Genomic DNA, 54,770 nt, shown 5'->3' with positions numbered 1-54,770 from the left:
CATCGGCGGCCGGGTGCGGGTCGACGGGACCGACCTGGTCGGCGCCGACGCCGCGGCCCTGCGCGACGTACGGACCAACAAGGCGGCGATGATCTACCAGGACCCGCGGGCCGCCATCAACCCGGTACGCCGCGTCGGGGACTTCCTCACCGAACCGCTGCGCCTGGTCCACGGCTGGTCCAAGGCCCAGGCCGACGCCCGGGCCGCCGAACTGCTCGAGGCGGTGGGCCTTCCCGACCCGGCCCGGCACCTGAACCAGTACCCGCACGAGCTCTCCGGCGGAATGCTCCAGCGCGTCGTGATCGCCGCCGCCCTCACCGCGGAACCGCGGCTGCTGCTCTGCGACGAGCCGACCACCGCACTCGACGTCAGCACCCAGGCCGAGATCCTCGCGGTCCTGGGACGCCTCCAGCGCGAACGCGGTCTCGGCCTCCTCCTGATCACGCACGACATCGAGCTCGCGGCCGCGGTCAGCGACCGGATCTACGTCATGTACGCGGGCCGGATCGTCGAGACCGCGCCCGTGGGGGAGCTCTTCACCGCGCCCCGCCACCCCTACACCGCCGGCCTGCTCGGTTCCTCACCGCCGCTCGACGGCCCGCTCGCCCGCCTCACCCCCATCCCGGGCGCCCCCATGGGCCTGCTGGAGTCCGCTCCCGGCTGCGCCTTCGCACCCAGGTGCCGCTTCGCCGAGCCCGGCCGCTGCGACCAGTCCCCGCCCCCGCTGCAACGGCACGGCCCGGGCGAGGTCGCGTGCCACCGCACGGCCGAACTGGCCGCGGCCCCGCCGGCGCCTTCCCTCGCATCCCGCACGGAGGACCGTTGACCACCGAGCGCACCACCGACCCCACCGACCCCACCGCCCCCCTGCTCCAAGTGAGCGGCCTGCGCAAGACCTACCGGACCGGAGGCACCGAGGTCGTCGCGGTCGACGACCTGTCGTTCACCCTCCGGGCGGGCGGGGCCCTCGGCATCGTCGGAGAGTCCGGTTCCGGGAAGACCACCACGGCCCGGATGCTGATCGGCCTCGAACGCCCCGACGCGGGCCGGATCCTCGTCCAGGGCGAGCCGCTGGCCGCGTCCGTACGGGGCAGACCGGCGCGGCTGGCCCGGGCCAAGGCCGTACAGATCGTCTTCCAGGACCCCTACCTCTCCCTGGACGCCCGGCTCAGCATCGGCGCGACGATCGACGACGTGCTCCGACTGCACGGGACCCGCGACCGCGCGGCGCGGGCGGCCCGGGTCCGTGAACTGCTGGCCCAGGTCGGCCTCGGCGACCGCGAGGCGGCCGCCCTGCCCCGCCGCCTCTCGGGCGGGCAGCGCCAACGCGCGGCGATCGCCCGGGCGCTGGCGGTGGAACCCGCCGTGCTGGTCCTCGACGAGGCGGTGTCGGCCCTGGACGTCTCCGTGCAGGCGCAGGTGCTCAACCTGCTGTCGGACATCCGGCGCGACACCGGCATCGGGCTGGTCTTCGTCAGCCACGACCTGGCCGTGGTCCGCTACGTCTGCGACGAGGCCCTCGTCATGTACCGGGGCCGGACCCTGGAACACCGCCCGGTCTCCGAGCTCCTCACCTCGCCCCGGGACCCCTACACCAAGCTCTTGCTGGCCTCCGTGCCCCGGCCGGGCTGGGACCCCGACTCGATCAGCCGGCGCCGGCGCCGCCTCGATCCCTTCACGAACGGAGGACACCGGCCGGCGGCGGCGACCTGACGGAACCGTTCGGGAGGGGCGGCCGGGGAATCCGTACGGGGGATTTCCGGTGCCGGTCGCCGCCGGACGCCGGGTTGTGCCCCACCATCGGCGGATCGACCCCGGCCCGGGAGGACCCCATGAGCACCCCGTACGCGTCCGCAGCTCCGTACTACGCCCGCTACCGGCCCCCGTACCCGGCGGAGTTCTACGAGCTGCTCGCGGACCGGTTCGCGCTCGACGGGTCGCAGACCGTACTGGACCTCGGCGCCGGGCCCGGCCCGATCACCCTGGCCCTGGCCCCGCTGGCCGATCAGGTCTACGCCGTCGACCCGGAGCCCGCCATGCTCGCCGAGGGGTCCCGGCTCGCCGAGGAGCGCGGCCTCGCGAACACCTCCTGGCTGGTGGGTGACGCCGCCGGCATCGGCCGGCTCTGCCTGCCCCGGATCGACCTGTGCGTCATCGGCAGGGCCTTCCACCTGATGGACCGCGACCGGGTGCCGGCCGATCTGGACGCCGTGCTCGCACCCCGGGGCGCGATCGTCCTCGTCGACTCCGTGCCCCGGCCCGGCGTCCCGCGCCCGCCCTGGGCGGATGTCGTGGACGAGGTGTGCGCGCGGTTCCTCGGACCCGGCCCCGACGGGGCGGACGAGTGGGACGACGTGGTCCGGTCGGGCGGCCCGGAGGACGCCGAGGACCATCTCGCCAAGTCCCCGTTCTCCCGCGTCGAGACCGTCACGTGGGACCAGACCCTGCGCCACACCGTGGACGAGGTGGTCGGCCTCCGGTTCTCCTGCCCCTCCTGCGGCCCGGCCCTGTTCGGCGACCGCAGGGCCGCCTTCGAGTCCGAGCTGCGGCAGGCCCTGCTGGACCACGCCCCCGCCGGTGGCTACGGCCGGACCGTCCGGATCCGGGCCGCCATCGCGACGAGGCGCCGGCGGTGACCGCGGGGGCCGGCTCAGGGGGAGGGCCGGCTCACGGGGCGGGTTCGGCGGCGGACGAGCGGTGGGCGAACCGGTCGGCCGCGCGCCGGCCGCGGCGTTCGAGGGGCAGCGCCCCGGTGGCCGCGGCCAGCCCGAAGGGCGGCATGTCGAAGTAGATCGCCTCGTACGACCCCTCGGGCACGATGTAGGACTCGTGCCACAGGCCCACGTGCCCGTGCAGCTTGGACTCGCGTTCCTTGCGGTTGATGATCGACCACGCCTTGTGGTGGAGCATGTCCGGGGCCGCGGCGTACGCGTAGAGCTTCTCCTTGGACTCCCAGTACTGGACCACGTAGTACGTGCGCGGCGAGGCGGTCAGCAGGACGTGCCCGAGCAGGCCCCGGCTCTTGTCCCGGGCCAGTTCGCGGAGCATGCGGGGCATCGCCAGCACCACGGGCAGCCATTGGTGAACGGCCCGGAAGCGGTTGATGCGCATCCCGATGAGCAGGACGACGACGTCCCCCTCAGCGGCTGCGGTGGTACGGCCCGGTAAGGGTTTCGCGAACACGCCGGCCTCCCGATCGCCTTATTGGATAGCGTTGCTGTCCAACCGTCAGATGGTTGGATAGTGGCACTGCCCAAGGGAAGGTTCAAGAGTGCGGCTCGCGGAGTTGAGTGAGCGGAGCGGTGTGGCCATCGCGACGATCAAGTACTACCTGCGCGAAGGGCTGTTGCCGCCGGGCCGTCGCGTCAGCGCGACGACCGCCGACTACGACGAGGACCACCTGCGGCGGCTGCGGCTGGTCCGCGCGATGATCCAGGTCGGCAAGGTCCCGGTGGCGACGGTCAGGGAGGTGCTCGGGCACGTCGACGACGATTCGCTGGGCCGGACGATCCGGCTGGGCGCGGCGCTCTGGGCCCTGCCCCAGGAGGACGGACCGGACGAGGGCGCGGAGGGTGTGGAGGGCGCGGAGGGCGGCGCGGACGAGGCCGTGGTCGCCGCCCGCGCCGAGGTGGACCTGCTGCTCGACATGCTGGGCTGGACGACCGCCCGGGAACTGGGGCCGCTTTCGCCCGTCCACCGCTCGCTGGTGGTGGCGGTGGCCACGCTCAACCGGCTCGGCTACCCGTGGGACGCCGAGCTGATGGCCCCGTACGGCCGGCTGATGCACCAAGCGGCCGTACGGGACCTGGACTTCGTGGAGAGCCACCCCTCCGAGACGGAGAAGGTGGAGACCGCCGTCGCGGCCACCATCCTCTTCCAGCCCGTACTCAGGGCACTGCACCGCCTCGCCCAGGAGGAGGAGTCCGCCCGCCGCTACGGCCTGTCGTGACCCGCAAGCGTGTCCCCGCCTCCGGCACGGCCAGTGGTCGGGCGCGTGGGGCCTCCTCCACGCCGAGCTCGCCGAGCCGGCGCTGCTCCCGGCCGCTGGTCGCCGTTTTTGTTCGTCGTCCTGTCCACCAGCACCTTGCCGGGCGGTTCGGTCTCATCCCTGGTGAGCGAATCGGTCGAGAGCCTTGAGTACATGGGCGCGGGTCGTGTCGCTGCCCAGATGGCCTGCGTTGTCGACGACGGTCAGCTCGGCATCGGGCCAGGCGCGGGCGAGTTCCCATGCGGTATCGAGTGGGCCGGCCAGGTCGAGCCTGCCGTGGACCAGCACGCCCGGGATACCGGCCAGGCGGTGCGCATCGCGCAGGAGTGCGCCTTCCTCCAGCCAAGCGCCGTGGGAGAAGTAGTGAGAGCAGATGCGGACCAGGGCCAGTTGCGCGACCGGTGGGCGGTCGCCGTACGGCTTGGAGGCGCCGTTCGTTTCCCCGGACAGGACCGCGTCCTCCCAGGCGCACCAGTCGGCAGTGGCCTTCTCCCGTACCGCGGGGTCCGGATGCTCCATCAGGTGTGCGTAGGCCGCGACGATGTCACCGTCCGGTGGTGTGCCGCCGGCTCCTGCGAGGAAGCGTTCCCACTGCTCGGGGAAGAACCGGCCCGCACCTCGGTAGAGCCAGTCGATCTCGGAGCGCCGGGTGGTGGTGACGGCGGCGATGACGATCTCGGATATCCGCTCCGGGTAGGTCTCGGCGTAGGCCAGGATCAGCGTGGAGCCCCACGAGCCTCCGTAGAGCAGCCAGCGGTCGATACCCAGGTGATTCCGAAGCCGCTCCATGTCGGCGAGCAGGTGCCGGGTGGTGTTGTGGCGCATGTCGGTCGTGGGTTTGCTTGCGTGGGGGGTGCTGCGGCCACAGCCGCGCTGGTCGAACAGGACGATCCGGTAGCGGTCCGGATCGAAGTACTGGCGTGCCCCGGTCCCGCATCCGGATCCCGGTCCGCCGTGGACGACGAGTGCGGGTTTGCCGTCCGGGTTGCCGCAGACCTCCCAGTACACGAGGTTGCCGTCGCCGACGTCGAGCATCCCCTTCTCGTACGGCTCGATCGATGGGTACAGCTCGTCCATCTTCCAGACCTCCGGGCAACCAAATGCAACATGAACAAGGCCTTGTAGTAGACAACATGGCTGAGGTGACACCGTCGGCGACTCCGGTACCTGCCCGACCGGCGGGTTGGGTTCTCGGCTGGTCACCGAGGGTTGTCGGGCTGCACAACGCGGGGAGCCGTGATCCGTGGCGCGTCTGTGGCGGCCGCGGCTTCGTCGTACGAGACGAGGGTGCGATGGAGGGTGGAGCGGCCGACGCCGAGGCGCTCGGCGATGGCGGTGACGGACTCTTCGGCGTCGCGGCGGCGGAGGGCGACAAGGCTGTGGGTCTCCCCGATGGCGGGCCCGCCACCGCTCCACCACCACTGATGGTCTGCGGGGGAGTGTCAGTGGAGACTCGTCAGCTGGTTGTCAGCGGTGTAGCCCCAGCGACCTGGTAGTTGACACTGACAGGCCGTGGCGCACCGGTGCCGACACAAGTGCCGAATAGCCACGTCATTCGCACGCCGACCATCACCGGCGGCCGGGGTCGAGGCACTGAAGCTGTAGCGGCCGAGCAGCTGACCACCGCGGCTGCGGAAGTGCCGTTGGTGGCGCTGCGCGCCGCCGGGGTGCTGGAGCGGATCGCTGCCCGGGTCGGGCGGGAGGCCGCCGGGGCGCTGTGCGACGACGGCATGCCGGCCGAAGCGGTAACGGCACGCACCGCAGTCCGCCTTGCTGGCTTTCGGTTTTGCCGGAGGGCAGTCTTGCGCCCCCTACGTCGGTGTGAGGAGTGTGAAGTCGGCGAAGTCGAACCCGGGTGTCACCAGGCAGCTCACCAGTACCTCTTCGTCGCAGGCGGGGCAGGCGCTTTGCCAGTGGCCGGCGGGCACGCACACCTCGAGCTCGGTGCCGGGGGAACGGTGGGGTCCCAGGTGGTACTCGGTGACGGTGGTCGGTGTCGGCCCGGGCGGGCTGATGTACAGGGTGAGGGGGCCGCCGTCGCGCCAGAGCCAGATCTCGTCGCTGGCCACCGTGTGCCACTGGGACCGTTCCTCCGGTGCCAGCAGGAAGTGGATGAGGGTGGCCGAAGGCCGCTGACCGCGGTTGGTTGGATGCGGGACGGTGACGGGCGAGGTGTAGATCCTGCGGTACCAGCCGCCTTCGGGGTGGGGTTCCAGGTCGAGGGTGCGGGCGGTCTCGGGACGGGCAGTCATCGGTGGCAGCCTCCGGCCGGGACGGCGGTTTCCGGGGTAGTAGACGGAGCGTAGCGCTCGTAGCAGTCCTGGAGTCCGGACTCCTCCAACAGGACCAGGACGGTGTCGGCCCAGGCAGCTCCAGCCCCATGGCAGCGGTCTCCGGCTTTCCGGACAAAGATTCGTCCGCAGCGAACGGTGTCTCTACCCTGAGTCGCAGCGGGAGTGCGCGCACATCCGCAGGTTGCAGCGCCGTGGCAGAGCGGCCCATTGCGATCGACGTGGGCGAGGTCCCTCCCACGGCGACTGACCGAGACGGAGCGGACCTGCTCCCATCCGTCCGCGGGTTCACATCCCGTCGGCACTGCAGCCGACCTGGACTTGGTCCAGCGCACGGACCTGCCGCATCGCGTCACTTCCACAGAAGTTGAGCCGGCCCGGGTTGTGAAGCCCCTTCGTCATGGCTTCGGAGGCACCAGCCGAGGCGGGAGGCAGGTGTTCACGAGAACCGCAGGCAGTGCGCCTCAGCGGGCCGCGAGACGGCGCCGGAGCCGCGCCACCGTCACCTGGCTCCGTAGCCAGCGCTTTCGTCCCCGGCGATCCGGCTGGCGGCCGTGCTGTGGAAGGGCGAAGACGGCCAGGGCGGCATCAGCCACTTACTCGGCCAGGCCATCTCTTCCGGATCTTGCCCTGACCCGCGTCGTCCGGCGCCGCACCTCGCCGCACGGGCGGGGCACCGAGTACGTCCAGTACCTGGACGCACCGCCAACGCGCCGATGCACGGCACCGGACGACGCGGGCTTGACCGGCAAGAACCGAAAGAGACGACCTACCGGCCGGCGGTCGGGTCGGGCAGCGGCTTGCCCTCGCACGAGGCATCCTCGGCCGGCATCCGGCCGTCGACGAGGAAGCCCTCGACGTACGCGTCCACGCAGGGGTTGTGCGACTGGTAGACGCCGTGGTCGCCGCCGCCGACGGTGATCAGCCGGGATCCGGCCGTCCCCCGGTGGGCCCGCAGCGCGCCCTCGTAGTAAGTGGCCGGGTCATGGAGCGAGTTGAGCATCATGATCGGCGGCAGCCCCCGCCCGGTGACCTGCACCCGGGGCGCCCGGGAGCGCGGCCAGGCGGCGCAGACCGAGGCGAAGGTCAGCTCACGGGCCCCGGCCATCGGGTACGCGGCGCCGTCGGCCGCGCTCCGGCGGACCCAATAGGCGCTGTCGTGGTTCCACGGGGTGTCCTGGCAGATGACGGAGAAGAAGTCCGCCGCGAACTGCGCCCCCAGCGGGTGCTTCAGCTTCTCGGCCAGGGCCTTGCGGGCGGCCGGCGGAGCCGCCTCCGGGTGCTCCAGGACACCGAGCAGCATCGCCAGGTCGGGGAAGCGGTCGCCGCTGTAGATGATGGAGGTGGCGGCGGCGTCGAGGTGGTTGGGGGTGACCGTCGTCCCCTCCAAGTCCAGCGGGTGCTCGCCCAGCGCGCGCCGCAGCCGCTCGTACGAGGCCTTGGCCTCCTCGGCGGTCCGGCCCCGGTGGTACGTCGCGTCGTTCGCGGCGAGCCAGGGCAGGAAGTCCTGTTCGAACCGGCGCTGGAAGCTCATCGGCTGGCCCGTCAGGAACTCCTGCCAACCGCCCGTGAAGCCGACGTTGCTGTCGAGCACCACCCGGTCGACCCGGCGCGGGAACTCGGTTGCGTAGTAGGCGCCGAGGAAGGTGGCGTACGAGGGGCCGTAGTAGGACACCTTCGACTCGCCGAGCAGCGCCCGGAACAGGTCCATGTCGTGCACGGCCTGGTCGGTGGTGATGTACGGGAGCAGGTCGCCCGACCGCCGCTCACAGTCCCGTACGAAGTTCCGCGCCCGGTCCACAGTGGCATCCACGGCCCGGCGAGAGCGGTCGCGCAGGTCGCCGCTGGTGAACAGGGCGTCCACCGCGTCCTGGTCGGAGCAGACCACCTGCGTGCTGGCCCCGACCCCGCGCTGGTCGAAGCCGACGACGTCGTACGCGGCCGCCAGCTTGGGCGAGTACGCCGCCAACCCCGCCGGCCGGCCCAGCCCCGAGGCGCCCGGCCCGCCGGCCGCCATCATCAGCACGCCCCGCCGCGCGGCGGGGTCCGCGGCCCTGTGCCGGGACACCGCGACGGTCAGGTCCGCCCCCGTGCCCGGGCGGTACCAGTCGCGCGGCACCGTCATGGAGGCACACTCCAGCGCACCGGACTGGCACGGCTGCCAGTCGAGGCGCTGCTGCGCGTACCGCGCGGGCACGGCCGGCGCGCCGGCCTTCGCCCCGGCGGCGCTCGCCGGCGACGCGGGCAGGGCGGCGAGGGCGAGCAGCCCGCACGCGGCGGCCGTGGCCCACCGCGCGGGCTTCTTGAAGAGGTGCATGTGGATGGTTCCCCCGGTCGGAGCGATTCGGTTACACCCCGATCCTCAGAGAACCCGGCCCACCGGACGATCCCCCCAATGCCCGTATCCGGGGTGGTGCCAGCACCACCCCGGCCTGGCTGGGCGGCCTCGACCCCGTCGAGGCCGGGCACCGTGGTGCAGGCCGGCGCGTGGCCCGCGCTGCGCGCCGCCGGTGTGCTGGAGCGGATCGCAGCTTGGGCGCGCCGTGAGGCCATCAGGCGACGGCAGGCCGCTGGGCGGCGAGCCGGGTGAGGTGCGCCTCCCGCAGCTCCTCCCAGGGTGTGCACTCCTCCACCGACGGGAGGCCGTTGGTGGCGATGTCCTCGAGGACTCCGGCCAGCCGGTCGGCACTCTCGCGGGTCTTGGCGGCGTAGGGATGCGGGGTGCAGTCGAAGCTTCCGCGCGCAGGACAGCGCCGCTGCTCCCCGACTCCGTGCCCGACCGCGGCTGGAACCCAGGAGCCGGAAGATCCGCGACGGCCTCGGTGCAGCCGAGCACGTCCTGCACCCCGTACCCGTCGAGCCGCTCCACCACACCGGCCGCACCCGCACCACCGCACAAGCCGCGGAGCCGGAGGCAGGCCGGGACAAGGGCGTATCGCAAGCCGGTGCGCAGCCACGGCTGTTCCTCTCCCGGATGGGCCACCTCACCCGCTACCCGTCCATCCAGCTCACCGACCGAACCTGCTCGGCCCTCACACTCCTCCATGCAGGCGAAATGCCCGTACTGAGTCGTATGCAACACCCTTCAGACCCGTACACGGGCCCGGGCCCAGCCGGTAGGCCGGGATCCGGCGGCGTGGCCTGACGGGTCGGCAGGGATCACGACTGCGTATCTGATTGGAAAGTGGAAGGGAAGAGTCCCTTTTGTGTGTTCAGGAGCCGGTAGCGTACGCGCGTTCGATCTCGTACACGTCCCCAAGGAACCCTTCATGGCCACGCCTCCCGCGCCGCAGACCCCTGAGCAGCCCACCACTCCCGGCACGTTCGACGCCCCCGTCGCGCCGTCCGAGCCCGCGAAGAAGAAGGGCGTCCTGGGGAAGAAGATCCTCGGCGTCGTCGTGGCGATCGCGGTCGTACTGTTCTGGCGCCTGGGCCTTCCCTACCTGACGGGCGAGGCCCCGGTGCACGCGGAGGCCGGCGACTGTGTCGTCGTCACCGGCCCGGAGAACGACCCCAAGGTCGAGAGCAAGGGCTGCACCGAGAAGGTGGCCGACCTGTACAAGGTCGTCAAGGTCGTCGACAACACCTTCAACCTCGACAAGTGCGAGGGCGTTGCCGAGGTCGCTCTCGCGCAGCAGCTCGAATCGGACAAGTTCGTCCTCTGCATGGAGCCCGTCAAGAACTGACGCCCCGCACATGGCCGCAGGGGCCGGACCCGCAGGGTCCGGCCCCTTGCCGTTGCCGCCCACAGTGTGATGCCGAAATCGACTGGACCAGACCGCTCGCGGACGTGCACGCGCACCTGACTGTGCTCCGGAGCGCGGCGGTTGCCTTGCGGAGTGGCTCACCGTGGTTCTGGCCGAGCTGACGAAGTAGACGTCCGAGGCCGCGGTGCGGACAACGCTGGCCGCGTTGAACGCCATGGCCGACAAGCACGTATCGGACCGCATCGATGCGGCCGTACGAGCCCGCCGGCAGCCCGTGGTACGCGGCCGTCGCCGCAAGGCGGGCCGCCTTGCACACCGGCATCAGGGTCGAGACCTGGGCCCGGTTCGGTCGCACCGCCCCCCTCGGCACCACCGGCGACGGCCGTGGCCGCCGCCTCACGGTCTCCCTCCCCGCTCCCTACGCCCAGCGCTGGGTGGGCCGGTCCGGCGAGCGGTGAGATCGACTGCGTGCCTGCGAGGTCACTGACCTGTGGTCGACAGCCGGTCGGCGAGGGCGGTGAGCAGCTCGCGCTCGCGGGCCGTGCTCAGGCCGGCCCGCCGGGTCCGGTCCAGGCCCTCGGCGCGCTCCCACCGCAAGAGGGCCTCCAGCATCTCCACGCGGGGGCGGTGGCGCAGCCCGGCCGCGCCCGCGGCGGCCCCGCTGCGCGCGCAGAACCCCGCCCACTGGGGATCCGTCATCCACATGGCCAGCGACTCGGGTCCCATGAACTGCGCCACCCCCTGGTCGAGGAGCCACTGCGGGTCCGCCGTCGCCACCGGGCCGTCGTGGCCGCCCACGCGGCGCGACAGGTCGACCCACTCGTCGAAGGGGACGACGGGCCCGACGGCGTCGAAGGTCCCGGTGGATCCCCGCTGCGCGAGGTCCAGGAGCCAGCCCGCGAGGTCGCGTACGTCGACCGTCTGGGTCGGCGGTCCGGGGGAGCGGGGTACGAGCATGGGCTGGTCCACCTCGCGGGCGGCGCGGGCCACCCAGTACCCCGAACGCCCGGTGTGGTCGCCGGGTCCGCCGATCAGGCCGGCCCGGGCGATGACGAGCCGGTCCCCGACCGCCGCGCGCGAAGCCGCTTCGCAGGCGACCTTCGCCTCCCCGTACTCGTCCCGTTCGACGTACTGCCCCTCGGCCGGCGCCAGCAGCGCGGCCGACTCGTCGGCGCCGACCGTGCCGTGGTCGGCGTAGGCGCTGACGGAAGAGACGTACGTCCAGTGCCGGGCCCGCCCCGCCAGGGCGCGGAGCGCGCCGTGGACGAAGGCGGGCTGCCACGACACCTCGATCACGGCGTCCCAGTCGCGGTCGAGCAGGTCGGCGTAGGCGGAGTCCTGCTTCCGGTCCGCCGTGACCAGCCGTGCCCCGGGGGCGACGTTCCCGCTCTCGCCGCGCGCCAGGCAGGTCACCTCGTGCCCGCGCTCCAGCGCCTGCCCTGCGATCTCACGGCCCAGCCATGCCGTCCCGCCCAGTATCAAGAGGTTCATCCGCCCACTTCAGCACATCGGGAGCGCAGGAAGCTCCTGGGTTCGCGCTCGGCGAAGGGCCGTCACAGGTCGCGCCGCATGCAGGCGCGGGGCCACCGGTCCAGGCCGTGTTCCGACTCGCGGGCCCGGATCTCCCGCAGGCCGGGGGCGAGCCCGCCGTCGTCCAGCAGCCGGAAGCCGCAGCGCGCGTAGTACGGGGCGTTCCACGGCACTTCGGTGAAGGTGGTGAGGGTCAGGGCGGGCACCCCCTCGCGCGCTGCGACGCCGGCCAGGTGTTCCAGCAGGGACCGGCCGATCCCGCGGCGCGCACGGTCCGGATGGACGGACACCTGCTCGACGTGGAGGTTGCCGTCGACGCGATCGGCGATCAGGTACGCGACCGGGATGCCTGGACCGGCACCGGCACCGGCACCGGGGCCGTCGACCGCGACCCAGGCCATTCCGGCCCGCTGGTAGCGGCCGAGCTCGCCGAGCGTCAGCGGCTCGTCGTCGGCGATCTCCGGCATGCCGATGTCCCGGAAGCAGATACCGGCGGCCCTCTCGATGTCCTGGAGGGCGGTCAATTCGTCCATGTGTGCTGCGCGAATGGGCATGGGCGCATTGTCGGCGGGCGGGCCCTCCGAGGGCACCTGGGTATCGCCGCCCCGACGCGTCCATAACCGGTCGGCCCGGCCGGGCGGTTGTGCTCCGTACGAGTTCTCTTGGAGTGCCGTTCGGCCCCAGAGCCGAGTCCATGATCATCATTTTGGCCCTCCATCGGTTTGATACGGCTATGCCACGAATGCGACGGACACAACCGACCAGGGCGTGGGGTGCCGTTGCTGCGGTGACGGGGGCCATGCTGGTCGTCGCCGCAGCGCCGGGCCGGGCGCCCGATGCGGACACGACGGAGCGGACCCTCGCCGGTCCGCCGCGGGAAGCAGCGGTCACGCTGCTGGTCGGGAGGGTGCTGGAGGAGGGCCACGAAGACGGCGGAGGGCGGTGCGCGGTACGCATGTTCCGGCCCGGACTGTGCAGCGGCTGGCAGGAGCAGCGGGTGCTCGCCACCGCACGGGGGGTGGGGTCGGTGGTGAAGGAGCCCGCCCTGTACGAGGGCTACGCGGCGCGCGCCGCCCGGGAGCAGGTGCTTCCCACGGACGCCGGCGGGCCGCTGGAGATCACCCTCGCCGATTCCGGCCGCCTCACGGACGTGACCGTGCAGGACGGACACGGCCGCCGGCTGGCCGGTGAGCTCGGCCCGCACAGCGAGCGCTGGCTGAACACCGAGCCGCTGCGGGCGGGGGAGACGTACACGGTGCAGGTCGGCGCCCAGGACGCGGGCGGCACTCCGGTCGGCGTGACCATGGCCTTCCGGACCGCGCCGCCCGCCGACGGCGGCAGACTGACGGCCGAGTTCGGGCCCGGCCCCGGCACGTACGGGGCCGGGGAGATCGTGACGGCCTCCCTCAGCCGGCCGGTCCCCGCCGACGACCTGCCCGCCCGCGCCCGCCTGGAGCAGGCCCTGCAGGTGACCTCGGAGCCCCACGTCGAGGGGGCCTGGCACTGGGTCGACGACTCGACCCTGCACTACCGGCCGCGTACGTACTGGCCCGCGCACACCGTGGTTCGCGTGCGCAGCGGCCTCGACGGGGTCGAGGTCGGGGACCACGACTACGGAGGCCCCTCCGACGACGTGCAGTTCACCATCGCGGACCGGATCGAGGCCGTCACCGACTCCGCCACGCACCGGATGACCGTACGCCGCAACGGACGGATCATCAGGACGATCCCCGTGACCACCGGCAAGGCGGGCTTCCGGACCCGCAGCGGAATCAAGGTCGTCCTGCGCAAGGAGCCCAAGGTCCGGATGCGCGGGGACACCGTCGGCATCCAGCGCGGCACCAAGGAGTTCTACGACCTGCCCGTCCTCTACGCGACGCGCGTGACCTGGAGCGGCGAGTACATCCACGCCGCGCCCTGGTCGGTCGAGGCACAGGGCGAGGAGAACGTCAGCCACGGCTGCACGGGCATGAGCACCGAGGACGCCGCCTGGTTCTTCGACACGGTCCGCGAAGGCGACATCGTGGAGGTGGTCAACAGCGGCGGAGCGAAGATGGCCCCCTTCGACAACGGCTTCGGCGACTGGAACATGGACTGGCGGACCTGGCTGGCGGGCAGTGCCCTCGCCGACGCGGAGGGAAACCCGCACGGTTCACCGCTCTCCCCGTCCCGGCTGCACCCGACCACCTGACACCCCGCCACCGGTCCGGCCTGCCCTACGATCACCACATGATCAAAGGAGTGATGTTCGACTTCTCCGGCACGCTGCTGCGCATCGAGTCGACCGGGGAGTGGCTCGCCGCCGCCCTCGAGACGACGGGCGTGTCCCTGGCCGAGGGGGAGTTCGACGAGACGGTGCGGCGGCTGACGGAGTACGGCGCCCTGCCCGGCGGGCCTTCGCCCCGGCAGGTGCCCGCACACCTCGAAACCCTCTGGCACGAGCGGGACATGAGCGCCGATCAGCACCGGGCCGCTTACGGCGGACTGGCCCGGGCGGCCGGTCTGCCGGCGCCGGAACTGCTGACGGCCCTCTACGACCGCCACATGAGCCCCGCCGCCTGGCGGCCCTACCCGGACACCGGACCGACGCTGCGTGAACTGCGGCGGCGGGGCCTGCCGGTGGCCGTGGTCAGCAACATCGGCTGGGACCTCCGGCCGGTCTTCCGCGCACACGGGCTGGACGAGCTGGTCGACACCTACGTGCTCTCCTTCGAGCTCGGCACGCAGAAGCCCGACCCGGAGATCTTCCGGGTCGCCTGCGGCCGGCTCGGACTGGCGCCCGCCGACGTCCTCATGGTCGGCGACGACCGCCACGCGGACGGCGGCGCGCGGGCGCTCGGCTGCCCGGTGCACTTCGTGGACCACCTGCCGGTCGACCAGCGCCCCGCCGGACTGGAGCCGGTCCTCGGCCTGCTCGAATCGCCGTAGCCGACGGCGCCGCCGGGGGGGGGCGTACGCGGAGGCGATTCGCGGACCGGTCAGGCCGCGGCGTCGGCCACGTTCCACTCCCGCGGCAGTGCCCCGTCGCAGAACACGCAGACGAAGTCCTCATCGCGCACAATGTTCAGCTCCCGGCAGGCAGGACACCTGCGGAACACCAGCTCGTGGGTGAACCCGGGCGGGTGCGCGATCCCGGCCGCGTCCAGCGCGTCCGCGACGGCCGGCCACGAGCCGGGGTCCGGGCAGTAGCCCGTCGACTGGTTGCTGACCTCGCGGACCACCCAGCGACCGGACTCCCGGCGGAAGCCGATCTCACCGGCGCTCAGGACCGGTCCACCGCCGACGCACGCCACGTGCTCACTGCGGCGCGGCGCCAGCCGCAGGACACCGGCGGTGTCGACGACGAAGGTGAAGGGCTCGGCCTGCGCCGGCATCCGCGTCGACGCCCAGTCGTCGAAGTCCGCCGCCGAGCGGATCCTCCGCCCCTCGGCCCCCGGCCGTACCAGCGACCGCAGTTCGGCCGGCCCGACGTACCGGTAGCTTCGTCCTCGCCCGTCCATGTCCGTCACCCTAAACCGGCAGGCGGAACGCCCGACGGGTGTGCCATCCTCGGGGCCATGCCCGAAACCAGGCCCGATACCGACGGCGGACTCGCCCTGAACCGTGCGCTGTGGGACGAGCGCGCCCGGATCCACGGCTCGACGCCCACCGACAGGTTCTACGACGTCGAGTCGTTCGTCGCGGGGCGCGAGACCCTGTACGCCCTCGAACGGGAGCTGGCCGGCGACGTGGCGGGCAAGGACCTGCTGCACCTGCAGTGCCACTTCGGGATGGACACGCTCAGCTGGGCCCGGCTGGGAGCCCGGGTCACCGGGGTCGACTTCGCGCCGACGGCGATCGAGCGGGCCCGGCAGCTGGCCGGCCGGACCGGTCTCGACGCCACCTTCGTCGAAGCCGACACCCAGCGACTGCCCGATACCCTGGCAGACCGCTTCGACCTGGTCGTCGCCACCTACGGGGTGCTCTGCTGGATCGCCGACCTCGACGGCTGGATGCGCGGTGCGGCGATGGCGCTGCGCCCCGGGGGCAGCCTGGTCGTGGTCGATCTGCATCCGGCGTTCCAGTCGGTCGCCGCCCTCGATCCGCTGGTCGTCGACTGGCCCTACGGAGGCGGCGAGCCCCAGCACGAGACGGTGACCAGCACCTACGCCGAACCGGACCTGAGCCTGCCGGCGCAGGACAGCGTCCAGTACCCGTACTCGATCGGGGAGATCGTCACCGCGGCCGCGTCCGCGGGCCTCACGGTGAAGCACCTGGGCGAACACGTCGCCGCCGAGTTCGACCCGCGCGGCTTCCTGACCCCGGGCCGGGACGGCCTGTACCGGCTCCCGTTCGGGGACTCCCACCTCCCCGTCCTGTACTCACTGCGCGCCGAGTCACCGCCCCCGCACCCCGCCTAGCGCGCACGCTCCGGCGCTCCGGCGCTCCGGCGGGTCCTCGAGGGGCCTTGGGGTCCTAACTGTGGGACTGGCTGTAGTGCCGGGCGAACTCCTCCAAGTAGCCCGCCTCACCGCGGTACTTGATCGCGTCGAAGTCAGGGGCGGCCTTGATCTGGTCCTTGGTCCGGTTGATGTAGACCTTCCTCTCGGCCGTGTCGATCCGCTGGATGGTGCCGGCCGGGAGGAGGACGTGCTTGCCGAAGATCCAGACGCCCGTGTCGACGACGAGGTGGGAGGCGTCGACGGCATCGGAATGCTTGTCGACCTTCCCGATGCTGCCGTCGGTGGCCTCGACCTTGAACCCGACGAGGTCGAGGCCCGGCTCGTGCCCCGAAGCCGGGTCGTAGCCCCAGATCCCTTTCTCGGTCATGGCTCATCCCTCTCCGTACGAGTACGAGGTGACCGTCCCCGGGCGGGCACGTGTCACCGCCTCCCGGGCGCCTCCCCGGATACGGCCGGCTCATGCACGGGGCGCGGGCAATCCGGCCGTCCCTCCCAGGATGCGCCTCGGCTGAAGCTTTGCCTGCGGCAGGTGCACGCCGAGTACGCGAGGGTAAACCCTTCATGACCCCGTTACGGCCCCCGTTCGCCTTCGGTTGAAGGGATGATTCCGCATGGTTCCTCGTTTTCGTCGTTCCTCGGCCGGAAATCCCTCCGATGTCACTACGGGGAGAGCGTCCGGCGGTGGCCCTCTGGCGGGCGATCCGGACGTGGCGCGGGCCGTGGGGATGATCATGGCTCTGACGCCGTGCTCCGCCCGGGACGCCCGGGTCGTCCTCGCGTCGGCGGCCAAGGCCGCCCACGTCACGGCCGCCGAGCTGGCCGGGGCCATCGTCGCCGCACCGCACGGCACGGCGCTTCCGGCCCACGTCGAGCGGGCCCTGCGCCACGCGGTGGAATCGGCCCGCAGCCCGGTCCGTCCCGCGCCCGCACCCGCCCCGCCGGTGGCCATGCTCGCCAACCGCGCCCTGACCGAGACGCTCCTCGCCCGGTTCCGGGCCGCTCGGGCGACCCTGGCCGCGGAGCCCGGCAGTGAGGACGCGCGCCGCGAGATGGACGACGTGACGTACACCCTGTGCGTGCTGATGGGCCGACTCCGCGCGTACGACGCCGTCATGGCCGCCCAGGACCGCCTCGAGCTGTCCGCGTAGCGCCGACGAGGGCGGCCGTTTCCGGCGGGGCCGGACGGGTAGACGCCGCAACCGGGGAGACCCGGCAAGGCGGTGATCGGCATGGCCAGACCGGTCTGGACGGGAGTCCTGAGCTTCGGGCTGGTGAGCGTCCCCATCGGCGTGTACACCGCGACGGACAGCCACACCCTCCACTTCCACCAGCTGCAACGCGGCACCTCGGACCGGATCCGCAACCGGCGGGTGAACGAGCGCACCGGCAAGGAAGTGGAACTCGACGACATCGTGAAGGGCTACGACGCGGGCGAGGAATACGTCCTGGTCGAGCCCGCGGAACTGGACGACATCGCGCCGGGCCGCTCCAAGACCCTGGAGATCAGCGGGTTCGTGGACCTGGACGAGATCGACCCGATCTTCTTCGACCGCACCTACTACGTCGGTCCCAAGGGCAAGGAGTACACCAAGGTCTACGCCCTGCTGGAGCAGGCCCTCGCCCAGAGCAACCGGGCCGGTGTCGCCACCTTCGTCATGCGCGCCCGCGAGTACCTCGTCGCCCTCAAGTCCGAGAACGGCATCCTGACCCTGCACACCCTCCACTGGGCCGACGAGATCCGTGACCCCCGGGAGGAGGTCCCCGACCTGCCCGCCGCCTCCGGTGCGAAGAGCAGTGCGAAGGAGATGAGGATGGCGGAGCAGCTCATCGCCGCCCTCGGTACGCACTGGGACCCCGAGGAGTTCCACGACACCTACCAGGAGAAGGTCGCCGCCCTGGTCGAGGCGAAGCGGGCGGGCGAGACGGTGGAGAAGGCCGAACCCGCGGCGGAGGCCACGAACGTGGTGGACCTGACGGAGGCCCTGCGCGCCAGCGTCGAACGGGCCCGCGGCGGCGGCACGGGCGCAGGCCGGAAGTCGGCTTCGGGATCGCGGTCGGGCGGCAGGGGAAGGGCCCCTACGCGGAAGTCCGCGCTGGAAGCCCTGACCAAGGCGGAACTGTACGAGAAGGCCGCGACCGCCGGGATCCCCGGCCGCTCCGGCATGACCCGCGGCGAACTGCTGGAGGCCCTGGCCGGCACCGGCAAGGCGGCGGCGTAGGGGTGCCGCATGGGCCGCGCCCTTCGGGGCAGGCGACGACGAGTGGGTCCGGGCGACCGCCCGGACGACCTGGAACCGGACGATCTGGAATCGGAGGCAATCATGGGACACGGTGGAGACGTGGTGCGGGAACTGACCGCCGACCACGACGAGGTGAAGGAGTACTTCGGGCAACTGCGCACCGCCACCGACGGGAAGCGCCGGCGCGAGCTGGCCGACCTGCTGACCATCGAGCTCGTCCGCCACTCGGTCGCGGAGGAGGAGTACCTCTATCCGGCCATCCGCGAGCACCTCGACGGCGGTGACCGGATCGCCGACAAGGAGATCGCGGACCATTCCCGGGCGGAGGAACTGCTCAAGGAGCTGGAGCAACTGGATCCGGAGGGTGCCGAGTTCGCCGGCCGGGTGGAAGAACTGCACACCGAGGTGCTCGCCCACATCAAGGACGAGGAGGAGAACCTCTTCCCGGCCCTGCGGCACAATTGCCAGCAGAGCGAACTGGACCACCTGGGCGACAGCATCCGCCGCGCGAAGAAGCTGGCGCCGACCCGCCCGCACCCGGGCAGCCCGTCGACACCGCCGGCCAACAAGCTGCTCGCCCCGGGCATCGGCCTGGTCGACCGCGCCCGGGACCTCGTCACCGGACGGGGCAAGGGGGCCTGACCGGCCCGACGGCCCTTCAGGGCCGGCCGCGGGGGCCGATGACGCGGAGCCGCTCCAGGAGGTACAGGAACGCGTCGGCCAGGGGCGCCGCCCGGTGGTCGTCGTCCAGCCGCCGCCAGTCGATCTGCTCCCGCAGCATCCGCGCCATCGGCAGCAGGTCCCCGAAGTCGCAGTAGTGCTCGCACAGGGCCGCGAGCTTGCTGTCCATGAGGTCGGTGGGCGAGAGCACCGGCATCCAGACCGAGTCGACCGGCAGCAGCACCGCCCGGTCCAGCAGCTCCCGGCTCACCGGACGCCTCGCGAGCTCGAAGATCAGGTCGATCTCCTCCCCTCCGGATCGGCCTTTCACCAGCCAGTCCTCAGGGGCGCGGCGCATCACGATGTCGCCGTCCTCCAAGGCCTGGATGGCGGCCTCGGAGTCCTCGGGACGCACGCAGAAGTCCGTGTCGTGCTGGAAGTGGGCCGGGACGCCGTGCGCGAACGCGGCGACGCTGCCGGCGAGCGCGAAGGGCCGATCCGAGGCCTTGAGGAGCGCCGCCACACGCTTGGTGGTCTCCAGAATGGCCTGGGTGTGGTCCTGCGGCAGCCGGGCCATGGCCTCGGCCCGAAGGTCCGGCTCTTCGGAGGGAGGTGCCTTCATGCGGCGCGCCTTACCGTTCGGGCGCTGGTCAAACCCGCTCCGCGGCCCGCACCCCTGCCATCGGAACCGGGCCGTGTGTGCGGGGCGGGACACGGGGCAGACGCCCGAAAGGGCCGAAAGGGCAGCGATCGGGAACGATCCAGGAGAGGCAGGTGTGCGGTGTGACCACCGGCGACCATCCGCTCCGGCAGAGCCGGCCCGGACACACCGTGGACGCCTGCGAGGCGCGCGTGCTCGTGGCCGGGCTGCTCGCCCCCGCGCCCGGCGGATCGGGGCCGGGCGACGCCGTCATCGCCGACGCCCTGCTCGTCACGTCGGAACTGGTCACCAACGCCTTCCGGCACGGAGGCGGCCTCACCGGCTTCACCGCCGAGACGGACGGCCGCACCCTCACGATCAGCGTCAGCGACGCCAGCAGTGAGGCTCCCCGCACCGCCGCGGACCACGGCGCCATGTCGGAGGGCGGCTTCGGATGGGAGCTGGTCCATCTCCTGGCACGCCGGGTCTCCGTGGCCCTCCTCCCCGGTGGCGGCAAGACCATCGAGGTCACGCTCGTCCTGGTGTGACCGTGTGACCGTGTGACCGTGTGACCGGCGTCCGTGCGCCGGTGCGCCTTCGCGCCGTTCGTGCCGTTCGCGGGGAAACTGGTCCGCCCCGGGTTCGTGACCACGGGGCGGCAGCCGTCGTCTGCCCGGCCCCGTACGTCCGCAAACCACCCGGCGGGCGGATCACCGCGCCGCCACCAGCCGGCCGAAGGCCAGGGCGTCCACGACGGCCGCACCGCCCGCGTCGTTGTTGAAATAGGCGAAGACATCGGCGTCCGGCGGCCACGTGTCCGCGATCCGCCCGGCCCAGGACGTCAGCGCGGTCCTGCCGTACCGGGGGAAGGGGCGGGCGCGGCCCTCGTGGAAGCGTACGTAACCCCATTCGGCCGTCCGCCACAGCGGGGTGACGGGCCGTGAACCGCGGTCCGCCCAACACAGGGCGGCACGGTGCGCGACCAGCACGGAACGCACCTCGGAGGTCCACCACGAGTCGTGCCGCGGCTCGACGGCCACGCGCGTCCCGCGCGGGAAACAGGCGAGACAGGCGTCCAGGACTTCCGCGTCCGCGCGCAGGGTCGGCGGCAGTTGCAGCAGCACCGGCCCCAGCCGGTCGCCGAGCGCACCGCCGTGCTCCATCAGGCGCCGGACGGGCTCCTCGGGATCCCTCAGCCGCTTGATGTGCGTCAGGAAGCGGCTGGCCTTCACCGCCATGACGAACCCGGGCGGCGTGCGCTCCCGCCACGCGGCGAAGGTCGCGGGGTCGGGCAGCCGGTAGAACGCGTTGTTGCTCTCGACCGTGCCGAAGTGCCGGGCGTACTCCTCCAGCCACAGCCGTCGCGGAACACCCGCCGGGTACAGGACCCCCGCCCAGTCCGCGTACTGCCACCCCGAGGTGCCCACGAACACCGGCACGGCGCCGCTCACCCACTCTCGTCGCTCTCGTCACCCTCGTCGTCCTGGCCGTGGTCACCGTCCCCGAGCGGTGGCGGCCAGGGCGGGGGGACCTCCAGCCATACGGTCTTCCCGGTCCGCCCGGTGCCGGCCGGCCGCCACCCCCAGGTGCGGGACAGGCGCTCCAGCACCATCAGGCCGTGGCCGCCCGGGAGGGCGGGATCACCACGAGGGCGGAGCACCGGCCGCTCGGGGCTGCGGTCGCTGACCTCGATGAGCAACCCCTCGGCCGCATGACTCAGCACCAGCTCGCTCGGGCCGCCCGCGTGCAGACAGGCGTTGGCGACCACCTCGGAGACCAGGAGCAGGACGTCCTCCACCCGTTCCCGGAGCCGCTCCCGCTCGTCTTCGTCCTGCTCCTGCTGGTCCTTCGACGCGGGGATCCACTGCCAGTCCGCGAGTGCCTTCCGGGTGAAGTCCCGGCAGCGAGTGACCGCCCCGGTCCCGCCGCGCAGCAGCAGCCGACGAGTCTGCCGGCCGGCCGCCGTCGCCTGCATGGGAACCTCCAACCCGAGGCCCTGCTCCTGCCCGGCTGCTGCCCGCTGCGCCGGTCGTCATGCCTGCCCGGGCCGCGGCTGCCACCGCGGTGACGGGTACGGCAGTGGGGTATGCGGAGACGAAAACCGGGGGAGTGGGCGAGTCGGCAGCCGAGTAAAGGGTATAAATCGGTGTGAAGCGGACTGTACGGTCCGACTTCCCCGTCGGAGGCGGAGGCCCCTTCTCATGACTCCGAACACGTCCAGCACCTCGTACTCCTCGCACTCTTCGTACACGGCGTGGCGCGACCCGGACGATCCGCTGGCCGAGCCGCGGAAGGCCAGCACGGCGGACGCCCGCGCGCTCTCCGTGGTGCTCTTCCGGCGGCTGAACACCCTGGCGGAGGGGACCGCGGAGTACTCGTACGTCCGCAACACCCTCATCGAACTCAATCTCAGCCTGGTCAAGTTCGCGGCCCGCCGCTTCCGCGGCCGCAGCGAACCCATGGAGGACATCGTCCAGGTCGGCACCGTGGGCCTGATCAAGGCCATCAACCGGTACGACGTGACGCGCGGGGTGGAGTTCACCTCGTTCGCCCTCCCCACCATCACCGGCGAGATCAAGCGCTTCTTCCGCGACACCAGCTGGGCCGTGAAGGTGCCCCGCCGCCTCCAGGAGCTCCGACAGGGCCTGGCCAGGGCATCCGACGAGCTGGAGCAGGAGATGGGCCGGCTCCCCACCGACGCCGAACTGGCCGCGCACCTCGGGATCAGCGACGCCGAGCTGGCGGAGGGCCGGCAGGCCGCGCAGGCCTACTCCTCCCGCTCCCTCGACATGTCCGTACAGGAGGACGCCGACCCCGGCACCGCCCAGCGCGCACTGGGCCGCGAGGAACCCGCCTACGAGCGGATCGAGGACCTGGCGGCCCTCAAACCGCTGATCGAGCGGCTGCCCGAGCGGGACCGGGAGATCCTCTCCCTGCGCTTCGGCCAGGAGCTGACGCAGTCCGAGATCGGAGAGCTCCTCGGCATCTCGCAGATGCACGTGTCGCGCCTGCTCAACCGGACCCTGCGGAACCTGCGCAGCGGACTCCTGACCGATGCCCCGCCGGCCGATGAGGATGAGCCGGCGGCGGAGCCGTCGCCGGATCCCCGCGAGGGCGGAGCACGGGCCGTACGCCGGGAAACCGCGGCGTCAGGCTGACCGGCGAGACGGCGCCAGACGGCGTGGGACGCGAGACGGCAGGAGACGGCGCGAAGCCGTCCGGGCCAGGGCGGGAGGACCCGTGGAAGAGCCGGTGGAGTACCGCATCGAGCACCTGAGGCAACGACTCGCCGCGGCGGACATCGCCGAACTCGGCGTCCGCGTGGACCTGCGGGGACACACCGTCGTCCTGTCCGGCACCGTCGGGACGCCCGAATGCCGGGCGACGGTACGGGAGATCGCGGAGGACGAACTGGCGGGCGTCCCCCTGCTGACCGACCTCGTCGTGGGCCACACGGACCCCCCGGAACACTCGGAGGTGCTGAGGTGATCCGCGTGGCAGCCGTCGGGGACATCCACCTCGGGCCGGACAGCCAGGGACTCCTGCGGCCGGCCTTCGAGACGCTCCCCCGCCACGCGGACGTCCTGCTGCTCGCGGGGGACCTCACCCGCCACGGCACGGCCGCCGAGGCCCGTGTGGTCGCGGCCGAGGTCGCCGAACTGCCCGTGCCGGTCGTGGCCGTGCTCGGCAACCACGACTACCAGAGCGACGAACAGGACACGGTGACGCGGGTCCTGGTGGAGGCGGGGGTGAGCGTGCTGGAGGGCGAGGGCGTGGTCCTCGACCTGGACGGCGTCAAGGTGGGGGTGGCGGGGACGAAGGGGTTCTGCGGCGGCTTCGCGGGGCGCAGCGGCAGCGAGTTCGGGGAACCCGAGATGAAGTCCTTCATCGGCTACACCCGCAGGTGCGCCCAGGGGCTGTTCCGCGCGCTGCGCGAGGTGACGGACGCGGGCTGCGACGTACGGATCGCGCTCACCCACTTCTCCCCGGTGCCGGACACCCTGGCCGGGGAGCCGCCGGAGATCTACCCGTTCCTCGGGAGCTACCTGCTCGCCGAGGCGATGGACGAGGCGGGCGCGGACCTCGCCGTGCACGGCCACGCCCACCTGGGTACGGAACACGGAGTGACGGCGGGCGGTGTGCGGGTCCGCAACGTCGCGATGCCGGTGATCGACCGCGCCTTCGCCGTCTACCACCTGAGCTGAGCCGAGTCGAGGCCGGACCGCGCGCGTCGAACCGGTTTGAAGGACCGCGTGCGGGTCAGACGCCGGACATGGTTGCCATCGGATACACCATGATGACGGAGCAGGCCGGCCCCCGGGAGCTCGTGGAGCACGTGGTGGGCGCGGAGGCCGCCGGATTCGACTTCTCCGTCATCTCCGACCACTACTTCCCCTGGCTCGACGAGCAGGGCCATTCCCCCTACGCGTGGAGCGTGCTGGGGGCCGCCGCGCAGGCGACCGAGCGGATTCCCCTGATGACCTTCGTGACCTGCCCGACGTACCGGTACCACCCGGCCGTCGTCGCCCAGAAGGCCGCGACGATGCAACTCCTGTCCCAGGGACGGTTCAGGCTGGGCCTCGGCTCCGGCGAGAACCTCAACGAGCACGTCGTCGGCGTGGGCTGGCCCTCCCCGCGCGAGCGCCTGGAGCGGCTGGAGGAAGCCGTCGTCATCATCCGCAGGCTGCTCGCCGGCGAGACCGTCGACCACGACGGGCCCCACTTCCGCATCGACCGCGCCACCTTGTGGGACCTGCCCGAACGGCCCCCGGACATCGGGATCGCCGTGTCCGGCCCCCGGTCCTGCGCGGTCGCCGGCCGGCAGGCCGACCTCCTCGTCGCCATCGAGCCGGAGCAGCGGCTGCTGGACGACTTCGACCGGCACGGGGGAGCGGGCAAACCCCGCGTCGGCCAGGTCGCGGTCTGCTACGACCCGGACCGGGAGGCCGCGGTGGCCCGCGCCCACGAGCAGTTCCGCTGGTCGCTCGGCGGCTGGCAGGTCAACGCCCAGCTGCGCGGGCCCGCCGCCTTCGCGCAGGCCGCCGAGACCATCGGCCCGGAGGACGTCGCCAAGACCATCCCCTGCGGATCCGAGGTCGAGGAGTTCGTCGAGGCCGTCCGCCCCTACGCCGAAGCCGGCTTCACCGAGGTCGCCCTCGTCCAGATCGGCGGCGGGCACCAGGAGATCTTCCTCGACTGGGCCAAGGCGGAGCTGCTCCCCGCCCTGCGCCGGCTGCGGTGACCGCAGGAGCGGCCTGAACGCCGTCCACGGCACGGGTGGCACGGGTGCGGGGCGCGGGGACGGCGGCCGGGTCACCGGCAGGGCACGTGCCACCCGGGCGGGTTCAGGCCGGGCGGGAGAAGACCCACCGGGTCAGCCGGTGCAGGCGGGGGTAGCGCTCGCGCCGCATGCGGGAGTGCCGGTCCAGTTCCTCGATGAGCCGCTCCGAGCGCTTGTCCACGCCCAGTTCGTCGAGCACCCGGTCCGCCTCGGCGAGCAGCGCCCCGTACAGCTGCCACGCCCCCGGATGGGCACCCGCCTCCTGTTGGAGGAGCTCGGCGAGCTGGTCCCGGCTGACGCGGGCCGTAGACAGCTCCCGGGTGAGCTTCTCCTCGGCCTGTTCGGCGTTCGCGCTGACCTGCGCGGTGATGAGCTCGGCGAAGCTCTCCACGGCGACGGCCAGGTGCCCGTACAGGTCGCGCAGGGCGCCGGCGATGGGCGGTGGGAAGATCGGACCCGTCGAGTGCGCCTTCGCGAGGTCCGTCAGGGTCCGGCAGGAGACCCGCAGCACCACCGCGCAGATCTCCAGGGTGTCCAGCCCGGTGCGCAGCACCAGGCGGAACAGCAGCCCCTCCCGCACCCGCGGATTGAGCCGCAGGCTGTCCTCGGCCTGCCTCAGGGACGCGTCGACCAGCGCGATGTCGTTGTCGAGCCGACGGGCCTCGTGGAGGTGGGCGGCGGCCTTCTCGACCGGCGTGTGCTCGGCGAGCTGGTCGCCGATGTGACCGAGGAGGGAGCGCATGCGCCGGGCGAGGTCCGTGATGGCCTCGCTCGCCGGCCCGATCCACACGGGGGGTACGAACAGGAAGTTGAACAGCAGGCCGACCGCCGCGCCGATCAGCGTCTCCAGCACCCGGTCCCAGGCGGTGTCCGTCACGCTGGTCACGCCCAGCACCAGCATCGCGCTGATCGCGACCTCGGGTACGAACTCCCCGGCCTTCACCAGCGGCCCGATGGCGAGCGAGACCAGGATGATCAGCCCGAGGCTCCACCAGGTCAGGCCCACGAGCGCACTGAAACCGATCGCGAGCAGCACCCCGGCCACGACCGAGTTGACCCGCCGGATACCGGTGGTGAGCGTGGAGTAGAGGGTGACCTGCACGACGAGCAGCGCGGTGAGCGGAGCCGTCAAGGGCGCGGGTTCGTCGCTGAGCCGGAGCGCGACGACGTACGAGATGACGGCGGCCGCGGTCGAGCGCACGGTCTGTACGACCGCGGGCTCCCGGTGACGGCGGACGAGGGCGCGCAGGGGGGCGATGGCTTGTGGCATATTCCGCCCCTTCCCCGTCGGCGGGAAGATCAACGGGGTGTCGACGCGCCTCTTGCGGCGCCCGGGCCGCCGCGGCCGTCCCCGCTCTCGCCGCCGAACCAGTAGTCGCCCGCGGCCAGCGGCCACGAGGACACCGCCCGGTCCCGGGGCTCGGCGCCGGGGCTCCGGGGGCGGCGGCGTACCTCGGCCTCTTCGTCAGGGCGCTCGCGTTCCAGCACAGGAAGACTCCCTTCAGCGGGGTGGGGGGACTGGTTCCATCCTCGGGTCCCGCACCCGATGGCGCACGACGAGAGCAGGTCCGGCAGCTCCGGGCCCGGCGGGACGCGCCCTTCAGGGAGCGGTGCTCTGCGTGGTGATCAGGTCGATCAGTGCCGGCAGGCCGCCTTCGCGCAGCGCCTTGCGCTGCCGTTCGGCCGCGGTGCCCTCACGCAGCATCCGGTGGACGAGGGAGGTCACCTCGCGGACGTCCCCGGCCTCCTCCAGCGCGGGCAGGATGTGCCGCACGAGCAGCGCCACGGCCGCGCGGGCCTCCAGGCGGGCGCCGTCCGGTCCGACCAGAGGTCCCGTCACGCCGTGCCGGGCGGCCTGCCAGGTCGCGGCCTGCAGCATCTCCTGTGAGCACAGGGGCGTGGGCACCCCGCACGCGGAGTCGCGGAGGGCGGTGGCGACCAGCGCCCGCACGATGCCCGCGAACATCACCGCGTCGTCGGCCCGCAGCTGCACGTCGGCGCACCTGATCTCGACGGTCGGATACTTCTCCGACAGCCTCGCCTGCCAGTACAGCTGGCCGATGTCCGCGATGACGCCGGATTCCACCAGTTCGGCCGCACGCAGGTCGTAGTCGGCGTCGTCACGGAAGACGGGGGTGGGGCCGCTCACCGGCCAGCGTCCGAAGACGACGGTGCGCCAGCTCGCGAAGCCGGTGTCGTGCCCCTCCCACAGCGGGGAGTTCGCCGACATCGCGAGCACCGTGGGGAGCCATACGCGGATCCGGTTCAGCACGTCGACGCCCAGCGCCCGGTCCGGGATTCCGACGTGCACGTGCATGCCCGTGATCAGCTGTTCGTCGACGAGGCGAGCGGCGTGGGTGCGCAACGCCAGGTAGCGGCTGACGGGGGTGACGGGCACCGGAGCGACCCCCTTGACCGGCGCGGTTCCCGACAGTGCCGCCTTGCAGCCGCTCGCCTCGGCGGCGGAGCCGACGGCGTGCCGCAGGCGCAGCAGGTGGCCGCCGATCTCCCCCAGGTCGGTGCAGACGGGCGTGGCGACCTCGACCTGGGCCTGGAGGAGCTCGGCCTGTACCTGGTCCCCCGCGGACACCGGATCGAGACCGGCGGCGACCCGCACCGCGCCGCCGTGGGGGACCGGCAGACCCGTCTCCGGATCCACCAGCAGATACTCTTCCTCGACCCCGACAGTGATCATGTGTGTGCGTACCCTGCCGTCGTCCGATGCGTGCGACTGATGTGTGCGTCCGTCTGCCCGCCACGGCCGTTTCGCAAACCGGCCGTCACCTGGGGAGAGCCGGTGCCGCCCCCCGGTCCCGGTCGGTGCGGAAGCCGGCGTTCCGGGTTCGCCCGCCGTACGCACTGCGGCGTGTACCGGCCGGAAAGCCGGCTCAGGTGGCAGGGTGGACGACATGTGCGGCCGTTACGCCTCCACCCGCAGCCCCGAGGACCTGTCCGGCCTCTTCGGGACCACGCCCCCGGACCCCGGGCACCTGCTGGAGCCGAGCTGGAACGTCGCCCCCACCGACGCGGTGTGGGCGGTGCTCGAGCGCGCCGACCGCGAGACCGGAGTGCTGGAACGCCGGCTGCGCCCCCTGCGGTGGGGGCTGGTGCCGTCGTGGTCCAAGAGTGTGACGGGCGGCGCGAAGATGATCAACGCGCGCGTGGAGACGGTGCACGAGAAGCCGGCCTACCGGCGCGCCTTCGCCAAGCGCCGGTGCCTGCTCCCGGCGGACGGGTTCTACGAGTGGGAGCCCGTGCCCGCCTCCGGCACCGCGAAGGCCTACAAGCAGCCGTACTTCATCCGCCCCGAGGACGGGGAGGTGATGGCGATGGCCGGGCTGTACGAGTTCTGGCGCGACCCCGCCGTCGCCGACGACGACGATGCCGCGGCGTGGTGGGCGACCTGCACCATCCTCACCACCGAGGCCACCGACGCGGCCGGCCGCGTGCACCCGCGCATGCCGCTCGCCCTCGCCCCGGCCGACTACGAGGCCTGGCTCGACCCGTCCCACCAGGACGCGGACGAGCTGCGCGCCCTCCTCGCCGCTCCGGCGGGTGGCCGGCTGGACGTCCGCGCGGTGTCGACCGCCGTCAACAACGTCCGCAACAACGGCCCCGAGCTCCTCGACGCGCCGTAGCGCCGGCCGTAGTCAGGGGCCGCACCACCGCACCGAGTAGCGGCCGAAGGGTCCGGCGGCCGGATGTGTACAGAATTCTTGACATCATGTTGTGCTTGCTTGACACTCCAGATGTCGGGTTTTCTTTACATGGGGAGTGGTCGTGGCAGTCGAGGAGAAACGCGCGTGGATCATGATCGTGGTGACGGTCGTGTCCTACGGGGCGTATCTGGCCGTGGTCCTGGGGAGGTCCGGGGACACCCCGCTCGCCCAGGTGCCGTACGTCGCCGCACTGCTCTGGAGCGTCGGCGCGGCCATCGTCGCGTCGATCGCCCTGCACATCACCGTGGCGCTGCTCGCTCCCGAGGGGGACAACACCAAGGACCAGCGCGACAGGGAGATCCACCACTTCGGTGAACACATCGGGCAGTCCTTCGTCGCGATCGGCGGTGTGGTCGGACTCGTCCTGGCCATGGCCGAGGCGGACCAGTTCTGGATCGCCAACGCCATCTACCTGGCGTTCGTCCTGTCGGCTCTCCTCGGATCCATGGCGAAGATCGCCGCCTACCGGATCGGCTTCCAGCCGTGGTGAGGCCCACGAAGGTCACCAACACCATCCGCGCGCTCCGCTTCGCCAACGGCGAGATGACGCAGGCCGAGCTCGCCCGCCGCATCGGCGTGACCCGCCAGACCGTGATCGCCATCGAGCAGGGCCGCTACTCGCCCTCGCTGGAGAAGGCCTTCGAGATCGCCCGCGTGTTCGCCGTACCGCTGGACGCGGTGTTCCAGTACGCCGTGGCCGATTCCGATTCCGAGACCGTGACCCGAGCAGAGGGAGACCACTCATGAAGGCGACCGTCCAGGACACTTACGGACCGCCCTCGGTCCTGCGGCTCGAGGAGACGGACCGGCCGGTGCCGGGCCGCGGCGAGGTCCTCATACGGGTCCACGCGGCCGGCCTGGACCAGGGCGTCTGGCACCTGATGGCGGGCATGCCGTACGCACTGCGCGCCATGGGCTTCGGCCTCCGGGCACCCAAGGTGCGCATCCGCGGCATGGACCTCGCGGGGCGGGTGGAGGCCGTCGGCGCGGACGTCACCCGCTTCCGGCCGGGCGACGAGGTGTACGGCAGCTGCGACGGCTCGTTCGCCGAGTACGCCTGCGCCAAGGAGGACGCGCTCGCGCCGAAACCGCGCGACCTCGGCTTCGAACAGGCCGCCGCCGTACCGGTCTCCGCGTGTACCGCGCTCAAGGCCCTGCGCGACGTCGGCCGGGTGAAGGCCGGGCAGTCCGTCCTCGTCCTCGGCGCGTCGGGCGGGGTCGGCACCTACGCCGTGCAGCTGGCCAAGGTCTTCGGCGCCCGCGTCACCGGAGTCTGCAGCGCCGCCAAGGCGGACCTGGTCCGGTCCATCGGCGCCGACGAGGTCATCGACTACACCGAACACGACCCCGTCGACGGCAGCCGGCACTACGACCTCATCCTCGACATCGCCGGCAACCGGCCCGTCTCCCGGCTGCGCCGCGCCCTCACCCCGCGGGGGACCCTCGTCATCGTCGGCGGGGAAGGAGGCGGCCGGTGGATCGGCGGGAACGAGCGGCAGCTCGGCGCGCTCCTGCTGTCCCCCTTCGTCGGCCACCGCCTGCGCACCGTCGTCGCCATGGAGCACCACCACAGCGACCTCCAGGTGCTCAACGACCTCATCGAGGCCGGGTCGGTGACCCCCGTCGTCGACCGGAGCTACCCGCTCGCCGAAGTGCCCGATGCCATCCGCTACCTGAGGGAGGGCCACGTCCGCGGGAAGATAGTGATCCGGCTATGAACCGCCGAGCGTGATGCGGGCGGCGACCGGCAGGTGGTCGCTGCCGGTGGCGGGCAGCGTCCGGACCTCGGCCACCGTCGCCGAACGGGCCAGGATCTGGTCGATCCGCGACACCGGGAGAGCCGCGGGCCAGCTGAAGGCGATACCGCGCCGGGGCGCCCGCAGCCGAGTGGTGAGCGGGGCGAGACCGCGGTCGTCCACCGTGCCGTTGAGGTCACCCAGCAGGATCACCGTGTCCAGCCGCTCCGCGGCGACGGCCGCACCCAGCAGATCGGCGCTCTCGTCCCGCAGGCCGGAGCTGAAACCGCTCGACCGGATGCGCACCGAGGGCAGGTGGGCGACGTACACGGCGATCTCACCCTGCGGCGTGCGCACCCCGGCCCGCAGGCCACGGCTCCAGCCCTCCCCGATCCCGGCCGGCTTGATGTCCAGGCGCCGGACCTCCGTCAGCGGATGCCGCGACCAGAGTCCGACCGTGCCCTCGACCGCGTGGTGGGGGAACTCCGCCGCCAGGGCCGCCTCGTAGACCGGCAGTGCGGCGGGCGTCAGCTCCTCCAGGGCGACGAGGTCCGGCGCGGTCCGCAGCAGTGCGGCCGCCGTGCCCGCGGGATCGGGGTTCTCGTCACTGACGTTGTGCTGGACCGCCGTGATGTGGCGGGGGCCGCCGTCGGAGGGGAGCAGCAGCCCGCCGAAGTGGACCGCCCACGCGGCGGCGGGCAGCAGCAGGGCCAGCAGGGCGATGGCCGAGCGGCGCACCAGGGCCGGTACGAGCAGGACCGGGACCGCCAGGCCCAGCCAGGGCAGGAAGGCCTCCAGCAGGCTGCCGAGGCGGCCGATGCCGTTGGGCACGGTCCGGTGGAAGACCAGGAGCCCGGCGGTCAGGACGGCGAGCGAGGCCGTCACGCGCCCCCGCGTCCAGGCCGAGCGGCCCCGCGCGTCCCTGCCCCAGCGCCACCGGTCACCATCGCGCTGGCGATCACCACCGTGCGACCGATCACCACCGCGCCACCGGACGCCCGCCCGGCGCCACCGGACGCCGCCGCGCACACCGCTGTCGACCTGCTCCACCAACGCCGCCCCGCCCATCCGCCTTCGGACCCGATTCCCGTCCCGCAGCCATGAGCACGACGTTGCCCGGTACGACGCACCAGCCACCGGCCGGGTTCCCTCCCTCCGGAGGACCGCGCGTGGAAGAGTGATCGCCGGCACGTGACGAGGGGAGAGCCGCATGAGTGCTGCCATGAGGGCTGCGAGGGTCGCGATCGTGACCAGCGAGACCGGCGTCGACCAGGACCCGGACCTCCCAACGGTCCTGACGGCCCTGCGCGCCGCGGGCCTGTCCGCGGAGGCCGTGGCCTGGGACGCGGACCCGAGGGAGTGGGACGGCTTCGACCTGGCCGTCATCCGCTCGACCTGGGACTACGTGGGACGGCTCGAGGAGTTCCTGTCCTGGGCCGACGCGACGGCCCGGGTCACCCGGCTGTGGAACCCGGCGCCGCTGGTGCGCTGGAACAGCGACAAACGCTATCTCCGGGAGCTCGCCGAGCGCGGGGTCCCCGTCGTGCCGACGCGCTTCATCGAACCGGGCGGGCACTACGGCGAGGAGGACTTCGACGGGGACCCACGGAGTGGTGGTCAAGCCCGCGGTCTCCGCGGGCGCCCGCGACACCGCACGGTACGAACCAGGCCGGCAGGCGGACGCCATGGGCCACGCCCGGATGCTGCTGGACCAGGGCCGTACCGCCATGGTCCAGCCCTACCTGCGGCTCGTGGAAGAGGGGGAACGCGCCCTGGTCTTCATCTCCGGCACCTTCAGCCACGCCATCCGCAAGCAGCCGGTGCTCACCGAGGCCGGGGTGACGGACAACTTCCGGGTGCCGCACCCGGGGGCCGCCCCGTACCGGCCCTCCGAGGCGGAGATCAGTACGGCGCGCCAGGCGCTGGCCGCGGTTCCGGCACCGGGCGACCTGATGTTCGCCCGGGTGGACCTGGCCCTGGACGAGGCCAGGCGACCGGTGGTCATGGAGCTGGAACTCATCGAGCCGAATCTGTTCTTCCGGCTCAACCCACAAGGGCTGGAACGTTTCGTCGAAGCCGTGGCGGCCGAGCTCCGGCACGCCACGGCTTAGGCCCTGTCGAAGGCTCCGCTAGGCCAGCCGCCCGAGGCGCATCCGCCGGCGGCGGCGCAGGAAGAGGCCGACGGCCGCCCCGGCCAGGGCGGTCGCCGCCACACCCGCAGTCGTCCACCAGACGGCGTCCCCCTCGGACGCGGAGTCGGCGGCCGGCACCTGCGCCGCGGACGCTGCCGGGGCGGAGGCCGACGGCTGCGCGGCCGACGGGGCAGCGGCCGACGGGGTGCCCGGAGCCGCGGCGGAGGCGGTCGGCGCACCGCTGGCCGGCGCCGGGTCCACCACGGGTACGGCGACTTCGAGTTCGCCGTGTCCGAGGGCCGGGAACCCCACGTCGACGCCCACCTTCCAGGACCCCGGCGGCAGGGCCTCGGCCGTGGTCCAGCCGGCGGGCGCCGCGGCGGGATCGCGCACCAGGCGCCAGGGGCCCAGGGTGCGGGCGCCGTCGACGCTGACCGCGTTCACGGTGGCGGCGACCGCCTCGTCGACGGCGTCCCCGTCGTTCTCCCAGGTGATGTCGGCGGTGACGTGGCCCGCCCGCTGCCCGGTCACCACCACCTTCACGGTGTCTCCGTGTGCGTGGGCCGCAACAGGGGTCAGCAACATGAGGCCGAGTGCGGTCAGGACGGCCGAGAAAGCGATTCGTATGCGCATCGTCGGGGTGCTCCGGTCGAGATGAGGGGGACCGGCGGACGGCCGCGCGGGGCGGCCGTCCGCCGGGGCGGGATCACGGCGTCAGGGCGTCACGGCGGCGGGGCCGCGAGGGCCCGCCGAGCCGTGGCGTCGCGTCGCGGCAGTGCTCAGCCGGCCTTCTGGAGGGTCCAGGCCTGAGCCGCGCGGCCGTCCGCACGTTGGAGGTCGAGCAGCCAGTTCCCGTAGTAGGGGCGGTTGCTGACGGTGAGGGCGAAGCCGCCGCTCGGGTCGGTGACGGTGGTCGCGCCACCGCGGGAGGTCAGCTTCCAGGCCTGCGCCCTGTTGCCCTTGTCGCAGGGCTGCTGCGCGACCCACATGCCCGCGGCGGGCGTGCCGCCCGGCTGCAGGCACTTGCCGGAGACCGCGGACCGCATGCGGACCTGGCCGTTGCCGGCGTCGTCGAAGAACCACTGCTGCTGGGCGTACCCGTTGGCACGGCCGCCGACGAGCACCGTGCCGTCGGCGGTGCGGCCGCCCCACACCTCGGCGGCCATGCCCGTGCTGCCGTTGCCGAGCGTGTACTTGCTGCCCGGGGTGGTCGCCCCGCCGCCCGTTCCCGGGGTCTTGAAGGACGCGGCCTTGCCGGGTCCGCTGTCCCGCCCGGAGCTGTCGCGGACCGAGACGGTGACCGAGTACGAGGTGTTGGGCTGGAGGTTGTAGATGCGCAGCGCCTGCGACTGGACCCAGGTCAGGTGCTTGCCGTTCAGGAGGACCTGGTACCAGGAGGCACCCTCGACCTTGGGCCAGCTCACCACGACGGAGTTCGACTGGATCTGGGCCGCGGTCGCGGCCGGGCCGCCGCCGGGCTTCTTCGTCGGCGTGGGCGTCGGCTTCTTCGTCGGGGTCGGCGTCGGGTTCGGGTTCGGACCCGGGTCGGTGCCGCCACCGCCCTTCGTGCGCATCAGGAACTGGTTGTCGGCGATGTTCCAGTGCGTGGCCAGGTAGCTTCCGGCCTTGGGGCTGGTGTGGAAGTAGTCGTCGTGGTTGCAGTCCAGGATGTTCTCGGCCGCCTGGTTGGTGCAGACGTTGCGCATCTGCGGGTAGTACGGGGTGTCCGAGTAGCACATGACGTCGTACTCGTCGGTGCAGTGGGCGCCACGGCTGGTGTTCGGGGCGCTGTTGTTGACCGCGCCCAGGTTGTGCCCGAGCTCGTGCGCGGCGGTGTGGCCGCCCCAGCAGCCGGAGTCCGTACGGCCGTAGGACGGGCCGAAGTTGCTCTGGTTGGCCTGGCCGGGTCGCTCGTCGCCCGCGAAGGTGCCGATGCCGCAGTAGACCTGGGTGTCCGCGAAGATCATGTACTTGCGGTCGCGGCGGTCGAGGCCCTTGCCGGCGAGCGCGTTGTTGGTCGCGCTGAACTCGGCCAGGGCCGAGGCCGGGAGCTCGATGTTGAGCACGGTGGGGGTGCAGTCCGCGGCCGTGACGTAGCGGATGTGGCGCACGCCGCCGGTCTCCTGGGCGCTCGCCGAGTAGATGAGGTCGGCGTCGGCGGCCCACTTGCGGAACGAGGCGACGTACTCGGAGTAGCGGTCCTTGCCGGGGGCGTGGACGTACACGACCTGCACGCGGTTGCCGGTGCTGCCGTCGCCGTCGCACTGGACGGTCTGGCCCGAGGGGCCCGCGGCGACGGCCTGGCTGCCACCGGCGGCGGCCGGTTCGGGTGCCTTGGCCTTGGTCGCCGCGGCATCGGCGGCGGGCGCGTCCTGAGGACGCCCGCCCCCTTCCTTGGAGGCCGGGTCCTCGGCGGCGGGGCGGGAGGGATCGGCCGCCGGAGCGGTCTCCTTGACGGCCGGGGCGATGTCCTTGGTGATGTCGACGCCCTTGGGCGGGGCGTCGGGGCCGTGGGTGCACAGGCCGGTGTCGGTGCGGTAGACACCGACGCACCGGTCGCCCTTCGGCGCGGCCTGGAGGCCGTCGTAGACCATGCCGCGCTCGTTCTCGTTGGCCGGCGCGGCGGCGATCGGGTCGGGCTCCTGGTCCCGGGCGGGCGCGGCGGCCGGTGCGGCGGCCTCCGCGGCCTGGACGGGCGCCACCGCCTGGGCGCCGTCGCCGAGTCCGGAGTAGGCGATGCCTGCGGCTATCACCGCCGCCGTTGCCGTGGCGGCGGTGATGAGTATCAACCTCCGCGGTTTGCGGCGGTGGTCGGCGGCGGCGCGACGTCTGCGTCGTCCTGTCATGGGCACCTCAAATCGTTGTCGGAAGACTGGGTGCGCGGAAGCCTGCCAGACGAATGCCTCGGAGAATTCGGACAAACGGGAGTCCGCTTCGGGAAATCATTCCGTTACCTGTCGACCTGATTTGACGAACACTCACTTGTCAATAAAACAAGGGGAGTTACGCGCGTTGCGCCGCAATGGTCCAGGCCATTTGAGGCGGGTTGTTATCAAATCGAGATATGAAGCGGAGGCTTATTGACGGGAATTCAGTCAGTAATTCACCTAATTGCTACCAGCCGAATTCTCTTCGTCACGACCCGTGAGGGCGCGTCAGTGCGGGCCGGTGAGCGCGGAGGTGAGGCGGCGGGCTTCGGTGACGAGCCGGTGGGATCCGCTGCGGGCCGCGGCCGCCGCGACCTCCGCCGGCACCGGGCCCGTGGCCCCGCAGCGCTCCACGCACGCGGCGGCGACGGCCAGCACCTCGCCCGCACCCCGTGTCGAGGGCAGGAGGGCCGGCAGGACCTCGGCGAGCACGGCCCACACCGTGGCGTACGCGCCCGCCGCCGCGGCCGAGCGGGCCGCGTCCGCCAGCCGGTTGGGCTTGACCGTGCCCAGGGCCACCATCGAGGACAGCTCGCGGCCCAGCAGCGGGGCGTCCAGCTCGCCCCGGGCCGCCAGCACCAGCAGGGCCTCCACCGCCGGGCGACGGCTCGCCGGGTGCCGTCCGCCCAGCCCCGCCGCGATGGCGCAGTGCAGCCCGGGCCCCGCGGGTCCGCCGAGCAGGGCGAGGTGCGGCAGCATCCAGGCGTCGCCCGGATCGCCGGCCGTCGCGGCCAGCGTCACGCCCGGCAGCAGCCACCGGGCCTGTATGTCCCGGTCCTCGGGCAGCACCGCCGCCCGTACGGCGTGCCCGCCGTGCCAGTGATAGCACTGGGTGAAACCCTCGTGGGGGCGGCCCAGCCACTGGAACGCCTCGGGGAACTCCCGCCGCAGGGCGGGCCGTTCACCGCTCGCGAAGGCGACTTGCGGCACGGCCGCACCGACCCGCGACCAGGCCCGGTGCGCCTCCGGATCGGGCATGACGACCCGGCGCCGCCCCGTGCCCGGTTCACCGTCGGGGCCGAGCCAGGCGGCGAGCCGATCGCCCTCGGCGGTCCCGAGCCGGTCCGCGGCCGCGGCGGCCGCCGGAGCCGCCGGACCGTCCCGCCGTACGCGCAACAGGGCCTGCCCGAAGTCGGCGGGTCCGGGGCGGACGCCCAACCGCCGGTACTCCGCGAGTCGTTCGACGAGCTCGGCCGCCTCCAGCGCGCCCGTGTCCCAGGTGGGTGTGGCCAGCAGGAACGGCTGGGGCGCGCCGGACCGCAGCGCGTACCCGATCTCGCGCACCCGCGCCGCGACGACCAGTTCCAGCCCGCCCTGCGCGCACTCCTCGTGCCCGCGCTGCCGGCGTACGTACTCGGGCTTGAGGCTGTACCCCGCCACCCGCCACAGCAGCGCGGCCACCACCACGTCCACCGCGGCGAGCCGGTGTGCCTCGGTCTCCTCCTCGGGGTAGCGGTGCCCCAGTGTCGTGGACAGGGCCGCCGTGAGTGCGTGGCGGTCGCGGTGCGCGTGCCGCACGAGTCCGTCGAGGACGCGCTCGAACTCCGCGACGGTGTGGACGCGGGAGTCGAGATGAGCCGCCGTCAGCTCGACGGTCCCGGCGACCTCCGAGGGCGAGGCGTCGAGCCGCTGCGCGGGCGGAACGGGCGGGAGGGTGTCCTGAGCGGCGGTCCAGATCATGCCCCAACGCTAGGAGCGCCCACTGACATCGCCCTGACGGGACGAAGCCGCTCCTATGACGAGACGACCTCCGCCCAGCACGAGCGCACCTGTTCCCGCACGTCCGGAACGGCTCCCGGATCGCAGGACATGACGACCAGGAGCCTGCTCAGACCGATGCCCTCGGGCCGCTTGACGGAGTACCATCGCCGCCCCGCCCGCAGCAGGGCCCCGAAGAGCTGCCGCCGCCCGACGGCGTCGCCCGGCAGTGCCTCGTCCGCGGCCTCGACGATCACCACGTACTGGTCGGCGGCCAGCCATTCCAGATCGCGCAGACAGTCGAAGAGGGCATCCCAGTCCCACCCGAAGTAGTCGGGCAGCCTCAGTTCGTCGTAGAACTGCCTGAAGACGGCGTCCGTGTCGCACATCTGCCGGCCGTCGAGCCGCGCCACGTACGTCCTGCCGGTCAGCAGCAGATCGACGGGAAGGACGCCTTGCTCCGGAACGACGCGTTTCCAGGGCGCGGTGTCCGCCCCCTCACCCATTGAAGTCTCCCTCACCAGGCGATCGTAGAGCCGGTACGGCAGGGCCCGTCGCCGTGCGGTGCGCGGGGCGGGTGGGCCCGGCGTACCGCACGGCTGCTGTCGGTGGTCAGCCCTCCAGGACGCTCAGGTCGATGCGCGCGAGGCGCTCGGGGTCGGTGAGGATGTCGAGCGCGGTGATCCTGCCGTCCCGGATGGTGAACGCCATGACCGAGATCGCCCGGCCGTCCGCCACCGCGACCACTCCGGGGAGCCCGTTGACCAGCACCGGATGGGCCGCTGCGGCGAACCGGGCGAAGGTGATCGCTTGGGAGGCGACCTCCGCCGCGCCGTGGCGGACCAGGCCGGGACGCAGCGTGCCGCCGTCGGAGCGCGCCACGACGTCCGGGTCGAGCACGGCGACCAGCGCTTCGAAGTCCCCGCCGCGCGAGGCGGCGAGGAAGGCGTCGACGACCGTCCGCAGCCGGGTCCGGTCCGGATCCGGGGCGGGAGCCGCGCCCTGGACGCGGCGCCGGGCGCGGCTGGCGAGCTGCCGGGTCGTGGCCGCGGTCCGCCCCAGAACGGGGGCGATGTCGTCGAAGGGGACGGAGAACAGGTCGTGCAGGACGAAGGCCAGTCGCTCGGCGGGGGCGAGCGTCTCCAGGACGACCATCAGCGCGATGCCGACCGAGTCGGCCAGGAGGACCTCCTGCTCGGGATCGAGGCCGTCCGCCCGGCTGACGACCGGGTCGGGGACGCGGACCTGCCCGTCCTGGTCGTGCAGCGGGTCCTCGCGCCGCGTGGTCCGCGAGCGCAGCATGTCCAGGCACACCCGGCCGACCACGGTGGTCAGCCAGCCGCCCAGGTTCTCCACCGCACCCGCGTCGGAGCGGCTCAGCTTGAGCCAGGCCTCCTGTACGGCGTCCTCCGCCTCGCTGAGCGACCCCAGCATCCGGTAGGCCACCGCCCGCAGATGGGGACGGTATTCCTCGAAGCTCCGCGCCAGAACGTCCTTCTCGCTCACCTGCTGCATCCCCCTGTGCCGATCCATCGGTTGGGACGGACGATAACCGACACGGTCAACGGGTGGTGGCAGCCCACTGGTTGGCATGGCGGCCGGGCGCGGCGGAGACGGTGCAGCCGGTCACGGCGGTCAGGATCGCCCACCCCAGCCGGAGGCCCACCCCCGGGTGGTCACCGCGCCGGCAGTCCGCAAGGTCAGGCGGGCTGCCACAGCTCGATCCGATGGCCCTCGGGATCGGTGACCCAGCCGAACCGGCCGACACCCTCCATGTCCTGCGTCTCCTCGGCCACGTCCGCGCCCTTGCCGCGCAGCTGCGCGAGCATCGCGTCCAGGTCGCGGACCCGGAAGTTGAGCATGGACTGCTGGGCGCGGTCGCCGAAGTAGTCCGTCCCGGACTCGAACGTCGCGAACACCGTCGGCCCGGCCCCCGGATGCCACAGGCCGTTCTCATCGGCGTCCAGGCCGAGGCAGTCGCGGTACCAAGCGCTCAGGGCCGCGGGGTCGGCGGCCCGCATGAAGTACCCACCGATTCCAAGTACACGTTCCATTCCGCCATCCTGCCAGGACGGCGACCGGGCGTAGGCGATTCAATGGTGGCCGCGCCGAACCGGCCCGCCTCGACCCCCCGTTGATCCATCCGCTGAACAGCACTCCCTCGCACTGACGTAAAACCGAACGGTACGACGTCCACCCCGCGGAACGAGTGGAAGTGATCCGGCATGACAGTGATCGACACCATCCGGCTGCTGGCGGCCCTCGCCGTGATCTGCGCCGCCGCACACGGATGCGGCTTCCTCTTCGGCGCCCTGCGCCAGCCCCCCGTCATCGGCGAGGTCGTCGGCGGCATCCTCCTGGGCCCCTCGCTCCTCGGGCTCCTCGCCCCCGCCGCCAGGGCCGCCCTGTTCCCCGCCTCCGGAGCGGTGACCAGCGCCCTCGACGCCATGTACCAGCTCGGCCAGCTGCTCCTGATGTTCCTGGCCGGCGCGGAGCTGCGCATCCGGGCGGGCGGCCGGGAACGCCGCACCGGCGCGATCGTGGCGGCCGCCGGACTCGTGGTGCCCTTCGCGGCCGGCGCGGGCATCGCGGCGCTGGTTCCCGCCTTCTTCGCGGGGCCGGCGGGCTCCACGGCGACGACCGCCCTCGTCGTGGGGCTCGCGATGGCGGTCGCGGCCATTCCGGTCATCTCGCGGATCATGATGGACTTGAAGATCATGGACACCGCCTTCGGCCGGATCGTCCTGATGGTCGCCGTCATCGAGGACGTGATCCTCTACGTCGTCCTCGCCGTGGTCCTCGGCCTCGCCGGCTCCGGCGCCGGTCACCCCGTCGGCCTGTGGGACCTGATCGGCACCACCGCGCCCGTGCCGACGGCCGCGTACTTCACCGTCGTCAGCCTGCTGTTCTTCGCCGCGAGCCTGACCTGGGGAGCCCGGCTCTTCCACCGGCTGGCCCGCCACCGCGCCAACATCGTGGCGCGGCAGAGCCCGGTGGCCTTCCGGCTGATCTTCCTGTGCGCCATGGTGCTGCTGTGCCTGGGCCTCGGAGTCAACGCCGTCTTCGGTGCGCTGGTGGCGGGCATCTGCGCCGCCCGCGGCGATCAGACGGCCGAGGACGGCACCTCAGAGGAGACCGGCCGGGAAGCGGCGGTCTGGGGCGCCATCCGCCAGTTCTCGATGGCCTTCTTCATCCCCGTGTTCTTCGTCCTGGTCGGCATGCGCCTGGACCTGGTGCGCGCCTTCGACCCGGTGTTCTTCCTGTGGTTCCTGACGCTCGCCTGCGGCATCAAGATGGCCGGCATCTGGGTGGGGGCGCGCCTGGCGGGGGAGGACCGGGTGTTCTCCTCGTCCCTCGCGTTCGCCCTCAACGCCCGGGGCACCATCGGCATCGTCCTGGCGGGCGTCACCCGCCAGGCGGAACTCATCAACGACCGCTTCTTCGTGGTCCTGGTCCTCGTCTCCCTCGTGACCTGCCAGATCGCGGGCTTCCGGCTGGCGAGGGCGGCGGACCGGCTCCGGGAGACGGCCGGACCGGCGCCTACCGGGCCCCGGCGGCAGCGGGGGAAGCCGGCGCGGTCAGGAACGAGCGCAGGTCGATGACCTCGTAGCCGTCGGCCAGGGCCGCGTCGACGATCAGGGGGAGGGCTTCGGCGTCGAGCACGACGCCGTCGCCGTTGCTGCCGACGTGCATCTGGATGATCGCTCCGGGGGTGAAGGCGTCGACGGCCCGCTCGACCGCCTCGTCCACGGTCATGCCACCCTTCGGCCCGAGGTATCCGTTGGTGTCCGCGGTGAACTCGATCGCCGCGTAGCCCAGTTCGTTGACGTCGGCGACGGACTGCCGGCTGGTGGAGCTGTAGGGGAAACGGAAGAACGGCAGCGGCTCGGTCCCGGACGCCGTCCGGATCGCCGCGTCGGCGCGGCGCACCTCCTCGGCCCGCTCCGCCGTGCTGATCTGGCCGAAGTAGGGGTGGCTGTACGAGTGGTTGCCGAGGCCGTGCGCGGCCCCCATGGCGCGCACCGCCGCGGGGTGGGCATCGGCGAACTGCCCGGTCGGGAAGAAGGTGGCGGGCAGTTTCCGCCGCCGCAGTTCGGCGAGCACGGTGTCGATCCCGGCCTCGTCCCACGCGGCGTTGAAGGTGAGCGCGATGACCTTGCGCGAGGTGGGCAGCCGGCGGATCTCATTGCCGAGGAGCGAGGCCGGCGGGCGCGGACCGGCGGGAGGACCGCCGGCATCCCGACCGCCCGCGGCCGGAGTGGTCGTCGGAGCGGTGTGCGACTGCGCCGCCGCGGCGCCGGAGCGGGGTACCAGTCCTGCGGCCAGCAGCGCCGCCAGCGCGGCGCGTCGTCCTAGCTCCACCACCATCACTCCCTCCGGTACGCCGCCGCCGTCACGGGGCCTGCCACGACTATGCGACGGCGAGCACCGGATCACCCGCAGCCCGTGCCGGGCACGCGGGTGATCCCGACGGCGGCCAAAGGCCGACGCGGGCCTGGGGGCACCTCCCAGCGGTAGCTGGGGGAGCAAGATCCGAAAGAGACGGCCTAGGAGGGGCGTCGGCGCAGGTGCGTCGTCAGGTGGTGCTGCAGGGGCTGCCCCACCGCGGCCATGTCGTGCAGGACCGTCATCTCCTCGCCGTCGACCGTGTAGCGGCGCCGGGTGCCGGTGACCTCCTTGGCCAGCGGGGTCAGCGACACGTCCTTGGTCTCGATCTCGATGTCCGCACCGGACACCCGGCCCACGTACGTCTCGACGATCCCGGTGGGGTGGGCGAGCACGACCTCCAGGGAGGCGTCGGGCGTCACCCGCCACCACCCCGCCTCACGTCCCGCCGGACGGACCGGAGCCCCGGAGTCGTCGATCAGCCACGCCCGTGCCTCGTAGCGCAGGAAAGGGCGGCCGTCGTGGCTGAAGGTGACCTCCTGCGCGTACCGGAAGTCCTTCTCCAGCGTCGGGTACTCGCCCTGCCCCCGACCGTGCCAGCGCCCGAGCAGGGGCAGCACGGGCCGCAGCAGCGGGTGCGGCTCGGGGCCCTCGCCCAGGACGTGGCTGTCGGGGTAGGGATTTTCCTGCACCGGCTCGAACATGTTCACCTTGCCTGTCTGCGTGGACCCGAGGGGTCCACGCAGACTAGCGCGAGGCGGTCAGCGGGCCGGCAGGGCTGCCGCGACCGAGGCCGGTACCGGCGCGAGACCGGCCGGGCGGGTGGTGAAGGTGCCCCGGCCCTGGGTGCGGCCGCGCAGCCGCGACGCGTAGCCGAACAGCTCGGCCAGCGGCACGGTCGCCGTGATCACCGCGGTCCCCGAGCCCGCCGTGGACCCCGAGACCCGGCCGCGGCGGGCCGCCAGGTCACCCAGCACACCGCCCACCCCGTCCTCCGGAACGGTCACCGTCACCTCCACGACAGGCTCCAGCAGTTCCACCGCGCTCAGGCGCAGCGCCTCGCGCAGCGCGAACCGGCCCGCCGCCCGGAACGCCATCTCCGAGGAGTCCTTGGAGTGGGTCGCGCCGTCGGTGAGCGTGACCCGCAGCCCCGTCACCGGATGGCCGCCGAGCGGGCCCTCGGCGAGGGCGTCCCGGCATCCGGCCTCGACGGCACGCGCGTACTCCTGCGGTACGCGCCCGCCGACGACCGTCGACCGGAACTCGAAGGCGGCCTCCTCCAAGGGCTCGACATCGACGACGACGTGCGCGAACTGGCCCGCGCCACCGTCCTGTTTGACGTGCCGGTAGACCAGGCCCGTCACCCCGCGCACGACGGTCTCCCGGTAGGAGACCTGCGGCCGGCCGACGACGACCTCCACCCCGTGGCCGCTGCGGATCTTCTCCGCCGCGACCTCCAGGTGCAGTTCACCCATCCCCGACAGCACGGTCTGCCCGGTCTCCGCGTCGGAGCGGACCACCAGCGAAGGGTCCTCCTCGGCGAGCCGCGCCAGGGCCGCCGAGAGCCGCCCGGTGTCGATGCTGCGACGGGCTTCGACCGCGACCGACACCACCGGTTCGGCCACCGAGGGCGGTTCGAGGACCAGCGCGGCCCCCGGCGCGCACAGCGTCGTGCCCGCCCGCGCGGCCTTGAGCCCGATCACGGCGACGATGTCACCGGCCACCGCCTCCTCCCGTTCCTCGTGCCGGTCGGCCTGGACCCGCAGGATCCGGCCGACCCGCTCCGTACGGCCCGTGGCCGCGTCCAGTACGGTCGCGCCCTTGCGCAACGTGCCCGCGTACACCCGCAGATAGGTGAGCCGCCCCGTCGCGGTCGCCGTCACCTTGAAGGCGAGGGCCGTGAACGGCTCCGCCGGATCGGGCGCGCGCTCCTGCTCCGCGCCGTCCGCCATCCCCCGTACGGGCGGCATGTCGGCGGGCGAGGGCAGGTACGCCAGGACCGCGTCCAGCAACGGCTCGATCCCGCGGTTGCGGTACGCCGAGCCGCACAGCACCACGACGCCGTCCCCGCGCAGGGTCAGCTCGCGCAGGGCGCGGGCCAGCGTCCGCCCGGTCAGCGCCGAGGTGGCGCAGAACTCCTCCAGCGCGTCGGCGTGCAGCTCCGCCACCGTCTCCTCCAGGAGCCGGCGCCGCCGGTCCGCCTCCTCGCGCAGCGGCTCGGGGACCGGCCCCGTCTCGTACGTGTCGGAGCCGGCGTGCCAGTGCAGCGCGCGCATCGCCAGCAGGTCGACGACGCCGGTGAACGCGTCCTCCCGTCCGATGGGCAGCTGCACCACGAGGGGTACGGCGCCCAGCCGTTCGCGGATCGACGCGACCGCCGTGTCGAGGTCGGCGCCGGCCCGGTCCAGCTTGTTGACGAACGCGATCCGCGGCACACCGTGCCGGTCGGCCTGCCGCCACACCGACTCGCTCTGCGGTTCGACCCCGGCGACGGCGTCGAACACCGCGACCGCCCCGTCCAGCACCCGCAGGGAACGCTCGACCTCGTCGGAGAAGTCGACGTGCCCCGGGGTGTCGATCAGGTTGACGCGATGTCCGTCCCAGGTGCAGCTCACGGCCGCGGCGAAGATGGTGATGCCGCGGTCGCGTTCCTGGGCGTCGTAGTCGGTGACCGTCGTTCCGGCATGGACCTCGCCGCGTTTGTGGATGGCGCCGGTCGCGAACAGGATGCGCTCGGTGACGGTGGTCTTGCCGGCGTCGACGTGGGCGAGGATGCCCAGATTGCGGACGGCGGTGAGGGAAGTGGTGGTGAGGGGTCGCCCGTTGGCGCGCATGGCCCTAGGCCTTTCGAGTGAAGAGAGAAAGGGGCGGCGCGATTCCCGTACGCGATCCTCGGGGCCCCGCCACGCAGCCGCAGCCGCAGCCGCAGCCGCAGCCGCAGCCGCAGCGCCGTCGCCGCGGCGCCGTTGCCGCCGCGCCCGGAGGAGGCCCGGGCAGGAGGTGGCGTACAGGAAGCGGGAAACGGAAAGCGGAAAGCGGGAAGTGGAGGGAACCCGAAGAGATCTGGAAGAGATCTAGAAGTGCGTCACGGGGGTACGGTGACGGCCGCGCGGCCGGCACCGCGCGCTGCGAGACACCGGGATCACGTCGTACCGGGACGGGGGAGCGAAGACGGCGGTGCGGTGCGTGCGCATGGCCGGACTCCCCTTCTCTTCACTCGGTATGAGGCGCGCGGTGCCCTGTCGGCAGCGCGTACGGCGAGTCTAGATCGCGGGCCGGCCCGGGGGCACCGCATTTTCCGCTGCCCCCGCGCCGTTGGTCCGGGATGCGGTACGGTCCGCGGCATGCTCGCCGGACTGCGTACCCCCGCACCCCGGGGATGGAGCCGCTGGCTCGTTCCGCCCGCCGCCCTGTCCATCCATCTCGCCATCGGCCAGGCCTATGCCTGGAGCGTCTTCAAACCGCCGCTGGAAGCCTCCCTCGGACTCTCCGGCACCGCGTCCGCCGTACCGTTCCAACTGGCGATCGTCATGCTCGGACTGTCGGCGGCCTTCGGCGGCACCCTGGTGGAACGCAACGGGCCGCGCTGGGCGATGACCGTGTCCGCGGTCTGCTTCACGTCCGGTTTCCTGGTCGCCTCCGTCGGCGCCGCCACCCACGCGTACTGGCTCGTGGTGCTCGGCTACGGCGTCATCGGCGGTACGGGCCTCGGCATCGGCTACATCTCCCCGGTCTCCACGCTCATCAAGTGGTTCCCCGATCGGCCCGGCATGGCCACCGGCATCGCCATCATGGGCTTCGGCGGCGGCGCGCTGATCGCCGCGCCCTGGTCGGCGTACCTGCTGGACACCTTCGGGAGGGACGCCACCGGCATCGCGAAGACCTTCCTGGTCATGGGAGTCGGGTACGGGGTCTTCATGACCCTCGGGGTGTTCCTGGTACGGCTGCCGCCGCAGGACTGGGCGCCGCCGGAGCGGCCGGGCCCGGCGCCCGCCGCGGCCGACGACCGTCCCCTGGCACCCCTGGTACCCCTGGCACCCCTGGAGCCCCTTGCACCCCTGGTGACCGGCGCCCAGGTTTCCGCCCGAGAGGCCCTGCGCACCCCGCAGTTCTGGTGCCTGTGGGTGGTCCTGTGCGCCAACGTCACGGCGGGCATCGGCATCCTGGAACGGGCCGCCCCGATGATCGTGGACTTCTTCGCCGACACACCGGCACCGGTCGCCGCGGGCGCCGCCACGGGCTTCGTCGGACTGCTCTCGCTCGCCAACATGCTGGGCCGCCTCGTGTGGTCGTCCGCCTCCGACGTCATCGGCCGCAAGCGGATCTACCGGGTGTACCTGGGCGGCGGCGCGCTGATGTACCTGCTCATCGCGCTCTCCGGGAACTCCTCCACCTTCCTCTTCATCGGCTGCGCCGCCGTCATCCTGTCCTTCTACGGAGGGGGCTTCGCCACGATCCCGGCCTACCTGAAGGACCTCTTCGGCGTCCACCAGGTCGGTGCGATCCACGGCCGGCTGCTCACCGCCTGGTCGGTGGCCGGAATCCTCGGCCCCCTGATCGTCAACACCGTGGCGGACGCCGGCGAGGCCGCCGGGCGCACCGGCCCCGCCCTCTACGGCACGTCCTTCCTCGTCATGATCGGCCTCCTCGCCGTCGGCTTCGCCGCCAACGAGCTCGTACGGCCCGTGGACCCCCGGCACCACCAGCCGCCGGCCGTCGGACCGGAGGCCGTGCCCGTCCCGCAGAAGGGAGCGCCCCCGTGACCGGCCGCCGCCGCGCCCTGTTCCTCGTCGCCTGGCTGTGGGTCGGCACCCCCTTCGCGTACAGGATGTACGAACTGGTTTTGAAACTGCGGCAGTTGTTCACGGGCTGAGACCCGCGGAGCCCGTGGCGCAGGCGGGCACCTCGAAGTCGGGGGCCGTCGTCGCAGTCCTTCTCAGGCGGGCACCGGTTCCGCCTCGGGGTACGGGCTGAGCATGGTGTCGAAGTAGCCCTCCGGGGCTGCCTCCAGGAAGGTCGACAGATTCTCGAGGAAGGCGCGCAGCGGGGGCGTCGCGTTGTGCCGGTCCAGGTCTTCCTGGGAGCGCCAGACCTCGTACAGGAAGAAGCGGCCGTCCTCGTGCTCGTGGAGGTGGTACTGCAGGTTGCCGGGCTCAAGCCGGGTGGGTTCCACGAAAGAGGACAGGATGCGCCGCACTTCGTCCGTGCGCTCAGGCCTGGGGCGCAGGAACCCGTAGAGGGATATGGGGCGATCTGTGTTCGTCATGACCCTCACGCTAAGATCTCACACCCATGTGAGATTCAAGGGGTTGTGAGGAGCGCCACATGAAGATCGGCGAGCTCGCCGCAGAAACGGGGACCTCCGTCCGACTGCTGCGGTACTACGAGGAGCAGGGCCTCCTGGAGTCCTACCGCCTCGACAGCGGCCACCGCCGCTACGACGACAGCGCCCCCACCGTGGTCCGGCGCATTCGCGCACTGCTGGACGCCGGCCTGCCCACCCGCGTCATCCGCGACCTGCAGCCGTGCATCAGCCCGGACGGCACGGTCGCCGGATGCAAGCTGGAGACCCTCCAGGAACACCTCGAGGGCCTGGAGGACCGGATCTCCGCGCTTTCGGAGACCCGCACCTCCCTGGCCGGTCTCATCTCCGCCACCCGGGCCCGCGAACAGCACCTGCTCTAAAGGGCGTGGGCGCCGAGAGCGTCAAGAGCTCCGGGAACGCGAATCCGCGCCACGGACCGCCTTGGGCTGCTGCTGATGGTGCCTCAAGGGGCTTGGCGTTGCGCCGGACGGGCGAGCCACCGCCACGGCGGGCGGTGCCGGCGGATCCTCCGGCGCACCGCGCCGGCCTCCGCCGCCGCGCCCGTCTCCTCGTGGAACCGCGCCAGGAGCTCGAGGGTGCGGACCACGTCCTCGCGGTACGCGCCGGGGTCGCCGGCTGCCGCCATCAGGTCCTCGTACACCCCGACCGCACGGCACAACGGCTCTTCGACCCCCGTGTCACGCCCCATCGCCCGACGATGGAGAGCCAGCCGGACGAGCGCTTCCGCGTGATCGAGGCGGTCCCTCGTCAAGCCGTCCTCGGCCAGCCGCCGGTACGCGTCGGTGATCTCCGTGCGCGCGGCGAGCCCTGTGGCGCCTTCTCGTGCCGCCACGGGGAGGAGCAGGGCGATGAGGCGCCGGGCGTAGACCGGTGCCTTGATCCGCGCCATGTACCGGTAGACGGCGGTCTCCAAGGCGTCGGTCGCCTCGTGGGCCTGCTGCGGTCCGTAGTGCGCTCGGGGCACGCCGCTCACGTCGGGCGGTGGTCGCATGCGGCTGCGCAGCTCGTCGGCCTCGGCGCGGACCGTACGTGCCTCTGCGGCGCGGCCCTTCGCTTCCAGAGCGCCGGCGTGGGCCCGCAGGGACTGTTCCAGCGAAGGGGCCAGCGCGTCCGGGTTCGCCTCGGCACGCTGCCGGTTCATCGCGACCGCCCGGGTGCTCGCGTCGAGGGCCCGGGTCCGCCAGTCGGTGCCGACGGGGAGGGCATGGCGCCAGGTGAGCAGGAGGCCGGAGAGGTTGGACAGGGCCAGTGCGTAGGTCCCGGGATGGTCGGGCGGGTCGCCGGCCGTCCGGGGCCCGAGGAGGTGCACCGCTCCCTCCGTCGCCGCGACCGCGGCGCCGCCGCGCCCTGAAGTGGAGAGGTCGGCACCGATGTTGAGGAGGGTCGCGCCGAGGTCGTTGCGGTGCCGTTCGGCGTCCTGCTCGGCCAGCAGGACGAGCACGTCGAGCGCCGTGGCATGGGCGCGGAACCCGTCCGCCCACCGTCCGACGGTACCGAGGGCCTGCGCGTGGTCGCAGAGGGCGAGCGCCCACCGGGCCTGTCGGCCGTCGGGGCCGAGCCCGGCGAACCGGCCCTCCGGGTCGGTCTCGGCCAGGACGCGCTCGAAGTGCACGGCCCGTTCCGTCGCTTCGACGGCCTCGTGCGGCCGGCCCAGACTTGTGTGACTGGTGAACAGGTTGGCGTACGCCACGCCCAGGTGCGGGGTCTGCGAGCCGGGCCGCTCGGCCTCCAGCCGCTCCAGGAGTGCGACGACCCGCACCGTCGAGTGGTGTGCCTCCTCGTACCGTCCGGCGCCGCGCAGGGCGTTCGCCAGCTTGGTGTGGACGACGGCGTGCCGGTCCGGGTCGTCCGTGGCCGCCAGCCAGTGCCGGGCGAGCCGTTCCACCAGGACCGCGCGGGCCGGGTCGAGGTCGGGGTGCTCGCGCTGGGGCAGACGGGCCTCGATCGCCTCGAGGAGCCCCATGTCGATGTCGTCGAGCGCGGCGACCGCGCCGAGCGCCCGTCCGCCGGCGGCGACGGCGAGCCATGGTGCCTGCCGCAGCAGCGGGTACAGGTGGTCATGGCGCATGTGCCGCCAGCGTTCGGCGGACGCGGCCAGGAAGATCAAAGCGCGGGGCGTCCACGGCGCCGGCCGCCCGTCGCCGCCGCGCAGCAGGAGGCGGCCGAGTACATCCGGGGCCCAGGACGACGGCGGGTAGACGCTCTGCGCGCGGTGGCCGGGAAGGGTGAGGGCGAGGAAGTCCTCGGCGAGCCGGTCGGGCAGCAGCGGTTCGAGGACGAGGGCGGGCTCGGATCCGGAGGGCGGGTAGCAGACGCCGTGGTCGGCGAGGACCCGCTCGGCGGGGTGCGGTGCGGCGGGTGGGCTTCCGGTCACCCGGTCGACGACGTTCCGGCCGGTCTCCCGGTGTACGGTCCCCGTCAGTGCGGCCGCGAACACGGCGCGGTTCATCACCTGCGGCGGAGTCGTGTAGGTCCGCCCGGCGGCGGCCGTCGCGCGGCCCGCGTCCTGGGTGTGGAGCCGCGCCCAGTGGGCCTGTTCGCGGTTGAGGAGGTACGTGACCAGGCCGACGGCGTCGGTGGGCGTACGACGGCCGTGAAGGTGGGCGTCGACGGCGACCAGGGCGGCCATGTGGACGGCCAGCGTCAGCCCGAAGTCCGGCCCGTCCAGGGGTACCGGCGGGGGCACTCGTAACGGCGTGTCGTCGGGCGCGCCCGGGGCGGCTCCGAGGCAGGCGGCGAACGTGTCGCGGGCGGCCTCGAACATCTCGGCCCGTTCGCCGTCGTGCTCCCGCAGGGGTTCGAGGGCCTGGACGGAGGTGGCCGCCTGGGAGTCGTGGAGGGCGGCCTGCACGGCCGGCCACTGGTCGGTGCTGCGGGCGAGCAGCAGCACCCGGGTCGGCAGGTCGGGATGGTGGAGCAGCCGGTTGCTCAGCAGCCAGGTGAGGTGGGGGAGCGGCCAGTGGTCGGCGTAGTCGACGACCAGCAGCACCCCGACGGCGCCCACGGCCCGCAGGTCGCCGCCGGCGCCGCCCGGGAGCACGTTGCCGGGGGCGTGCACGGCCCTGACGACCTTCCACCCTTCGGCGGCGCTGTCCCGGGCGAACGCCGCCGCGAGGCGGCTCTTGCCCTGGCCGCCGGACCCGTGCAGCCAGCGGACGGCGAGCCGTCGGCCGACGCCGCCGCGCCACGCGCGGAGCTCGGCGAGCTCATCCGTCCGGCCCGTGAACGGGACGATCTCGTGCCGGGCGCTGAGCAGGCGACTGGGCAGCTCCCGCAGCCATTCCGAGTCCGACTCGGGCGGGGGGAGCCACTCCTCCAGGACGTAGGAGGGCAGCCCGTCCACGTACACATGGAGGTCGGCGCCGACCACGCCGTACGCGAAGCCCCCTTCCGCGGTGACGTGCTGACGCGCCGACGGGTCCGGCGCGCTCATACGGGGGATTCGCCGGCGGCCGGCCGGTGATGGTGCACGTGCACGCTGCTGCCGGGTCCCTGGGCGCCGAAGGCGGTGCCGCCGGCGTGCGCGGTGATGTGCTGCGACCACTTCTGGGCGGCCGGGGGCACGGACACCTCCTCGATCAGGGTGCGCAACTCGTCCGCGGCCTCCGGGTGTTCGCGTAGCAGGGCGCCGATCCGGCGCGCCCAGGGGCGTACGAGGTCGTCGCGTACGCCGTCGGTGTCGTCGCTCTCGCCCGCGACCAGTTCCGCGTCGCCGTCCAACTGGGCCTGTAGCGCGGTGGACCGCTCGTCGCCACGGCGGTGGAAGAGCTCGACGACGCGCTCCCGGGTGCCCTCCCAGGCGCTGGTGGCCATGGCCGCCACGACGGTCGTCGCCCCCGTCATGGCCAGCACGGTCATCGGATCCGACATGGAACTCCTTTCCGGGCGTCAAGTGACGTCATGCCGGCGAGGGTATCGACGACGTCGCGTTCCGTCCGGTGTGACCGGGGGACGCAGCCCGAACGAGTGGCGCGGACCGGTCTGCCTCTGCGGCGCCCGCCAGTGGCGGCACCGTCGTGAGTGCGGAGCCGCACCCGAAGCCCAGGCCCCGGGGCCGCTTGGCGCTCTGCGGGTCGCCCTGGCTTCTGTCGCCCTGGCTCCTGTCGACCTGGTCCGGGGGCGTCTGAACCGTCCGGCCGCCAGTCGCCTGGTGGAGGCTGCGGCCCGCAGCGAGCTCGCTCGGTTGGCCGGGTTCGCTGGTCGCGCCGATGCGCCGCAGGTCCTCGTCGACCGGATCGCCCGCCGCCTGGGGGTGCCCGCCCAGGTGATGCGCGCGCATCGAAGCCACCCCGATGCTTCTGGCGGGCCTCGTCGGCGAGGTCGCGACAACCGCATCAAGGACCTGCTCCTTGACACCATCACCATCACCATCACCTTCGTCGAGGGCGACACCCAGACTTGCAGCGAGGACATCCATCAGCCTTCCCGCGCCCTGGACGGGCCCGGCCTGCGAGATGACCAGGACATGCACTTCGAAGCCCTGGCCACCGCCGCGGAGAACGCGGAGCTCACGACTTTCTGACGGCCTGCCGGGCGGCCGCCGATGCGCCCGCGGCGCCGCCGGTCAACCCCTCCCATGGTGTGAGACGGCCGTTCAGGCGTCGCCCGTACCTCGTTGACATCCACCGGTCCTTACCAAGGGCAAGGACCGGCGGGCGCACCACCCGATTGCCCGCCCGGCCACCGGCTGCACCCAGCCTGAAAAGCCCCCACCAGGCGGTCCTCCTACAGGCCCCTGCCGAAGTTCCCCCCCCCCGCATCACCATCAGCCGACGCGGCGTCCGCCTCCGGCTGCTCAAGAAGCCGTACCTCCACGTCCGATGACGTGCACCCCGCACACGCGGGGGTCGCCCAAAGGAGACCCACCTCATGTCCGACCAGCCCGACAGCCCCGAAGCCGACGAGAGCGGCACCGCGGCCACCCCGCCGATACCACCGCAGCCCGCACACATGCCCGCCCCGCAGCCTGAGCCCCGTACGCGCCCGGCCTGGCTCATCCCGGTCATCGCCACCACTGTCGTCGTCGGCATCACCGCAGCCACGGCCGGCTACCTCCTCGCCGGCGGCAACAAGACCGACGACGCCGCGACCGGCGCGAGCGCAAGCCGGAGCCCGTCGGCGAGCGCGGCCACGGCGTCCGCGTCGCCGACTCCCGCGCCCTTGCCCCGGGTCAGCGGCGTCGCCGGCGTGAAGCGCGCCTCCTGGGAGGACGCCGTCACCGAGCTGACGAAGGCCGGCGTCGCCAAGGACAACATCTCCTGGGTGTCGCCGTTCTCCGACCAGCCCAGGCCCGCAGCCCCTGCCGGAATGACCGTGTGCGAGGTCGTCAGCGGCAGCGCCGCGCCGATCGACGCGACGACGAAGGTCGACCTGTCGGTCATCGAGAAGGGTGGCACCTGGCCGCTCACCCACAACCAGCCGAAGCCGAAGCCGTCCTGTACCGAGACCGGCGAGTACAAGAAGGTCTCCGACCGGGAGTTCAAGCAGATGGTGCGCAACACCACCGCGCACCTCATGGGCTGCTTCACCATCTACGGCGAGATCGTCCAGGCCGACTCCGCGACCGGCACCACCTCGGTCCGCGCGAACACGTGCGGAGAGAAGAAGTACCCCAAGTACGGGTTCCTCTCCGACTGCGACACGAACAGCATCCTGACCCAGCTCCTGCCCACCGGGAAGCTGAACGGGGTCGTCAAGGGCGACATCTTCGAGGCGAAGGTCCAGATCGGCCTCGACACGAGTTACCAGACCACCTTGGGCGGCACCATCAGCGCGCCGACGTTCTACGTCCAGGAGATCGACCGGTACGCCAGCAGCGACTGACCCAGCCGCCCCGACCCGTCGCCGTCCGCACACGGCGACGCCGGCCGGCGACAAACGGCTCGTCCGCCGGCTGGACGTCCTGGCCGCCGAGGAGCCGCTGGCCGCGTTGAAGGCCCTGACTGACCTGCGGTACGTCGTCGCCCGGACCGGCCACGACGCGGTGGTGGGTGAGCTCGCTGGCTTCGGCGCCAAGTGCGGCCGTCGAACCGCAGGGGCCGCTGCCCGACTCCGGGCGGCGCTGCGGCCGTGGCATTTACGGTTCCGGCGCCCCACTGTCAAGTCCCGATATTCAGGGGCATGACCAGGTAGATCAAGCAGGGCTTACTTGAAGCACGGATTCGCGGCAATCAGGAAACCGGACTGAACTGTCCGGAGGAAATAGCCTGGCTGCGAATTCACCAAACAAAGGGGAGCGAATGCTCCCAGAGCAATCTCTGGTCGCCGCATTGAGTGAACAGAGGGAAATGAATCGGAGGAAATGCAATGGCTGCAGAAGTTAGGTTCGTGAGGCTCCAGTGCCTGGAAACCGAGGACAACGGTGCTGACGAGGCGTACCTGCAATACAACGGTGCTCACCTCGCAGGCATCCAGGACATAGAAACTGGAGGCCAGTGGCAACTCGACCTCGTCAAACGTATTGACGGCGAGGCTTTGGTGTCCCTCTTCGACGAAGACGACATCGATGAAGACGACCACCTTGGCACCATCGTGATCAGTGAGTCGGAATTGAATCAGGGGCTCCGATCGCAGACGTTCAACGAGGATGAGGCCAACTATGTGCTCTTCTATCGAGTACTGCCCCTCCCCCCGCAGGACTGATCATTTCTGGTGCATCTGCCACGCGGTGCGGTCCTGACTTCCGCATCTAGTGAGCGGCTGCGCTTCCTGAATTCTGGAAGCGCAGCCGCACTATTTTGTCCCTGGGGCCCACGACGTCACCGAGACCGACATCGGCCGGTTCGTCCGCGCTCTCGCGATCTGGACGGCCGCCCGCAACTTTCCCGGGCGGTGACCCCGGCCCGCGCACGCGCGTCAGGCCACCGTGCCGGCGACTCCGGTGCGGCCGTCGGGGACGCCGACGATCGTCACGATCACCTGCTTGCGGACGGCCTCGCCGAGCACGTCGGCCAGTGCGTCGGTGGTGGTGGCGACCAGGCGGGCGGGAGCGTCCGGGACCTGGGGTAGGTGATAGGCGGCCTCGCGCATGCTGAGGGTGACGAGAGGTGCATCGTTGCCGGTCGGGTTGCCGCCGATGCCCCGGCGGTGCTGCGGGATGCCGATGAGGTCCACTCCGACGAGGCGGCGGAACTCCTTGCCGTAGACGGCGCCGACCGCGTCGGTCAGGGCTCTGATCAGCTTCGGTTCTACCGTCCCGTCGAGGGCTTCTTCGCGGATGTGCACGCTGAAGTGCGGCATGGTGGCAACTCCGTTCACGTCGGTACGTATGATGGAGAGCGGCTTACTTTGAAAGCAAAGCAAAATAGCTTTGAAGTCAAAGGTAACTGTGGAGGGGTGTGAGATGTCAAGGCCCGAGGCGCTCGGCGCAACGGAGGGCGGCGAGAACGAGGTCGATGACGCCGTCCGGGCCCTGTTGCTGCTCATGCCGCGGATGGTGGGCCGGGTCAAGAAGATCCCCGTGCCCGAGGCGCTGCAGTCCTTCGCGCTGGCGCCGCGCCACCTCTCGCTGCTCTCCTACCTGCTCTTCGACGGGCCGATGACCGTGAACGAGCTCGCGGCCCGACTGCAGGTCGCGCCGACCACGGTGAGCCTGCTGGTCGGCGACCTGAGCCGGAAGGGGATCCTGGAACGGCGCGAGGACGAGGCGGACCGGCGTCGTCGGATCATCGGCATCGCGGCCGACCAGCAACCCGCGATCACTGCCTGGCTCGCCCCGGGTGCGGCCGCGTGGCGCAAGGCGTTGGCCCCCCTGACCCCGGATCAGCGGCAGCTATTCGTCGACACTTTGCTCGCGTACGAAGCCGCGGTCAGCGACGAGAAGCAAGGCTGAGCCGAGCCCACAGGCAGCGCCGCTCACGGGTAGCTGATGTCCAACGCGGGGGCGGGCTGCATTGCCGCCGGCGGCGGCCGTCTGCGCGACGCTCCGCTCCTCGCCAACGCGGGCCCGCAGGAAGGCGATCCACGCTGCGAAGGCACTACGCTGCACGCGTGATCGAGCATTCGAACGTACGCCTCGCTGACCTTCTCGACCGCCGTGCGGACGGGCATGAGCCCGAGCCGGAGGCT

56 protein-coding genes and 1 pseudogene (1 of these 57 running past the window's edge) are annotated in these 54,770 nt (G+C 72.3%); 29 read left to right on the top strand and 28 right to left on the bottom strand.

The features are described 5' to 3' along the window. The 3 genes from AB0D29_RS27250 to AB0D29_RS27240 all read left to right on the top strand — a co-directional run. Positions 1 to 826, top strand: the 3' portion of a protein-coding gene (locus tag AB0D29_RS27250; RefSeq protein ID WP_362857828.1) for an ABC transporter ATP-binding protein. The gene continues 179 nt to the left of window position 1, outside the view; the window shows 826 of its 1,005 coding nt (coding positions 180–1,005); its start codon lies off the left edge, out of view; its stop codon occupies positions 824 to 826. Next, the gene (locus tag AB0D29_RS27245; protein ID WP_362857826.1) at positions 823 to 1,713 is read left to right on the top strand and encodes an ATP-binding cassette domain-containing protein; all 891 of its coding nucleotides are present in this window, start codon (positions 823 to 825) and stop codon (positions 1,711 to 1,713) included. Before AB0D29_RS27250 ends, AB0D29_RS27245 begins: the two co-directional genes overlap by 4 nt. Positions 1,714 to 1,832: 119 nt before the next feature. After that, positions 1,833 to 2,636, top strand: a complete 804-nt coding sequence (locus AB0D29_RS27240; RefSeq protein ID WP_362857824.1) for a class I SAM-dependent methyltransferase — start codon at positions 1,833 to 1,835, stop codon at positions 2,634 to 2,636. Positions 2,637 to 2,667: 31 nt separating this feature from the next. On the opposite strand, the gene AB0D29_RS27235 is transcribed toward AB0D29_RS27240, so the two are convergent. After that, positions 2,668 to 3,183, bottom strand: a complete 516-nt coding sequence (locus AB0D29_RS27235; protein ID WP_362857822.1) for a DUF4188 domain-containing protein — start codon at positions 3,181 to 3,183, stop codon at positions 2,668 to 2,670. A gap of 88 nt (positions 3,184 to 3,271) precedes the next feature. Between AB0D29_RS27235 and AB0D29_RS27230 the strand changes: the two genes are divergently transcribed. Beyond that, positions 3,272 to 3,949, top strand: a complete 678-nt coding sequence (locus tag AB0D29_RS27230; RefSeq protein WP_362857820.1) for a MerR family transcriptional regulator — start codon at positions 3,272 to 3,274, stop codon at positions 3,947 to 3,949. A gap of 153 nt (positions 3,950 to 4,102) precedes the next feature. On the opposite strand, the gene pip is transcribed toward AB0D29_RS27230, so the two are convergent. From pip to AB0D29_RS27210, 4 genes are all read right to left on the bottom strand, one after another. Next, positions 4,103 to 5,065 (bottom strand): prolyl aminopeptidase, encoded by a 963-nt coding sequence (pip, locus tag AB0D29_RS27225; protein ID WP_362857818.1) that lies wholly within the window; start codon positions 5,063 to 5,065, stop codon positions 4,103 to 4,105. Between the two features lie 122 nt (positions 5,066 to 5,187). Beyond that, positions 5,188 to 5,382, bottom strand: coding sequence for a helix-turn-helix domain-containing protein (locus AB0D29_RS27220; protein ID WP_362857908.1), 195 nt, complete (start codon positions 5,380 to 5,382; stop codon positions 5,188 to 5,190). Between the two features lie 417 nt (positions 5,383 to 5,799). Continuing rightward, positions 5,800 to 6,240 carry a cupin domain-containing protein gene (locus AB0D29_RS27215; protein WP_362857817.1) on the bottom strand — a complete coding sequence of 147 codons (441 nt, stop codon included), beginning with the start codon at positions 6,238 to 6,240 and terminating at the stop codon, positions 5,800 to 5,802. An 808-nt stretch (positions 6,241 to 7,048) separates the two neighbouring features. Beyond that, entirely contained in the window at positions 7,049 to 8,596 is a 1,548-nt protein-coding gene (locus tag AB0D29_RS27210) for an alpha/beta hydrolase (RefSeq protein WP_362857815.1), read from the bottom strand. 952 nt (positions 8,597 to 9,548) lie between these two features. Between AB0D29_RS27210 and AB0D29_RS27205 the strand changes: the two genes are divergently transcribed. Together AB0D29_RS27205 and AB0D29_RS27200 are read left to right on the top strand one after the other, a co-directional pair. Beyond that, the gene (locus tag AB0D29_RS27205) at positions 9,549 to 9,965 is read left to right on the top strand and encodes a hypothetical protein (protein ID WP_362857814.1); all 417 of its coding nucleotides are present in this window, start codon (positions 9,549 to 9,551) and stop codon (positions 9,963 to 9,965) included. Positions 9,966 to 10,209: 244 nt separating this feature from the next. After that, positions 10,210 to 10,417, top strand: a pseudogene (locus AB0D29_RS27200) (XRE family transcriptional regulator); the annotation flags it as partial. Between the two features lie 49 nt (positions 10,418 to 10,466). On the opposite strand, the gene AB0D29_RS27195 reads toward AB0D29_RS27200, so the two are convergent. After that, positions 10,467 to 11,477, bottom strand: a complete 1,011-nt coding sequence (locus AB0D29_RS27195) for an NAD-dependent epimerase/dehydratase family protein (protein WP_362857812.1) — start codon at positions 11,475 to 11,477, stop codon at positions 10,467 to 10,469. 62 nt (positions 11,478 to 11,539) lie between these two features. After that, a complete protein-coding gene (locus tag AB0D29_RS27190; RefSeq protein ID WP_362857811.1) occupies positions 11,540 to 12,070 on the bottom strand; it encodes a GNAT family N-acetyltransferase in 531 nt (176 codons plus the stop codon). A 233-nt stretch (positions 12,071 to 12,303) separates the two neighbouring features. Here AB0D29_RS27190 and AB0D29_RS27185 point away from each other — a divergent pair, with 233 nt between their 5' ends. Next, positions 12,304 to 13,707, top strand: a complete 1,404-nt coding sequence (locus AB0D29_RS27185) for an Ig-like domain-containing protein (protein ID WP_362857809.1) — start codon at positions 12,304 to 12,306, stop codon at positions 13,705 to 13,707. 38 nt (positions 13,708 to 13,745) lie between these two features. Next, positions 13,746 to 14,444 carry an HAD-IA family hydrolase gene (locus AB0D29_RS27180; protein ID WP_362857807.1) on the top strand — a complete coding sequence of 233 codons (699 nt, stop codon included), beginning with the start codon at positions 13,746 to 13,748 and terminating at the stop codon, positions 14,442 to 14,444. A gap of 50 nt (positions 14,445 to 14,494) precedes the next feature. Here the strand turns inward: AB0D29_RS27180 and AB0D29_RS27175 are convergent, their stop codons facing one another. Continuing rightward, complete coding sequence (locus AB0D29_RS27175; protein WP_362857805.1) at positions 14,495 to 15,016, bottom strand: hypothetical protein; 522 nt, start codon at positions 15,014 to 15,016, stop codon at positions 14,495 to 14,497. Between the two features lie 57 nt (positions 15,017 to 15,073). On the opposite strand from AB0D29_RS27175, the gene AB0D29_RS27170 reads away from it, so the two are divergent. After that, positions 15,074 to 15,916 (top strand): class I SAM-dependent methyltransferase, encoded by an 843-nt coding sequence (locus AB0D29_RS27170; protein WP_362857803.1) that lies wholly within the window; start codon positions 15,074 to 15,076, stop codon positions 15,914 to 15,916. 55 nt (positions 15,917 to 15,971) lie between these two features. Here the strand turns inward: AB0D29_RS27170 and AB0D29_RS27165 are convergent, their stop codons facing one another. After that, a complete protein-coding gene (locus AB0D29_RS27165; RefSeq protein WP_362857801.1) occupies positions 15,972 to 16,325 on the bottom strand; it encodes a PRC-barrel domain-containing protein in 354 nt (117 codons plus the stop codon). Positions 16,326 to 16,689: 364 nt separating this feature from the next. Here AB0D29_RS27165 and AB0D29_RS27160 point away from each other — a divergent pair, with 364 nt between their 5' ends. The 3 genes from AB0D29_RS27160 to AB0D29_RS27150 all read left to right on the top strand — a co-directional run bounded on the left by AB0D29_RS27160 (position 16,690) and on the right by AB0D29_RS27150 (position 18,840). Beyond that, positions 16,690 to 17,106 (top strand): DUF5133 domain-containing protein, encoded by a 417-nt coding sequence (locus AB0D29_RS27160; protein ID WP_362857800.1) that lies wholly within the window; start codon positions 16,690 to 16,692, stop codon positions 17,104 to 17,106. A gap of 81 nt (positions 17,107 to 17,187) precedes the next feature. Further along, positions 17,188 to 18,177, top strand: a complete 990-nt coding sequence (locus AB0D29_RS27155) for a Ku protein (protein WP_362857798.1) — start codon at positions 17,188 to 17,190, stop codon at positions 18,175 to 18,177. A 102-nt stretch (positions 18,178 to 18,279) separates the two neighbouring features. After that, entirely contained in the window at positions 18,280 to 18,840 is a 561-nt protein-coding gene (locus tag AB0D29_RS27150) for a hemerythrin domain-containing protein (RefSeq protein ID WP_362857797.1), read from the top strand. Between the two features lie 16 nt (positions 18,841 to 18,856). Here the strand turns inward: AB0D29_RS27150 and AB0D29_RS27145 are convergent, their stop codons facing one another. Beyond that, a complete protein-coding gene (locus AB0D29_RS27145; protein WP_362857795.1) occupies positions 18,857 to 19,480 on the bottom strand; it encodes a nucleotidyltransferase family protein in 624 nt (207 codons plus the stop codon). Positions 19,481 to 19,641: 161 nt separating this feature from the next. On the opposite strand from AB0D29_RS27145, the gene AB0D29_RS27140 reads away from it, so the two are divergent. Continuing rightward, positions 19,642 to 20,046, top strand: coding sequence for an ATP-binding protein (locus tag AB0D29_RS27140; protein ID WP_362857793.1), 405 nt, complete (start codon positions 19,642 to 19,644; stop codon positions 20,044 to 20,046). Positions 20,047 to 20,208: 162 nt separating this feature from the next. Here AB0D29_RS27140 and AB0D29_RS27135 read toward each other — a convergent pair whose 3' ends face one another. Both AB0D29_RS27135 and AB0D29_RS27130 read right to left on the bottom strand, forming a co-directional pair. Next, entirely contained in the window at positions 20,209 to 20,937 is a 729-nt protein-coding gene (locus tag AB0D29_RS27135; protein ID WP_362857907.1) for a DUF72 domain-containing protein, read from the bottom strand. Positions 20,938 to 20,945: 8 nt separating this feature from the next. Beyond that, positions 20,946 to 21,473, bottom strand: coding sequence for an ATP-binding protein (locus tag AB0D29_RS27130; RefSeq protein WP_362857791.1), 528 nt, complete (start codon positions 21,471 to 21,473; stop codon positions 20,946 to 20,948). Positions 21,474 to 21,699: 226 nt separating this feature from the next. Between AB0D29_RS27130 and AB0D29_RS27125 the strand changes: the two genes are divergently transcribed. From AB0D29_RS27125 to AB0D29_RS27110, 4 genes are all read left to right on the top strand, one after another. Then, positions 21,700 to 22,656, top strand: a complete 957-nt coding sequence (locus AB0D29_RS27125) for a SigB/SigF/SigG family RNA polymerase sigma factor (protein WP_362857790.1) — start codon at positions 21,700 to 21,702, stop codon at positions 22,654 to 22,656. Between the two features lie 82 nt (positions 22,657 to 22,738). Next, complete coding sequence (locus AB0D29_RS27120; protein ID WP_362857788.1) at positions 22,739 to 22,987, top strand: BON domain-containing protein; 249 nt, start codon at positions 22,739 to 22,741, stop codon at positions 22,985 to 22,987. Then, complete coding sequence (locus AB0D29_RS27115) at positions 22,984 to 23,703, top strand: metallophosphoesterase (protein ID WP_362857786.1); 720 nt, start codon at positions 22,984 to 22,986, stop codon at positions 23,701 to 23,703. The genes AB0D29_RS27120 and AB0D29_RS27115 overlap by 4 nt, the downstream gene beginning before the upstream one ends. A gap of 68 nt (positions 23,704 to 23,771) precedes the next feature. Then, positions 23,772 to 24,740, top strand: a complete 969-nt coding sequence (locus AB0D29_RS27110) for a TIGR03557 family F420-dependent LLM class oxidoreductase (RefSeq protein ID WP_362857784.1) — start codon at positions 23,772 to 23,774, stop codon at positions 24,738 to 24,740. Between the two features lie 103 nt (positions 24,741 to 24,843). Here the strand turns inward: AB0D29_RS27110 and AB0D29_RS27105 are convergent, their stop codons facing one another. Both AB0D29_RS27105 and AB0D29_RS27100 read right to left on the bottom strand, forming a co-directional pair. Then, positions 24,844 to 26,049 (bottom strand): FUSC family protein, encoded by a 1,206-nt coding sequence (locus AB0D29_RS27105; RefSeq protein ID WP_362857782.1) that lies wholly within the window; start codon positions 26,047 to 26,049, stop codon positions 24,844 to 24,846. A 330-nt stretch (positions 26,050 to 26,379) separates the two neighbouring features. Next, positions 26,380 to 27,474 carry a glutamate--cysteine ligase gene (locus AB0D29_RS27100; protein WP_362857781.1) on the bottom strand — a complete coding sequence of 365 codons (1,095 nt, stop codon included), beginning with the start codon at positions 27,472 to 27,474 and terminating at the stop codon, positions 26,380 to 26,382. Positions 27,475 to 27,688: 214 nt separating this feature from the next. On the opposite strand from AB0D29_RS27100, the gene AB0D29_RS27095 reads away from it, so the two are divergent. From AB0D29_RS27095 to AB0D29_RS27080, 4 genes are all read left to right on the top strand, one after another. Further along, entirely contained in the window at positions 27,689 to 28,417 is a 729-nt protein-coding gene (locus AB0D29_RS27095; protein WP_362857779.1) for an SOS response-associated peptidase, read from the top strand. A gap of 142 nt (positions 28,418 to 28,559) precedes the next feature. Further along, entirely contained in the window at positions 28,560 to 28,988 is a 429-nt protein-coding gene (locus AB0D29_RS27090; RefSeq protein WP_362857777.1) for a hypothetical protein, read from the top strand. 23 nt (positions 28,989 to 29,011) lie between these two features. Next, positions 29,012 to 29,245 (top strand): helix-turn-helix transcriptional regulator, encoded by a 234-nt coding sequence (locus AB0D29_RS27085; protein WP_362857905.1) that lies wholly within the window; start codon positions 29,012 to 29,014, stop codon positions 29,243 to 29,245. After that, positions 29,242 to 30,216, top strand: a complete 975-nt coding sequence (locus AB0D29_RS27080; RefSeq protein ID WP_362857775.1) for an NAD(P)-dependent alcohol dehydrogenase — start codon at positions 29,242 to 29,244, stop codon at positions 30,214 to 30,216. Before AB0D29_RS27085 ends, AB0D29_RS27080 begins: the two co-directional genes overlap by 4 nt. Here AB0D29_RS27080 and AB0D29_RS27075 read toward each other — a convergent pair. Continuing rightward, positions 30,211 to 31,119 (bottom strand): endonuclease/exonuclease/phosphatase family protein, encoded by a 909-nt coding sequence (locus AB0D29_RS27075; protein ID WP_362857773.1) that lies wholly within the window; start codon positions 31,117 to 31,119, stop codon positions 30,211 to 30,213. The genes AB0D29_RS27080 and AB0D29_RS27075 overlap by 6 nt on opposite strands. Positions 31,120 to 31,844: 725 nt before the next feature. Between AB0D29_RS27075 and AB0D29_RS27070 the strand changes: the two genes are divergently transcribed. Next, positions 31,845 to 32,345, top strand: a complete 501-nt coding sequence (locus AB0D29_RS27070; protein ID WP_362857772.1) for a hypothetical protein — start codon at positions 31,845 to 31,847, stop codon at positions 32,343 to 32,345. 18 nt (positions 32,346 to 32,363) lie between these two features. Here AB0D29_RS27070 and AB0D29_RS27065 read toward each other — a convergent pair whose 3' ends face one another. The 6 genes from AB0D29_RS27065 to AB0D29_RS27040 all read right to left on the bottom strand — a co-directional run bounded on the left by AB0D29_RS27065 (position 32,364) and on the right by AB0D29_RS27040 (position 39,045). Then, positions 32,364 to 32,999 carry a hypothetical protein gene (locus AB0D29_RS27065; RefSeq protein WP_362857770.1) on the bottom strand — a complete coding sequence of 212 codons (636 nt, stop codon included), beginning with the start codon at positions 32,997 to 32,999 and terminating at the stop codon, positions 32,364 to 32,366. Between the two features lie 146 nt (positions 33,000 to 33,145). Next, positions 33,146 to 35,212 carry an RICIN domain-containing protein gene (locus tag AB0D29_RS27060; RefSeq protein ID WP_362857769.1) on the bottom strand — a complete coding sequence of 689 codons (2,067 nt, stop codon included), beginning with the start codon at positions 35,210 to 35,212 and terminating at the stop codon, positions 33,146 to 33,148. Positions 35,213 to 35,521: 309 nt separating this feature from the next. Then, complete coding sequence (locus tag AB0D29_RS27055) at positions 35,522 to 36,973, bottom strand: DUF6493 family protein (protein ID WP_362857767.1); 1,452 nt, start codon at positions 36,971 to 36,973, stop codon at positions 35,522 to 35,524. A 53-nt stretch (positions 36,974 to 37,026) separates the two neighbouring features. Continuing rightward, positions 37,027 to 37,512 (bottom strand): barstar family protein, encoded by a 486-nt coding sequence (locus AB0D29_RS27050; protein ID WP_362857766.1) that lies wholly within the window; start codon positions 37,510 to 37,512, stop codon positions 37,027 to 37,029. Positions 37,513 to 37,603: 91 nt separating this feature from the next. Beyond that, entirely contained in the window at positions 37,604 to 38,497 is an 894-nt protein-coding gene (locus AB0D29_RS27045) for a sigma-70 family RNA polymerase sigma factor (RefSeq protein WP_362857764.1), read from the bottom strand. A 194-nt stretch (positions 38,498 to 38,691) separates the two neighbouring features. Further along, complete coding sequence (locus AB0D29_RS27040) at positions 38,692 to 39,045, bottom strand: VOC family protein (protein WP_362857762.1); 354 nt, start codon at positions 39,043 to 39,045, stop codon at positions 38,692 to 38,694. Positions 39,046 to 39,216: 171 nt separating this feature from the next. On the opposite strand from AB0D29_RS27040, the gene AB0D29_RS27035 reads away from it, so the two are divergent. Then, positions 39,217 to 40,593 (top strand): cation:proton antiporter, encoded by a 1,377-nt coding sequence (locus tag AB0D29_RS27035; protein ID WP_362857760.1) that lies wholly within the window; start codon positions 39,217 to 39,219, stop codon positions 40,591 to 40,593. Here the strand turns inward: AB0D29_RS27035 and AB0D29_RS27030 are convergent. From AB0D29_RS27030 to fusA, 3 genes are all read right to left on the bottom strand, one after another. After that, positions 40,532 to 41,359, bottom strand: coding sequence for a polysaccharide deacetylase family protein (locus tag AB0D29_RS27030; protein ID WP_362857759.1), 828 nt, complete (start codon positions 41,357 to 41,359; stop codon positions 40,532 to 40,534). The genes AB0D29_RS27035 and AB0D29_RS27030 overlap by 62 nt on opposite strands. A gap of 179 nt (positions 41,360 to 41,538) precedes the next feature. Beyond that, positions 41,539 to 42,081: an FABP family protein gene (locus AB0D29_RS27025; RefSeq protein WP_362857757.1), complete on the bottom strand. Its 543-nt coding sequence runs from the start codon at positions 42,079 to 42,081 to the stop codon at positions 41,539 to 41,541. 57 nt (positions 42,082 to 42,138) lie between these two features. Further along, the gene (gene fusA, locus AB0D29_RS27020) at positions 42,139 to 44,211 is read right to left on the bottom strand and encodes an elongation factor G (protein ID WP_362857755.1); all 2,073 of its coding nucleotides are present in this window, start codon (positions 44,209 to 44,211) and stop codon (positions 42,139 to 42,141) included. 510 nt (positions 44,212 to 44,721) lie between these two features. Between fusA and AB0D29_RS27015 the strand changes: the two genes are divergently transcribed. After that, on the top strand, positions 44,722 to 46,140 hold the full coding sequence (locus tag AB0D29_RS27015; RefSeq protein WP_362857754.1) for an OFA family MFS transporter: 1,419 nt from the start codon (positions 44,722 to 44,724) through the stop codon (positions 46,138 to 46,140). Positions 46,141 to 46,313: 173 nt separating this feature from the next. On the opposite strand, the gene AB0D29_RS27010 is transcribed toward AB0D29_RS27015, so the two are convergent. After that, complete coding sequence (locus tag AB0D29_RS27010) at positions 46,314 to 46,643, bottom strand: putative quinol monooxygenase (protein ID WP_362857752.1); 330 nt, start codon at positions 46,641 to 46,643, stop codon at positions 46,314 to 46,316. Positions 46,644 to 46,702: 59 nt separating this feature from the next. Here AB0D29_RS27010 and AB0D29_RS27005 point away from each other — a divergent pair, with 59 nt between their 5' ends. Continuing rightward, positions 46,703 to 47,062 (top strand): MerR family transcriptional regulator, encoded by a 360-nt coding sequence (locus tag AB0D29_RS27005; RefSeq protein ID WP_362857751.1) that lies wholly within the window; start codon positions 46,703 to 46,705, stop codon positions 47,060 to 47,062. Between the two features lie 83 nt (positions 47,063 to 47,145). On the opposite strand, the gene AB0D29_RS27000 is transcribed toward AB0D29_RS27005, so the two are convergent. Next, complete coding sequence (locus AB0D29_RS27000) at positions 47,146 to 50,136, bottom strand: hypothetical protein (RefSeq protein ID WP_362857750.1); 2,991 nt, start codon at positions 50,134 to 50,136, stop codon at positions 47,146 to 47,148. Beyond that, positions 50,133 to 50,573, bottom strand: a complete 441-nt coding sequence (locus tag AB0D29_RS26995) for a hypothetical protein (protein ID WP_362857749.1) — start codon at positions 50,571 to 50,573, stop codon at positions 50,133 to 50,135. The genes AB0D29_RS27000 and AB0D29_RS26995 overlap by 4 nt, the downstream gene beginning before the upstream one ends. Positions 50,574 to 50,853: 280 nt before the next feature. On the opposite strand from AB0D29_RS26995, the gene AB0D29_RS26990 reads away from it, so the two are divergent. From AB0D29_RS26990 to AB0D29_RS26980, 3 genes are all read left to right on the top strand, one after another. After that, on the top strand, positions 50,854 to 51,225 hold the full coding sequence (locus AB0D29_RS26990) for a hypothetical protein (RefSeq protein WP_362857748.1): 372 nt from the start codon (positions 50,854 to 50,856) through the stop codon (positions 51,223 to 51,225). A 347-nt stretch (positions 51,226 to 51,572) separates the two neighbouring features. Next, the gene (locus AB0D29_RS26985) at positions 51,573 to 52,526 is read left to right on the top strand and encodes a hypothetical protein (RefSeq protein WP_362857747.1); all 954 of its coding nucleotides are present in this window, start codon (positions 51,573 to 51,575) and stop codon (positions 52,524 to 52,526) included. Positions 52,527 to 53,009: 483 nt separating this feature from the next. Further along, on the top strand, positions 53,010 to 53,345 hold the full coding sequence (locus AB0D29_RS26980) for a hypothetical protein (protein WP_362857745.1): 336 nt from the start codon (positions 53,010 to 53,012) through the stop codon (positions 53,343 to 53,345). A gap of 213 nt (positions 53,346 to 53,558) precedes the next feature. On the opposite strand, the gene AB0D29_RS26975 is transcribed toward AB0D29_RS26980, so the two are convergent. After that, positions 53,559 to 53,960: a hypothetical protein gene (locus tag AB0D29_RS26975; RefSeq protein ID WP_362857744.1), complete on the bottom strand. Its 402-nt coding sequence runs from the start codon at positions 53,958 to 53,960 to the stop codon at positions 53,559 to 53,561. Positions 53,961 to 54,045: 85 nt separating this feature from the next. Here AB0D29_RS26975 and AB0D29_RS26970 point away from each other — a divergent pair, with 85 nt between their 5' ends. Continuing rightward, entirely contained in the window at positions 54,046 to 54,534 is a 489-nt protein-coding gene (locus AB0D29_RS26970; RefSeq protein WP_362857742.1) for a MarR family winged helix-turn-helix transcriptional regulator, read from the top strand. Positions 54,535 to 54,770 lie beyond the last annotated feature (236 nt).

It is taken from the genome of Streptomyces sp. NPDC048424 (assembly GCF_040651555.1).
Classification (GTDB): Bacteria; Actinomycetota; Actinomycetes; order Streptomycetales; family Streptomycetaceae; genus Streptomyces.
Note: the sequence above shows the minus strand (reverse complement) of the source record. Positions and strands in the feature narration are given on the sequence as shown.

Bases quoted from the DNA above. Each gene is read 5' to 3' on its own strand.
- AB0D29_RS27205 (WP_362857814.1), top strand. From the start codon at position 9,549: ATGGCCACGCCTCCCGCGCCGCAGACCCCTGAGCAGCCCACCACTCCC.
- AB0D29_RS26985 (WP_362857747.1), top strand. From the start codon at position 51,573: ATGTCCGACCAGCCCGACAGCCCCGAAGCCGACGAGAGCGGCACCGCG.
- fusA (WP_362857755.1), bottom strand. From the start codon at position 44,211: ATGCGCGCCAACGGGCGACCCCTCACCACCACTTCCCTCACCGCCGTC.
- AB0D29_RS26980 (WP_362857745.1), top strand. From the start codon at position 53,010: ATGGCTGCAGAAGTTAGGTTCGTGAGGCTCCAGTGCCTGGAAACCGAG.
- AB0D29_RS27000 (WP_362857750.1), bottom strand. From the start codon at position 50,136: ATGAGCGCGCCGGACCCGTCGGCGCGTCAGCACGTCACCGCGGAAGGG.
- AB0D29_RS27055 (WP_362857767.1), bottom strand. From the start codon at position 36,973: ATGATCTGGACCGCCGCTCAGGACACCCTCCCGCCCGTTCCGCCCGCG.
- AB0D29_RS27170 (WP_362857803.1), top strand. From the start codon at position 15,074: ATGCCCGAAACCAGGCCCGATACCGACGGCGGACTCGCCCTGAACCGT.
- AB0D29_RS27195 (WP_362857812.1), bottom strand. From the start codon at position 11,477: ATGAACCTCTTGATACTGGGCGGGACGGCATGGCTGGGCCGTGAGATC.
- AB0D29_RS27100 (WP_362857781.1), bottom strand. From the start codon at position 27,474: ATGATCACTGTCGGGGTCGAGGAAGAGTATCTGCTGGTGGATCCGGAG.
- AB0D29_RS26970 (WP_362857742.1), top strand. From the start codon at position 54,046: ATGTCAAGGCCCGAGGCGCTCGGCGCAACGGAGGGCGGCGAGAACGAG.
- AB0D29_RS26995 (WP_362857749.1), bottom strand. From the start codon at position 50,573: ATGTCGGATCCGATGACCGTGCTGGCCATGACGGGGGCGACGACCGTC.
- AB0D29_RS27025 (WP_362857757.1), bottom strand. From the start codon at position 42,081: ATGTTCGAGCCGGTGCAGGAAAATCCCTACCCCGACAGCCACGTCCTG.
- AB0D29_RS27150 (WP_362857797.1), top strand. From the start codon at position 18,280: ATGGGACACGGTGGAGACGTGGTGCGGGAACTGACCGCCGACCACGAC.
- AB0D29_RS27125 (WP_362857790.1), top strand. From the start codon at position 21,700: ATGACTCCGAACACGTCCAGCACCTCGTACTCCTCGCACTCTTCGTAC.
- AB0D29_RS27035 (WP_362857760.1), top strand. From the start codon at position 39,217: ATGACAGTGATCGACACCATCCGGCTGCTGGCGGCCCTCGCCGTGATC.
- AB0D29_RS27145 (WP_362857795.1), bottom strand. From the start codon at position 19,480: ATGAAGGCACCTCCCTCCGAAGAGCCGGACCTTCGGGCCGAGGCCATG.
- pip (WP_362857818.1), bottom strand. From the start codon at position 5,065: ATGGACGAGCTGTACCCATCGATCGAGCCGTACGAGAAGGGGATGCTC.
- AB0D29_RS27165 (WP_362857801.1), bottom strand. From the start codon at position 16,325: ATGACCGAGAAAGGGATCTGGGGCTACGACCCGGCTTCGGGGCACGAG.
- AB0D29_RS27215 (WP_362857817.1), bottom strand. From the start codon at position 6,240: ATGACTGCCCGTCCCGAGACCGCCCGCACCCTCGACCTGGAACCCCAC.
- AB0D29_RS27030 (WP_362857759.1), bottom strand. From the start codon at position 41,359: ATGGTGGTGGAGCTAGGACGACGCGCCGCGCTGGCGGCGCTGCTGGCC.
- AB0D29_RS27130 (WP_362857791.1), bottom strand. From the start codon at position 21,473: ATGCAGGCGACGGCGGCCGGCCGGCAGACTCGTCGGCTGCTGCTGCGC.
- AB0D29_RS27210 (WP_362857815.1), bottom strand. From the start codon at position 8,596: ATGCACCTCTTCAAGAAGCCCGCGCGGTGGGCCACGGCCGCCGCGTGC.
- AB0D29_RS27160 (WP_362857800.1), top strand. From the start codon at position 16,690: ATGGCTCTGACGCCGTGCTCCGCCCGGGACGCCCGGGTCGTCCTCGCG.
- AB0D29_RS27060 (WP_362857769.1), bottom strand. From the start codon at position 35,212: ATGACAGGACGACGCAGACGTCGCGCCGCCGCCGACCACCGCCGCAAA.
- AB0D29_RS27005 (WP_362857751.1), top strand. From the start codon at position 46,703: ATGAAGATCGGCGAGCTCGCCGCAGAAACGGGGACCTCCGTCCGACTG.
- AB0D29_RS27105 (WP_362857782.1), bottom strand. From the start codon at position 26,049: ATGCCACAAGCCATCGCCCCCCTGCGCGCCCTCGTCCGCCGTCACCGG.
- AB0D29_RS27175 (WP_362857805.1), bottom strand. From the start codon at position 15,016: ATGGACGGGCGAGGACGAAGCTACCGGTACGTCGGGCCGGCCGAACTG.
- AB0D29_RS27080 (WP_362857775.1), top strand. From the start codon at position 29,242: ATGAAGGCGACCGTCCAGGACACTTACGGACCGCCCTCGGTCCTGCGG.
- AB0D29_RS27240 (WP_362857824.1), top strand. From the start codon at position 1,833: ATGAGCACCCCGTACGCGTCCGCAGCTCCGTACTACGCCCGCTACCGG.
- AB0D29_RS27040 (WP_362857762.1), bottom strand. From the start codon at position 39,045: ATGGAACGTGTACTTGGAATCGGTGGGTACTTCATGCGGGCCGCCGAC.
- AB0D29_RS27155 (WP_362857798.1), top strand. From the start codon at position 17,188: ATGGCCAGACCGGTCTGGACGGGAGTCCTGAGCTTCGGGCTGGTGAGC.
- AB0D29_RS27180 (WP_362857807.1), top strand. From the start codon at position 13,746: ATGATCAAAGGAGTGATGTTCGACTTCTCCGGCACGCTGCTGCGCATC.
- AB0D29_RS27095 (WP_362857779.1), top strand. From the start codon at position 27,689: ATGTGCGGCCGTTACGCCTCCACCCGCAGCCCCGAGGACCTGTCCGGC.
- AB0D29_RS27010 (WP_362857752.1), bottom strand. From the start codon at position 46,643: ATGACGAACACAGATCGCCCCATATCCCTCTACGGGTTCCTGCGCCCC.
- AB0D29_RS27190 (WP_362857811.1), bottom strand. From the start codon at position 12,070: ATGCCCATTCGCGCAGCACACATGGACGAATTGACCGCCCTCCAGGAC.
- AB0D29_RS27015 (WP_362857754.1), top strand. From the start codon at position 44,722: ATGCTCGCCGGACTGCGTACCCCCGCACCCCGGGGATGGAGCCGCTGG.
- AB0D29_RS27065 (WP_362857770.1), bottom strand. From the start codon at position 32,999: ATGCGCATACGAATCGCTTTCTCGGCCGTCCTGACCGCACTCGGCCTC.
- AB0D29_RS27110 (WP_362857784.1), top strand. From the start codon at position 23,772: ATGGTTGCCATCGGATACACCATGATGACGGAGCAGGCCGGCCCCCGG.